Origin of the sequence: Rhizobacter sp. (assembly GCF_046595475.1) — a bacterium.
GTDB lineage: Bacteria > Pseudomonadota > Gammaproteobacteria > Burkholderiales > Burkholderiaceae_C > Rhizobacter.
Genome location: NZ_JBKJOQ010000122.1, coordinates 1 through 57671, shown reverse-complemented (window position 1 = coordinate 57671; position 57671 = coordinate 1). Strand labels below are relative to the sequence as shown.

The following is a 57671-nucleotide window of genomic DNA, read 5'->3' as shown; positions in this document are numbered from 1 at the left end:
CGCGCTGCTAATGGCTGCAGAGAGGTGTTCCGCGCGCGATCGGTAGGCGGCAATGACGATGCTCACGAGCGGGGTTTGCATGTCGCACCCCTTACGCTGCAACGGCCAGGGCGGCGACGCGCTCCGACGGTGAAAGCTGCTCGCCCGGCGCGAGAGCGGCTTCGCAGCTCAGCACAAACTGAAAGCCGAACAACCCAGGGAAGCGCCCCAGCGCCCAGCGGTCGATCGCCCGACCGAGCGTAGGCCCACACCAGCGTGAGAGCGGAAAACCGCCATCTGCGTTGCGCTCGAGCACCTGGAACCCCGCCTCGCGCACCAGTTGCTCGGCACTGTGCCAGTCGAAGAAGCGGACGTGGGTGCGATCCATCAACCCTCCGTCGGTGTAGCGAAAGTGCCCACGCATAAACTGAAACCGCTGCTTCCAGAACAGCACGTTGGGCAGCGCGACGACGAGGCGGCCGCCGGGCCGCAAGCAGGCACGCAGGCGCGACAGCACCTGCTGCGGCGCATGCAGGTGCTCCAGCACGTGCGAGCAGACGATGCAATCGAACTCGCCCAACACGCTCGGGTCGAAGTTGTTCAGGTCTGCAACGTCGACGCGGTCGAGCTGTTGGCGAGCCACCTGCGCTTCGGCTTGCGCGTAGGTCACACCCACAACCGTGCATGGTGTTCTGTGCTTGACGGCGGCACCGAAGGCCCCACCACCGCAGCCCACGTCCAAAACGCGATCGACACGTTGTGGCACGCGCGCCAGCACCGCTGAATTCACTGACTGATAAATCATGAGGCCCTTGTTCTTCTCGGGTCGGTCACCCTGGCACACATCGCCAGCTCGGCCCGGTGTTTGCGCCATGTTCGGCCAACAACGTGACACTTTGACGAGCCCCACCACAGCCCGTCGGGTGGGCCTTCACGAAATATTCAGGTGGGCAGGGGCGGAAGCGTCGCGGGCATCGCCTTGCGTTGCTGATGCCGCCTGAGTTGCGATTGAAAGTAAACAAAGGCAACCACGGTGCTGACCAAGCCGGTGGCGGTGTTGATCATGAAGCTGCCCCGCACGCTGGACACGTCCACCCAGCTCGCGGCGGCAGCCGTGGCCACCACCCCGGTCGAGACCGTCCACCCAATGGGCAAGACCCAACCGCGCGCGCAGCCGATGCTGTAGAGCGTGCCACCCCAGGCGGCAAAGGTCGAGGCAACGACCATCCACATCAGCTCGGTGTGCAGCGCTGCGTAGTTGCCACCCAAGACCCACAGAATGGGCCCGGGTATCACCACAGTCACCCCACACAGAAACGCCATCAGCGCTGCGTAGAAGACGTTGACCCCGACAAAGCCGGCGCGCAGCTCGGCATGGCCGTCTTGGCGCGCAAAGTAAGGCAACACCAAGGCGGCCGACACCGCAGAAATGACCGTGAACAACGCGCCCAGCCGGCTGAGCGCACCGACCTCCGCCACGCGCTCGGCGCTGCCGAAAACGCCGATCAGCCACAGCGCCAGCTGGCTGCTGAGAACGAAATAGACCGAGTTGGGCGCCTGCTTCCACAGGTGGTCTCTCAATGCTGGCGCCTGCACGCCGGCGGCGCGGGCAGGCAGCTCCAGCTTTGCATCCATGTAGCGGCTCAACATGACGAAATAGGCCGCCGCCGCCGCCGCGTTGACGAGGCAGGCCACCGTCGCATCCAGCGTCAACCAGGTCGCCGCCATCAGCAGCGCGAGCTTGACAAGGTTCACGCCGAGATCGAGTTTTTGCTGCAGCCCGACATGGCCCAGCAGCCGCGCAATCGACAGGGCCACACCGGCCCGAACATTCAGCACCGCCGTGGCGATGATCAAGACCGTGAGGGCAGCCACCTGCCAGGGCGCCGCGTGTTGACGCAGCAGCAACCACGCAAAGCACGGCGCCAGCACGCTCAAGGCCACCCAGGCGAGGCGGCGGTGCAAGGCATAGGCATCGGCCACCAGGTGGCCGAGCGCCCCGCGCCGTCCGCCCAGGCGACCGCCGACCGCCATCGTGGCCGTGATCAGGCCCAAGTCACTCAAGATCGCCGCGATACTGGTCATGCTGATGGCCAGCGTGTAGTAGCCGTACTGGTTTTGCGCGAGGTGACGCACCAGCAGAATGCCCGCGGCAAAGCCGATCAATTGCACAGCCAATTGGGTGGAGGCAAACCCCATCAACCGGGCCACGCGTTGGCGCGTGATCAGCGCCTTCACCAGCGCCTCCGCGCGGCGCGCAGCGGGGCCTCGGCCCGCGCCGAACGCGGCACCGGAGCACGCGACAACCAGCGTGGCCGCTCCAGACGTAGCGGCTTCGCGCGGGCCGGCACGCTGACCTTCAGTGACGCCAAGGCCTCACGCGACGCCGCGATGCACAGCCCCATGAACAACCAGCCGTATACGTTGATCGATCCGTTTCCCGTGATCTGGCCCAGCACCACCACGTACATCGCGTACGAAAACAGCATCATCGGCAACGGGTCCGAGACACGGCGCGTGGCCAGCAGCACCATGCGCGTCAGCCATACCACCAGCGCCACGCGGTAGACGATGAACAGCATGCCCAAGGTCGGCCCCAAGTCGACCATGTGCCGCGAGAAATCGGTTTCGGCCAGATCCCAAGGCTTGATGCCGTCAACCATGGCGCCCAGCCGGTTGCTCGCATTGCCACCGAAGCCCAAGCCATAGCCCAGCGCCGGTGTGTCTTCAACCAGGCGCAAGAAGTCGACAAAGCCATACAGCGCCCGCCCGAACACACCGCCTTCGAAGCCGCGCGATTCATAGGCGTCCGCCGAGTTCCAGCGCTGAACGAAAGCATCGAACCCCTCGGGAAAGACGATGGGGTACAAAACAATCGCCGCCATGGCCAGTGCGGCAGGCAGCGCCAACGCCTTGGCCTTCAAAGCGGCGCCACGGCCCAGCAGGCCAAGCGCCAGGGCAAACATCGCAATCATGCCGGTCTGCAGCATGGTTCCCCGGCTGCCGCTCAGGGCCACGCAGCTCAGAATCCCCGCTCCCGCAGGCAGCAAGATGAGCCAGCCCACCTTGCGCTGTTTCGCGGGCGCGACCAAGAACGCGAGCAAGAACGCAAAGGCTGTGGTGACGAACTGCTGCTGCCCGGCGTTGGAGGTGAACGGGCCGGCCGGGCGCACGTGGGTGGAGGTCACGAACATGCCCTTGAACTTGAGTTCGGCCTCTTCAGCCGTACCCACGTTGATGGGCGCGTCGATGGGTGCAAAGAATTGCAAGATCACCAACACACCGATGGGCACGGCCAGCAGCAAGGTGATGCGTGCGAAGCGCTGCAAGTCGGCAGACCTGAACTGCTCTCCCACCAAAAATGCCAGCGGGATGTAGAAGAAGTAGCTGCGCCAACCGTAGATGCCGAGCAGCACACGGTACTCACTGAAACTGCCCGTCATGATTTGCGCCCCCAGCAGCAAGGCGCCGAAGCCACACATGAACACCGCCAACATGAAGTAGTAGTTGTTGCGCGGCCAGAGCCCGCGGCGCGTGGCGAGCAGGTAGGCATAGAGCAGAAAGGGGTCGCGGATGAAAAAGATGAATTGGCTGAACTGTGGGAAGGCGTACTTGCGCAGCGCACCTTCGAAGATCGCCAGCAGGTAGATCACCAACACCACGGTCACCAGGCGCTTGCGTGCCGGCTCATTTGCGCCAACCGGCGTTGCCATGAGCGGAGTTGAAGAGTGCACAAGGTTCATGACAAGAGCGGCCGTCGCTGCGAACCGACTGCCGAGCAGTGACGCTCAGGCGCGCTTTGGTTTCTTTTGATGTTCTTTCCGATTCGCGAGCGATGGCAATGCGGCCCGTCTGCGCTCGAAGGGCTGACGTACCAAGGCCGCTATGAACTGTAGCCACCAAATATTGCGGTTTGGCGTCAACGGCCGTATGCACCCAGATGTCGCAGGCCCACGTCGAACCGTCACACGGCCTTCCTAACATGTTGCGCATGAAGGATGCTGCGCAGCCCCGTACCCTGGTCGTTAACTTCAACGCGCCCGAACTGAACCAACTGGCACAAGCCTTGTGCCAACGCGAAATGCTGGAGGCCTATGTGCGGCCCTACGTCAACAAGGGCCGCGCTTGGGAGCGCGCCTTGTCAGCCGTCCCCTGGGCTGGGCAAATCTACGGCAGCACTTTTGGCCGACGACGCATGACCGACCCGGCACTTGCCGGGCTCACCCGCGAGGCGGGTGTCTGGCCCGACCTGTGCGCCGCAGCGATCAGCCGACTGCATGTGCTGCCGCCGGCCACCCGCCACCGCTGGGCGAACCAGCACTACATGTCGGTGCGTGAAGCAGTCGCCCAATCGGCTCGCCGCCACGCGGCCCACGCCGACTGCGTGGTGGCTTACGAAGGCTTTGCACTGCCCGCCTTCCAGGCGGCCCAGTCGCAACGCACAGCCGTGCTGAACTACCCGGTAGCCCACCACCGCGAGCGGCGCCGCATCCGGCTCGAGGAGAACGAGCGCGAACCCGAATTCGCCGTGACGTGGCCCGACTTCGACGATTGGCCCGACGGCCACGAAGAAAGGTTGGACGAAGAGATCCGCCTCGCTGACGCGGTGTTGGTGGGGTCGAGCTTTGTTGCCGACAGCTTCGTGGCGCAAGGCATTGCGCGCGAGAAGATGTGGACGGTGCCCTACGGCGTCGACCTGCAGACGTTCACCCCAAGCCCCCAGGTAACACCGGCAAGCGAGTTCAAGGTCATCTATGCCGGGCAGTTGACCCAGCGCAAGGGCTTGTCTTACCTGCTGCGCGGCTACCGCCGCTTCGCACGCGCCGACACACGCCTCACCCTGGTGGGCAGCGTGGTCGGCAGTGACCTGCCTTTGCAGCCCTACCGCGCGCTCATCGAACACGTCACGCACCAGACGCGCCCGGCCCTCGCCGCCTTGTATCGCAACAGCCACGTCTTCGTCTTGCCCACCTTGGTCGAGGGCATGCCGCTCGTCGTACTGGAGGCCATGGCCTGCGGGCTGCCGGTGATCGTGACCGCCAACGGCCCCGGTGACCTCGTGCGCGATGGCATCGATGGGTTCGTGATTCCCGAGCGCGATGAAGAAGCGGTGTGCGATCGACTCGAGCGCCTGTATCGCGACCCGGCCCTGCGCATCGAAATGGGCCGCCAAGCCGCACGGCGCGCACTCGAGTTTGGCTGGGGCACCTACACCGGCAAGGTTTGCGACGCCCTGGCCCGCCTGCAACGCGCAACACCATCGCGCAAATCCCAACTCGCCACCGCATGAGCCGGCGGGCGCGGCACGAAGGTACTCCAATGAGCGTGCGTTGGGCCTGGGCGGCCGCACTGTGGTGGGCAAGTGGCGTTTGGGCAGGGCCTGTCGAAGCGGCCGCCACGCCAGGCCTTGCACAGATCAGCTTCTCGCTGCCACGCGCCGCCACCACCAGCGCCGGCGTCTATGCAACCGACGGCCGCCTGCTGCGCACGCTGTGGCGCGGCGAGCCTTTGACCGCTGGCTCGCATCAGCGAAGCTGGGACGGGCTGGATGACAGCGGTCAACCCGTGCCTTCCGGCGAGTACGAAGTCAAACTCATCCACCACCACATGCGCTACGTGTGGGAGGGGGTGATCGGCAACAGCTCGGCGACGGTGAGCGACGACCAGGTACACCGGGCCTACCTGCCGCCCACAAGCATCGTGATCTCGGGCCGCAAGGCGATCTACGCCGTGGGCTTCAATGAGCAGCAGGATGGGCTGCATGGCTTCGATTTGACAACGCCCGAGCGCGACACCCGACCCTTCCCTTCCAAGGACACGTTTGTGTCGTACGCCATGGTCGCCGTGGACGCGACCCGGCTTTACTGGGCCAACGTGGGCGGGCTCATACGCACGAACTTCGTCGGCGCCTTTGATCTTCAGAGCGCCCAGCCGAGCGCCTTCGCCGCCGGGGTACCGATTTGCCTGAATCGCCGACCCAACTCCACTGCGTGTTACGAGCAACAGCAATACCGGGGCGTCATCGATTTGCACACCGAGCCTTCCGAAGCGCCAACCGGCATCGCAGTGCAGGCGCAAGGTCGGGTGCTGGCGGTGGCACACGGCATGCGCGATGTGATTCGGCTGTTCGACAAACACAGCGGCGAGCTGCTGCAAGAGATGACCGTGCCCTTGGCTGGCAAGGCACTGAACCAGATCGCCATGTCGGCCGACGGTGACTTGTGGCTCATCTCGGGCGATACCGTGCTGCGCTACACCGACCTCGACCACGTGCCGAGGCAGGTGGCCACCCTGAGCGGCCTCACCCGGCCGCTGGCGCTGGCGGCCCACCCCACCGACAGCGGCGTGCTGTGGGTGGCCGAAGGCGGCGCTCGCCAGCAGTTGCGGCGCTTTGACCCGCAGGGCCGGCCCGACTTCGTGATCGGCCGAATCGGCGGCTACGGCACCGACCCCGAGGTCCAGCCCGACAAGCTCTGCTTCAAGACGCGCGAGGGTCGTGAGCAAACGTCCATGGCGGTGGGCCCTGAGCAAACGCTGTGGGTGATCGACACCTGCAACAACCGCATGCTGCGATTTCGAACCAGCGATGCGACGCTCGCGCAAGGCACGGCGCGCAGCGACGCCCAAGTGGCCTACCTGCCCGGCGTCTACACATCGACCGTGGATCACGGTGCACCGCATCGCGTGTTCGCCAACTTTCTGGAATTCGAAGCCCCTACCCGCACCCCCTGGGGGGCCGGCCGACCCTGGAAACTGGTGCGCAACTGGTTGGGCGGGCTGCCCCTCACGCTGGCGGACCAGTACGCCTTCAACGCCGCCTTCGGTGGACTCCTTTCGGTTGAGACCTTCGCCAACGGGCGCACCTACGGCCTGATGATGGTCAACAGGCGCCAGGTCATAGTCGAGCTACCCGCCACGGGGCCGCTGCGGGTGGTGCGCGCCTTTGGTGCGCCTTTGCCGGGCACCACCTACAAGGTGCTGTATGAGAACGGCGACCTCGGCTACGCGCTCACCGGCCCCCGAACGCAGACCTCGATGCGCTTGCCGCGAGCCGGCTTCGATGCCGCGGGCGACCCCGTGTGGTCAAACGAACCGCTGGTGCTAGCGAGCGTGCCCACGCTGGATGGCACGCCTTACTTCCGCGGCGGTGCCATGGGCATGCCGCCACGCTTTCCCCTCACCGGCTCGGGCAAGGTGATCTTCTTCGACTCATCGATCAGGGGCAACGAAGGCTTTCATCTCGGTGCGGCTGAGCGGGGCGGGCAGCGCTGGCTCTGGCAAGCCAGCCCGACCGCCGCCCTGGATGGCAAGGGCAGTTACCAGACCAAGGCCATCGACGCCTCGTTGCAATACGGCGGCAACGCGGTGTGGGCCCATGGGCGTCACGTCGTCTACGGCTACCACGGCGAGTTCTACAAAGACATGCGCAGCGGCCAGGTCGGCCAGGCGAGCCAGTTCATGCATTTCGACGAGTCGGGCCTCTTTATCGGCCAATTCGGCACAAGCATCGTTCCGCCCACCGCGCCGGTGCAGCCAGGCATGAGCGGCAACGCCTTCAGCCCTACGCTCGTTCGCATCGACGATCAGCTCTACCTGTATCACAACGACGAATCGGCGCACGCGGGTGTGCACCGCTGGCGCCTCGAAGGCTGGAATGACGTGCGCGATTTGAGCGGGCGGGGCCAACGGGGCGGCACCATTGTCCTGCGCTGATACCACGCGGCCGAGTCTTCCCGCAAGTAGCCGCTAGGCCATTCGCTGTGCTGGCTGCCCCGGCGAGGGTGAACGGCGTTGCGAGTAGTCGTCGAACACGCGGTAGATGAGGTACGACACCAGCACACACAGACCAAAGATCAGATACGGCGAACTCACGCCGGCATTGGCCGTCACGATGCAGACCGGAATGTGAATGAGGTAGAGCGGGTACGAGACATCGCCCAGAAGGCGCATGGCCTTCACCGGCGGGGCCACCGTGACCGGCTTGTGCACCGTGAGGTGGCGAAACGCCAGGTAAATGACGGCCAGCGTGCAGGCTTGCAGGGCACTGGTCGGTAGATCGACACGCCAGAATTCTTCCAGCGCGCTTCGCTTGACCTTAGACCCCAACAGGATGAGCGCAGAGAGCACAACGTGTGCGGTGAATATCCATCGCAAATCTCGCAGCACGCCGGCAGCGTCGTCGTCGTGCGGGCGCGCCAGCCTGGACCCGCATACCCACGCAAAAGACAGGAACACGAGATTCGCCCCGAACCCCACCCCAGCGTAATAGGGCAGGTGCTACAGCGTTCTCAGCGCCGTGTAGGCCAAGTAGGCCACAAACGAGGTCCACACGAGCCACCGGCTTGTTTTCGGGTCGATCGGATACAGCAGCGGCAGCAGACAGTAGAGCCAGAACTCCAGCGAGAGACTCCATGCCGGGCCCACGATCGACGTCGCCGTGACCATCTGATTCAAGAACAAGGCATTCGCCGCAATGACCAGGGGGTTCGGCCAGCTTGCTTTCTCGACGTACACCGTCACAAGCAAGGTGGCGATAAGGCTGACCGCATAGACCGGAAACAATCGCTTCAGCCGGCGGGCCAGGAAACCCGCAGGCTTCGCGGCATACGACGAGGTGACGGAATAGCCGCTGATGACCAGAAACCCCAGAATGGCCTCAAACGCCCCCAACCTCGGCACGACAGACAAGAGGCCAAGTTCTGCATACGCCCCCATGTGATTGACGACCACGATCAATGCATGAAGCACGACTTCATCCCCAGGTGCGCCGCGCGCGTCGAGGGTCAGGCCGGCGCTCTCGCGGCCACCAGCATGCTGCGCGCAAACATCGGAATACGCCCCGCCGTCTCGAAATGCAGATCGCGCAGCTCGAACTCGCACAGCAGCGAGGTCAGTGTCGCGCGCGAAAAGAACTTCACCTTGCCGTGGTCGAGCAGTGGATCCCAGCGCGAGTCAAAGCGGCCAGCCAGTGCCAGGGCCACATTTTTTGAGTAACCATGGAAGTTCGACGTGATGATCAGCAGCCCGCCGGGCTTGAGTGCCGAGAGCGCGGCTTCGATCAGCTTGCGCGGCAGCGGCATGTGGTCGATCACGTCGACCGCCACCACGGCGTCGAATCGCCCCGCAAAACACGCGTCTAGCGGCTGCGTCACATCCGCCCGATGAAAACCCAGGTGCGGGTAGTGCCGTCGTGCCAGGTTCAGGCTGGCTTCGCTGTTGTCGATGCCAGTCACCGCGAACCCGCAGCGATCGAGTGCCGCACTGAACCAGCCGCTGCCACAGCCCAGGTCGAGCACCGTGTGCGCCACGGCTTTCACGAGCTGCTGCACGATGGGCCGCGTGACGTGGGCATGAATGCTGCGGGGGCCGGGTTGCTCTGTCTCGGGGCGCAGTTGCTCGATCATCGAGCGGTCGGGTTTCATGGTCGGCTCCGCTTGCGAATTGCTCGCGCCGGCACACCGGCATACACCGTCCAGGCATCAAGGTCACGCGTGGCCACGCTGCCCAGGCCCAACACCGCACCATCGCCCACTGTCACACCCGGGCACACCACCGCACGCGCTGCCACCCACGCATAGCGTCCGACCCGAATGGGCGCGCTGATCATCGGAAACGCAGGGTCGTCGAAGTCGTGCGTCGAGCCGCACAGGTAGGCCCCTTGCGACACCGTGCAGTGCGAGGCCAAGTGCATGGGCAGCGCGTTGTAGAGCACCGCTCCGTTGGCGATGGCCACCGCGTCTTCGCAGATCAGGTTCCAGGGTGCCCAGATCTCGGCCGAAGGGTAGATGCGGCAGTGAGCGCCGAGCTTGGCACCGAACAGGCGCAGCACGAACGCGCGCCAGGCGTGCAGCGGCCGCGGCGTGGGCCGTATCAGCAGCAGGTGCGCAATGCCCCAGACCGCACGCGCGGCGCGGTTGCGCAGCGACATGCTGGGCTGAAGATAGGGGTCCGCGGTCGCTGCAATGGGAGTCGTGGACATCGAAAGACAGTGAAGAAAAGCAGCCAAGGCGCGAAGTGGTAGATCGCTTCTGCACGACCCACCTTGTAGAGCGCGCCAGCTTAGAGGGCGAATGTGTCGGCGCCTTGACACCCGTGCCCACCCAATCGAGGTCTGCGCCATGTCGATGTCACAAAGCGCCGCTAACCTGAGTCGATCCAGTGCCAGCGCGCGCACGCCACAAGAAGACCAGGAATGTCGACCGCCCTCATCTCGCAAACTCCCGACCCGGTATGGAAAGTGCCGCTGGCTCAGTGGCTCGTCGCGGCCACCTCCGGGGCGGCCGTGATCGCGGCCTTCTACCCTGGCCTGCGCTTCATGGTGAACAGCTGGCAGCAGGTAGAGGAATACAGCTACGGCTATTTCATTCCGCTGATCTCGGCCTTTCTCATCTGGCAAAAGAGCGAGCTGCTGCGCCAGCGCGAGTTGACGGGTTCATGGACGGGCCTGCTGGTCATCGCGGTCGGCTTGGCTCTGGGCGCGCTCGGCGAGATGAGCGCCGTGCGGCTCTTCAGCCAGTACGGCTTCGTCATCTCGCTGTTCGGCCTGTCGGGGTGCTTCATCGGCTGGCGAGGCACGCGCGTCATCGCGATGCCGCTGGCGATCCTGTTCTTCATGATCCCCTTGCCGCAGTTCGTGCTGCGCGAGTTGTCGCAGCAGCTGCAATTGATCTCGTCAGAGATTGGTGTGGCGCTGATCCGCCTGTTCGGCATCAGCGTGTTCCTTGAAGGCAACGTCATCGACCTGGGCAGTTTCAAGCTGCAGGTGGTCGAGGCCTGCAGCGGCCTGCGCTATCTGTTCCCTCTGATGGTGTTGGGCTTCCTCGCGGCCTATTTTTTCCAGGGTGCCTGGTGGAAGCGTGCCCTCATCGTCGTGTCGACGATCCCGCTCACCATCGTCATCAACAGCCTGCGCATAGGCTTGATCGGCGTGACGGTGGAGTACTGGGGCAGCAGCATGGCCGAAGGCCTGCTGCACGACTTCGAAGGCTGGTTCATGTTCATGGTGTGCCTGCTCTTGCTGGTGGGCGAGATGATGGTGCTGGCGCGCATCGGCGGCCGCAGCCGATCACTGCGCGCGGTCTTCGGCCTCGAATACCCCGAGCCTCCCGCCAAAGGCGCGCCCATTCACTATCACCGTCTGTCAGCACCGATGTTGCTTGGAAGTGTGCTGCTGGCCGCCGCCGGCGCGGCCGCCATGCTGGTGCCGCCACGCGGGTTGACCAAGCCACAGCGCGCGCCCCTGGCCCAGTTCCCGTTGGACTTGCCGGGCGGCTGGGTCGGGCGCCTCGACCACCTAGACCGCGACGTGATCGCCACGCTGGCCGTCGACGACCACCTGATCGTCAACTACAGCCGTGCCGGTGAACCCTGGGTCAACTTCTACATCGCCTATTACGACAACCAGAGCGGTGGCCAGTCGGCGCACTCGCCGCGCACCTGCATCCCGGCTGGCGGCTGGAAGATCTCGCAGTTCGAAGAGGCACCGGTGGCGCTGCGGGCATCAAGTCGCGCGAGCACGCCTGCAGCTGCCATGCGGGTCAACCGCGCCATCATTCAGAAAGGCGAGCAAAAGCAGCTCGTCTACTACTGGTTCGACCAGCGCGGCCGCGTGCTCACCAACGAGCTCGCCGTGAAGTGGTTCATTCTCCAGGACGGCATCACGCGAGACCGCTCCGACGGCGCGCTGATCCGACTTGTCACGCCCGTGGCGCCCGGTGAAGACATCGCCCGCGCCGACCAGCGCCTGACGGCCTTTCTGGACACGGCCGCACCGCGCTTGCGTCAGCACATTCCCGACTGAACGAAACACCTGAACCCTTACCGACAGGGCGCTCACGTCAATCACCGACCGTCTATACCCATGCAAACAGGGCCTAGCCATGAATCATCCTGATCTTCAGAACGGCCGAATCTATGTGGCCGGCCACCGCGGGCTTGTAGGTTCTGCCGTCGTTCGCCACCTGCAGAGACAAGGCCACAACAACCTGCTGATGGCGACGCGCAGGGAGCTCGATCTCACCGTGTCGGGCGACGTGATGTCGTTCTTCCAGTGGAATCGCCCGACCCACGTCGTGCTCGCGGCCGCAAAGGTCGGTGGCATCTTGGCCAACGCCGAGCAGCCTGCGGAGTTCATCCGCAGCAACCTGTCGATTCAAGCCAACGTTATCGAGGCCTGCCACCGTTACGGCGTTCAGAAGCTGGTGTTTCTGGGGTCCAGCTGTATCTACCCGAAGTTCGCGCCGCAGCCCATCTCGGAAGACTCGCTGCTCAGTGGCCCGCTGGAGCCGACCAACGAAGCGTATGCCATCGCCAAGATTGCTGGCGTGAAGGCGTGTGCGTCTTACAACCGGCAGTTCGGCACCAATTTCCTGTCGCTGATGCCGACCAATCTCTACGGCCCGGGCGACAACTATGACCCGCTAGGCTCGCATGTGCTGCCCGGCCTCATCCGCCGTGCGCACGAAGCCAAGGTGCAGCACCACGACGAGTTGTCCGTTTGGGGCACCGGAACGCCACGACGCGAACTCATGCACGTCGACGATCTCGCATCGGCCTGCGTGTTCGCCCTCGAAAAACTCGATGCCAGCGATGTCGGCGAATGCATCAACGTCGGCGTGGGCGAGGATCTTTCGATCCGCGACATTGCCGATCTGGTGGTGCGCACGGTCGGCTTCAAGGGCCGCGTTGTCTTCGACACCAGCAAGCCCGATGGCACCCCTCGCAAGCTGCTCAACGTGTCGGCAATGGAGCGCTTGGGTTGGAAAGCGCAGATTCCGCTGGAACGCGGCATTCGTGACGCATACGAAGACTTCCTCGCGCGCTTTTCCCCCAACACCGAACCCGCCACAGTCGCCGCTCTCGCGGCTGTGCGTTGAAGTAGCCCCTCTGTTTCACCGAGTCCACCATGAACCTTTCATCACCTTTGCGCGTTATGGCCGTGTGCAGCGCCATTGCCCTTCTCGCCGCCTGCAGCAGCAAGGCCGACCGCATTCAATCGGGGCTGGACAAAGGCGCCAGCTACGTGCGCCAGGCCGATTGGGACAAAGCCAGCGTCGAGATGCGCAACGTGCTGCAAATCGACCCGAAGAACGCGCAGGCTTTCTACATCGCAGGCCAGGTGTCAGAGGCCAAGAGCGAGATCCAGCGCGCGTTTGCCAACTACTCGAAGACTGTGGAGCTCAAGCCCGATCACCTCGACGCCAAGGTCGGCATGGCCCGCCTCTACATGATGGCCAACCGTGTTGACGACTCGGAGAAGGCCCTGTCCGAGGTGCTGGCCGCCGATGCCAAGCACGTTGGCGCCCTCACCATCAAGGCTGCGCTCACCGCCCGCAAGGGCGACGTACCGGGCGCCATTGCACAGGCCAAGACCTTGGTCAGCGACCCCAAATCGACGCCGGTGGAAGCCAGCATGCTGCTGGCCGGGCTGTACACCTCGCAAGGCGACTCCGCGGCGGCGCTGGCGGTGGTCGAGTCGGCCTTGAAAGCAAACCCGAAGAACCTCGCACTCTTGCAGGTGGGTGGGCAAATCGCCGGTGCCAGCAGCGACGCTGCGATGCGCCAGCACGCCGCCGACTACTACCGCCGCGCCACCGAGCAGGCCCCAAAGAGCATCGAGCTCTGGAATGCCTGGGCGGTCTATCACGCCCAGCACAACGAGCAAGATCGTGCCGAAGAGGTGCTGCGCGCTTCCATCAAGTCGCAGCCTGACGACAGCCAGCGCACACTGGCCCTGCTCGACTTTCTAACGGCGCGGCGCGGCAAAGACGTGGCCGAGAAAGAGTACCTCGCCGCCATTGCCGCCAAGCCAAAAGAAGCCAACCTGCGCTTCGGCCTGGTCAACCTCTACCGCAGCAGTGACCGTCAGGCCGACGCACGCCGCGTGCTGCAAGAGATCATCGACGGCAACAAGGACGCACCGGCAGGGCTGACCGCGCGCAACCAGCTCGCAGCCGACCTGCTCGCTGGCGGCAAGCTCACCCAAGCCAAGGCACTCAACGCCGAGGTGCTCAAGGCCAGCCCACGCGACAACACAGCCCTGGTGATGCGCGGCCGCATGCTGCTGGCCGATGGCGACGCCAAGAGCGCCATCCTCGACCTGCGCGCCGCCATCAAGGACCAGCTCGGCTCGCACGAGGTTGTCGGCCTGCTGGCACAAGCGCACCGGCAGGCCGGAGAGCCGCAGCTGGCGCGCGAGGTGCTGGCCGACGCCGTGAAGTTCAAGCCGGCAAGCCCCGAGCTGCGCCTGCTGCTGGCCGCCGACATGGCCGACGCCAAGGAGTTCAAAGCCGCTGCCGCCGAGACCGACGCAGCGATCAAGGCAGCCCCGCAAAACATGCGGGCCTACGACATGAAGGCCCAGCTCGCGCTGGCGCAGAAAGACACCGCCGGGGCCGAAGCCGTCTACACCGCACTGAAGGCACAGTTCCCCAACGACACGGCAGGCGGCATGAAGCTCGGGCAGCTCTACGCCAACCAGAAGAAATACGAAGCCGCGATCAAAGAGTACGACGCCGCCGCCAAGCTTGCGCCGCAGGCCGCCGCACCGGCTCTGTCGGTCATCGGCGTGCTGATGGCGCAGCGGCGCTTCGACGACGCCTACAAGCGCATCGACGCCATTGCCGCCCTGGACCCAAAGAGCGCGCTGCCGCACCGGCTGCGCGCCGAAGTCGCTGTGGCGCAAGGCAAGCTCGATCTGGCCGAGCAGTCCTACCTCAAGATGATCGAACTCGCGCCCCAGTCAGCGGCCGCCTACCAAGGCCTGGCCCGCGTGAAGGCACAACGCGGCGGTGTTGCCGAAGCAATCACGGTGCTAGAGCAAGGCGAGAAGGCCAACCCGGCTGAGACTTCCATACCAGCCACACGCGCTGAGTGGCTGGCCCGTGCTGGGCGCAACGAAGAAGCCATCGTGGTGTATGAGTCACTGCTCAAGCGCACACCCGACGATGACGCCACCGCCAACAACCTGGCCTACCTGCTCGCCGAAACAAAAGGCGACCAACCCAGCCTCGCACGCGCGCTCACGCTGACGCGCGGCTTCAAGGAGTCGGCCAACCCCGGCTACCTCGACACCCTGGGCTGGGCACACTACAAGCTCGGCGAGTACGACGACGCAGTGACGGTGCTCGAACGCGCCGTGCAGCGCTCACCCGAAGGCCCGCTGTACCAGTTGCACTTGGGGATGGCGCTGTACAAGAAGGGCGATGCCCCTGGTGCACAAAAACACCTGAAGAAAGCGGTGGACAGCAAAGCCGCACTGCCCGGCCTTGATGAAGCACGCAAGCTGTTGGCAATGAAGTGAGGCGTGGGCAGAAGCACCTTTTGGCTTCTGCCAACTGAAGACGGTCGGCGCACTGCTGCCAGGGAAGTGTGCTGATCCAAGCACGCAGGTGCACCCGCCAGCATGGGCTCCCGTTTTCACGGGAATGACAGAGCGGGTTTACTCAGCGCCGCGACGCCGGGCAACGAAGATCATCACGCTCAAGAGGGCGACCCCCAGCGACCAGGGCTCGAAATGGGGCTCAGGGTCAACGGCTGAGGCAACCCGCATGTTGGCGTCTGTGTCGACTTGGCCCGCACGGCCCGAACCGCCGCCGTTGCCGAAACTCGCAAGAACCGCAGGCGACGGGCTGGTGGCCGCCTGAGCCTTGCGCGCCAGGCGCCGCGTTTCGCGAACCCCCGTGGGCGAAAGCAAACGATCAAGGATGGACGCCTGTGCGACCCGGGCCTGTGGGCGCTGCGTCAGGGGTGTGAGCGACGTGGTGGGCGTGGCCGCCTGCAAGGCACCACAGGCAGCCACCACGGCAACCGCCAAACCCACTGAACGCTTGAAGCCTTTGCTCGAACCCACGGTGCCACCTCACATCTCTGATGCGCCCATGGTGCTTGGCGCGTGTGACACGGCGTGCAGCGGCGCAGGCACTGGTTCTGGTCCCTTCGGGTCAGTGCGCCACAGTCCGCCTTATGGGCCGCTCGTGTTGTCACAGTTCGCCGCTAAGGTGCTCCGCGGCCATGGACACCGCGCACTCTTCTTCTCTGCCACCCTCTTCTCTGCCCGGATCGCCCGGCGGGCCGCAGAAGCTGCGCGGACTGCTGCTGCGCGCACTGGCTTTCGCACTCGTCTTCATGGCCTTGCAAGCCGGCTGGGAAGCCGCCCGCGGCACGTGGATAGAGCGGCTGTGGGTGCATGAGCTCACCGTGCGCAGCGCCACCGTCGCCATCAACTTGCTCACGCCAGAGGTGGGCGCCAGCGCCAAAGACACCCGAATCGTGGCGCGCGGCGGCGGCTTGAACGTGCTCTTCGGCTGCGAAGGAACCGATGTGGTGTTTCTGCTCACTGCGGCGTTCTTGGTGTTCGCCATGCCGTGGCGCATGCGGCTCGCGGGCCTGCTGCTGGGCTTGGTATGGGCCTTTGCGCTGAACCAGGTGCGCATCGTGGCGTTGTTCTATGCATTTCGCGCCGACAAGGGGCTGTTCGACCTGCTGCACACCACGGCCGCTCCGCTGCTGATGGTGCTGTTGACCGGCCTCTTCTTTCATTGGTGGCTCTCTCGCAGCCACAGGCACGAGCCTCTCTGATGTGGCGCTTGCCCTTGAGGTTAGTGGCAGCCAGCGCGCTCGTCTTGCTGGCCGCGCACTTCTGCTCGCGCGATGTGGCCAAGCTGCTGCTGCCGGTGTTGTCGCCCGCGCTGGCCATGGTGGCCGATGACTTCAAAATCGCCCGCGTCGAGCTGGTCGAGGAGCGCCAGAACGCCTCCATCGCCGCCGTGGCGGTGCTGGAGCGCAGCCTGTTTCTAGGCGGCCGCGCCATCGTGCCCGACGGCACACAGCTGATGGTGGTGGGCACCACCATCGGCACCGTGCTGCAGCCGGTGCTGGTAGCCCTGGTGCTGGTGCTGGCGTGGCCCGCGCGTTGGCACGAGATGGCACTGCGCCTGTCTCTGGTGAGTGGGTTGCTGGCTCTGGTGCTGCTGCTTGACACGCCGTTTTCATTGGCGGCCTGGCTGTGGGATGCGCAGCTGCGTGCCTACGAACCCGGGCGGTCATCGCCGCTGGTGTGGTGGAACATCTTTCTCAATGGCGGAGGCCGCCTGGTGCTCGGGCTCGTCGCAGCAGTGCTCGCGATTGCGCTGGCGCAGCGCGCCATGCCTCAACGCAAAGCGCAGGCCGCATGAGGCTCACGGCTCTGCCATGGCTGGCACTCGGCAGCCTGCTGGCACAGGTGGCCAGCTCGGCATCGGCCGCGCCCGTGCCGCAAGAGCTGCTGCTGTCTTTGCGTGCCGGTGAGCCCGTGAGCGTGATCGTCGAGCTGAACGCCAGCGCGGTGGAGCGCGATGCCGCCGCACGCCGGGCGCGCTCGACCCGAGGTGTCGACGACGACGAAGGGCTGCGCCAAATCGCATCCCGCTACCGCGCGCTGAAGCGCGGCGCGGCGCCTGCCCTGCAACGTAGCGACGTCATCGCGCTCACCGACTACAGCCACCTGCCCTTCTTACACCGGGAGCTGCGCAGCGAGGCCGCGCTGCGCGCCATCGCCGCCCTACCCGGCGTGCTTGCCGTGCACCCGGATCGCCTGCTGCAGCGCGCACTGGCGCAAAGCCTGCCCCTCGTGTCGGCACCGCCGGTCGCAACAGCCGGTTTGCGCGGCAGCGGCAGCACAGTGGCGGTGATCGACGACGGCATCGAGCTGGGCAACGCAGCCTTCGGTGCTTGCACCGCCGTGGCCACGCCCGCGACCTGCCGCGTCGCGGCAGTGCAGTCTTTCGTGGCCAGCCCCAGCAGCAGCCAGGCGCATGGCAGCAACGTGGCTGCCATCGTGATCGGCATGGCACCCGACGCACGGGTGGCGAGCCTGGGGGTCTTCAGCAGCGCGGGTGCATCCACCTCCAGCATCCTGAGCGCCATCAACTGGGCGATCAGCAACCGCAGCAGCCTCAACATCGTTGCCATCAACCTGAGCCTGGGTGACGGCAGCCACAACACCACGGCCTGCAGTGACGTGCAGACCAATGCGTTTGCCACACCCATCGCCAATGCGCGCAACGCCGGCATCAGCGTGGTGGCGGCCACCGGCAACAACGCCTACAGCAACGGCAGTTTTGTCTCGGGCATCAGCCGCCCTGCCTGCACACCCGGGGCTCTTTCGGTGGGTGCCGCCTACGACAGCGCACAAGGCGGTCTCACCTGGTTCAACGGCCAAGCCGCGCAGTGCACCGACCTCACGACCTCGGCCGACCGCGTCACCTGCTTTTCCAACAGCGCCACCTTCATGAGCCTGCTGGCACCGGGCGCCGTGATCACGGCGGCAGGCTACAACTATGGCGGCACCTCGCAAGCCGCGCCTCATGTGGCCGGCGCGGTGGCGGTGCTGCGCGCGGCCTTCCCCGACGAGACCTTGGCCATGGTCGAAGGGCGACTCACCTCGAACGGCACGCCCGTCACCGATGCGCGCAATGGCCTCACGCACCCACGGCTCAACCTGCTCGCGTCGGCCCGGCCGCACAACGACAACTTTGCCGCAGCCGAATCTCTGAGCACGTCAGCGGGCAGCTTCAGCGGCAGCAACCGCCTCGCCACGCGCGAAGCGGCCGAGCCCGGTGCGATGTCAGACACCAGCCCTTCGGTGTGGTGGCGTTGGACCGCACCCGCCTCGGGGCAGGTGAGCCTAGACACTGCGGGCAGCGGCTTCGATACGCGGCTCGACGTTTACACAGGCGCGGCCCTGGGTTCGCTCGTGCCGCGGGCGAGCAATGACAACGCAGGCTCCGGCAGCATCAACTCGGCACTGCACTTCCAGGCGCAAGCCGGCAGCACCTATCACTGGCGTGTCGACGGCAGCGGCGGCGCCAGCGGCCCTATCAGCTTGCAGTGGGGGCTGAACACCAGCGCGCAGGCCAATGTGTCGATCACGCTGAGCGGCCCGGCCACCGCCTTGCCCGGCACGACCGTGGTGTACACGCTCACGCTGAGCAACGCCGGCCCGCAAGCGGCGACCGGCGTGGTGGCAAACCTGCCCTTGCCCGCTGGCGTGACGGCGCTGAATCTGCCGGCGGGCTGCAGCCTGCAGGCTGCGGTGGTCGTCTGCAGCACGGCCGAGCTGGCCAGTGGTGCCTCGGTCGCCTACCTGCTCTCGCTGCACATCGACAGCCTGGACAGCGCCGTCAACCTGAGCGCAAGCCTGGTCTCGGAGCTGCCCGACCCACAAGCCGCCAACAACACCGTCACGGCCGTGCTCGCGCCAGACGGCGCGGCCAACGCCGACGTGCCCGCATTGCCCGCCTGGGCCATGCTGCTGCTCGGCGGCGGGCTGCTGCTGCGGCGCAGGTCGTAAGGCCGTCCACGTTTCTCCCGAGTATTGAGATCTTCAAAATTCGCGACACCAACCTCCGTTCGGACTGAGCTTGTCGAAGCCAGCGCGCACCTCGGTGCAGGCACTTCGACAAGCTCAGCGCGAACGGAAAGTGAGTTCGCGGATCAGGAAAATCTCAATTGCGACATGCCTCAGCCAAGTGCCGTTCTCCCTTGGCTGAGTTCGTCGCTAGTCAGGACGCTTCTTGCGCGCAGCGCCGATGCCGAGCAGCACAGTGGCCATCAGAATTGCCGCCCATTCGGGCAAGGTGGGCACGTCGCCGTCCCCACCCCCGCCAGGGCCTGCAGCGGTCACCGTGAACGACTGCGTCACCTGCGGCGCCGGCAGGTAGCCGGGCATGCCGCTCTGGTCGGCTGTGAGCGTGCACAGGCCTGTGCTCACAACCAAGACGCTGTTGCCGGTCACGCTGCACACCGCCAGCGTGAGGCTGCTGTAGCTCACGGCGAGGCCTGAGCTGGCGGTGGCCGCGAGCATGAAGCCGCCGCCGTCCACCGGGCGGTCGGGCAATGGCGGGAAGCTGATGGTTTGCGACGGCAGCGCGGCCGTCACGTTGAAGCTGCGGCTGAGAGTGGGCGCGGGCGCGAAGCTCGCGTTGCCGGCCTGGTTGGCGTTGAGCGTGCAGGTACCGGTGTTGACCAGCGTGACCGTGCCTCCTGCCACGGTGCACACAGGCGCGGTGCTCGACGTGAAGCTCACCGCCAGCCCCGACGACGCCGTGGCACTCACGGCGAAGCTGCCCGAGTTCAGCGCGCGGTCGGCCGGCGCGCTGAAGCTGATCGTCTGTGCGCTACCCGCCGACAGGTTGAGCCCTATCACCACCGGGTCATGGTCGGACGCGCGGTAAGGCGTGGCGCTGTAATAGTCGGGCCCGCAGGCCGCACAAGCCGGCTGCTTGAACTCGTTGTTGTAGTCGATGATCGACGGCTCGTCGGCGTTGATGTGCCAGTGCACCGTGCCGGTCACCTGTGACGACAGGCTGGGCGTGGCCAGCGCATGGTCGAGGTAACCCGCTTCGCCGTCGAACACATACGAGTAGCCTGCCGGGTCGGCCTGCGCCACCTGGTTCACCAGGCCGCCCGTGGTCAGCACATTGACCGGGTCTTCGGCGCCATAGGCGTTGAGGTCGCCGATCACGATCACGTCGTTGTCGGCGGCTGCAGCCTGCAGCGTCGAGATGAAGCTCAAGAGCGCCGTGGCCTGCTGTTTGCGCTGCTCGTTGAAGCAGCCCTGGCCGTCGCCCTGGTCGGTGTCCAAGCCGCTGGCGGGGCAGCTGCCCTTGGACTTGAAGTGGTTGACGACCACACTGAACTTCTGGCCACCGGCGCTGAAGGTCTGCGCAAACGGCGGCCGGTTGTGAATGGCATTGGCATCACTTTGCGACGCACCCGAGAGCGCAAGCGTGCCGGGCTTGTAGATCATCGCCACGCGAATGGCGTCGGTGCCGGTGGTCGGCGGCGTGGGCACCACGGCGTAGGTGTTGGCACCCACCGCGGCGTTCAAGGCGTCGACCAGGTTCTGTACGGCCACGTTGCCGTTGTTCTGTATCTCCATCAGGCCGAACACGTCGGCGTTGATGGCCTTCATCGCCTCGACGATCTTGGTGCGCTGGCGCAAGAACTCGGCCAAGTCGTCGGCACCGCGGCACAGAGATGCCGCCGGCGTGTCGCTGCCTTGGGTGCAGGTCTGGCCGGTCTGGCCAGCGGCGTTGCTGCCGTTCTGGAAGGTGGTGAAGAAGTTGAGCACATTGAAGCTCGCCACCTTCACATTGCCACCCACCGCAGGCGGCGCTGCCGTACGCGGGTTGGCGCGGGTGAACACCGGCGCCACGGTGGGGTGGATGCGGTACATGGCCGGGCCGGTGTTGGTTGACGTGGCCAAGCCGTAATCGATCACGCCGGTGATGCCGGGCAAGGTATCGCCCGAGCGCAGCGTGTTGTCGGCGCCGATGTAGGGCGTGGGGTTGACGTTTTGCAGGCTGCTGCCGTCGTCGAGCATCAGGCTGCTGCGAGCGTTGAGGTCTTGCAGGCTCAGCGCTTGCGCCGTGCCGGGTCGGTAGATGTTGGTCGGCTTGACCAGGCGGCCATTGGCCGACAGCGTCACCTGCCCATAGCGGCCCTGAAAGTAGTTTTGCGACGCCGTGAGTGGCGTGTTGATCTGCACCAGCATGCCCTCGTAGCGCTCCAGGTCGCCTTGCGTGGCGACGGGGAAACTGATGACCGTGGGCGCCACACTGCCGGTGCCGGTGAAGACGGTGTTGGTGAGGTTGCTGAACTCGGTCACCGGGTTGGCCACGGTGAGGGCGTTGGTGGCGGCCCCGGTGTTGAACTCGCTCACCGTGCCGGTGATCTGCACCACATGGCCGGCAGACACCGGGGGCGCGGTGCTGGTGAACACAAAGATGCCGTCCGAGGTGGCGGGGTTGCCGTCGCCCACCGCGTCTTGCAGGTAGTAGCCGTTGTTGTTGACCTGGGTGACCACACCGCGTGTGGTGCGCACGCCCGTCAGTGTGCTGGTCGCACCCGTGCCCTGAATCGTGTAGATGGGTGTGTAGCTGGGTGACACCGCGGCCACATTGAGGCTGATGCTGCAGCTGGCGCTCTGGCTGGCGTTGTTGCTGAAATTCACCACCACCGGGTAGCTGCCGGCGGCCACCGTGTTGTCGAGGCTCAGCTTCACGCTGGCACTGCCGCCGTTGGCTGCGGCGGCGCTGAAGGCGGTGAGGCTCATGCCGGGTGCATTGCCACTCTGGAAGGCGGCGGCGTTGACGATGCTGTCGGCGTCGCTGGCCGAGAGCGAGAAATCGAGCGCTGCGCCCGTGGCGACATTCAGCGCGGCCGGGCAAGACGGAACCACCGGCTGCGCGACGGCACCGCAGTTGCCGACTGGCGATGCCGCGTTGCGCGGCGCGGGCGCGCCGGTGGCGAAGTCGGTGCCGTTGTTGTCGTTGTCAGTGCAGCCACCGGCACCGCGCAACACGGCCGTGGTGTTGGACGGTGCGGCGGTGGGCGCCGTCTCTGAGCAATTGGCGCTGGCGCCGAAGCCGACGAGGTCGACGATGGAGGCATCCGATGGGCAGCTCACCGCTGGCAACGAGGTGGTGCTGTTGACCAGCGCGACCTTGCCTGCCGTGGCGCTCATGTTGAAGCTGCCCGTGAAGCCCGGCGTGGGAAGCGCGGCACCCGCCGCGCCTCCGCTGCCCAGTTGGATCAACGCGTACTGGCCGGGCCCGACGGAGCCCGACAGGTTGACCTTCTGGCTGCCCCAGCTCGTGCCCGCGGCCGAGGTGTACTGCAACGACCAGCCGGCCAGCGACACCGAGCCCGCCCCGGCGTTGTACAACTCCACGAAGTCATTCAGATAAGGCGCGCCTGCGTTACCACCGCCGCCATAGACCTGGCTGATGACCACACCCGAGCTCGATGCCAGTGCCGGCAAGCTTGCAGCACAGGCCACCGCGGCGAGCGCCGCACCACACCACTTGCCTGCGCTGGCGCGCAAGCCCTCCCATCGTTTCGTCATGGCTGCCCCTGCAGAGGTTGTCGACCACATGGACGTGGCCGCTCAGTGGAGTTTCGGCAGCGCACGTGACAGGTGACAGGCGCAACCAGCGCGCGTCCCTGGCCTGTAAGTGCTAGTCCTGAGCCAGGTTCAGGCGATGGAAATCGCCACGGCCTGCGTGGGCACGCCGCCGATGTGGGCCAGCTCGTTGATCACAGCGCGCGCGCATGACAGGGCCGCCAGCGCGCTGTCCATACGCGCCGGCTCGGCGCTGGGGGGCTGCGAACACAGGTGAACCTCCAGCCACTCCAGCTGAGCGGCGATGAAGGTGAACTCTTCCATCGTGGTCATGTACAAACTCCGCAGGCGGGGGGACTTCAGTGGCGCTTGCGCGCGCCTGCAATACCGAAGAGCCCGAGACCCATCAGCAGCAAAGGATGTGCATGCTGCGCCACCAAAGTGTCAGCCTGCCATCGACGCCACGGCACAGACATGATCCGAATGAGCCGGCCTGCGTGGCGTCAGCGCAGGGGCAGCATCCGGTAGAAGGGCAAGCCCCTGGCCGGTAGCCGCAGGTCGTAAGCGCCGTAGCCGGTGACCTTTGCAAGGCCTACGTTGCGATACGGGCCTGCACTGGCGTTTGAGCCTTGCAGCATGTAGACCCCCGGGCGCAGCAAGTGGGTCTGCACTTGTTGCTGAGTGCTGTTGCGCGTATAGCGGATGCCGCCAAACGGCCGCGCCAGCGGGTCGCCAATGAACACGCCCTGCCCTGGCATGAGCACGCTCTTCCAGTAGGCCTCGACCAGCGTCTCACCCCCCAGGTAGCGCCCCATCACGACCGGAATGTCGGGGAACTTCTGGCGGTAGTTGCAGGGCTCGACCACGTTGCCGTAGCTGCCGGTGGCGCCAGCTGACAACCACTCCAGAGCGCTGGTCTGCGGGCTGTCGGTGAGCATGCCGCCCAGCGAGGTGAGGTGGTCGGCGATGGCGCCGTCGAGGAAGCGGTTGCTGCGCAGGCCGCTCACATGCTGCGAGCCGGTGAAGAGAAACATCACGTCGGGTTTGTTTTCCAGCGCATCGGCGTCGACCCGCTCTATGGGGTAGCCACCCATCAGCTTGCGGCGCGTGAGCTCATAGCTCACCGAGCGCACGTTGCGGTGCTTGTCGCTGGTGCTCAGCAGATAGCCCGTGCCGGCGGGCCAGCGGTTGTCGGAGCGCAAGCCGCGGTCGATCAACGCTTTCACCTCGTCAACGCTCTTGCCCGCCAGCAGCATGGCGGGGCGCAGGCCATGGTCGGTGTAGGGCGCGTTGCTGGGGCTGTCGTAGTAGGGCGAAGCGCGGGTGAGCTGGCAGCCCGAGGCGCAATAGGCACGGTCGTAGCCAAGGGCGAAGGCGGCTGTCACCGACATGCAGTCGACGCGGTAGGGCAGCGTCCAGGCCAGCGCATAGGCCTGCACCGTGGCCGGCAGCTTGTCGCGCAGCACCTCTTGCACGCGCAAAAATTCGTCCTGGCTCATCACGGCCTGGCCAGGCGGGAAGCTGACGCGAACCACCCGTTCGGCGCTGAGGCCGCGCTGGCTGGCGTAGTACTCGCCCGTCTCCACGCTCGCCGGGTCGGCCTCGTTGATGACCACCGCCAGGTCTTGTGCCTGCAGGCCGATGGGCGGCAGCGCAATTTGCGGCAGAGTGCTGGGGTCTTGGGCTGGGGGCACGGCGGCGTGCGCGCCTGCTGCACAAAGGAACAGACAGGCGATGACCCAACGCTTGGCTCGGGTCATGATGGATGCCGGCTCGGCTCCGGCTCCGGCTCCGGCTCCGTTCGCCCTGAGCCTGTCGAAGGGTTGTGCACATCGCTGGGCTTCGACAGGCTCAGCCCAAACGGGGGTGGGCTCAGCCCCAGCGAAGGTGGGCTCAGCCCCAGCGAAGGTGGGCTCGGCCCCAGCGAAGGTGGGCTCAGCCCAAACGAATCCAGGCCCAGCCGGAGCGGAGGCAGGCTCAACTCGAGCGGAGCCGGTGGGTTCAAGCTTCGCCTTGCCTCCAGCGACGATACCAAGGCCGCCGGCTGGCAGGGTCGGGCTTGTCGGTATCGCGGGCATGGCTCATCACCGTGCCGATCAGGTTATAGGGCGCCATCAGGTCGGTGATGGCCTGCACGTCTTGCATCGCGGTGGTGTGCTCCTCGATCACCACCAGCGTGGTGTCGGCCTGAGGCAAGAAGGCCAGCGCATCGGCGGTGTCCAGCAAGGGCGGCAGGTCGACGATGATGTAGCGGTCGCGGTAACGCTGCTTCATTTCCAGGATCGATTGCTGGGCTGCCTTGGTGGCGAGCAGCTCCGACGAATTGAGCACCGCCTGCTGGCCCGCAGGCAGCAACACGAAGCGCGCCACGCCGGGGTTGATGAGCAAGTCTGCAATAGGCGCACCATGCATCAGGTGGTCGCTCAAGCCCCGAGCACCCTCCAGGCCGAACAGCGATTGCAGGCCCTGCCCGGTCAAATCAGCGTCGACCAGCAGCACCGCCGAGTCGTAGTCGGCCGCCATGGTCAGGGCCAGGTTCACCGCCGTCAGTGACTTGCCCTCGATGCGCCGCGGGCTCGTCACCGCCAACAGCGTGTGGCCGTCGGCGCGCATGCGTTGCAGCACCTGGTTGCGCAGCATCTTGAACGACTCGGCCAGCGGTGAGCGGTCCATCTTCACCACACCATGCGTGCGCTGCAAGCGTTGCAAGGCATCGCCCATCACCCTGGTGCTGGAGTACTCGATGTGCAAGGGCTCCGCACGAGTCTCGGCCTCGGCAGCGTGCGCAGCCGGCTTGACCACATGCACCTTGGCAGCACTGGGGGGCGTGGGCTCGCTCATGCCGGAGTCGTCTTCGTTGATTAGCTTCATGAGAGTCATTCGGTGTCGTCAGTTGGACAGGCGCCTGAGGACGGCGTACCAGGCCACGTCGATCGGCATGAAGAAGAAGTGCAGCGCCGCCACCGCCGCCACCACCGCCAGCACCAGGGCCACGGCGGTGAGCTTGCGCGCGCGCGCGCGCCGCAACAGCAGGCTGGGGCTGGGCAGCGCCGGCAGCACCGCCAGCACTGGCACCTGCATCAAACGGATCACGTCACGCGGGCTGTGCACGGTCTGGTCGATGGCCTCGCGCAGCACGGCTGCACCCAGGCCCGCCGCCAGGGCCAGCACCACGCCCATCATCAAGATGAGCCCTCGGTTAGGTCGGTAAGGCTTCTCGGGAAAGATCGGCGGCTCGATCAAGGTGAAGCGCTCGGCCTTGCGCCCTCGCTCCAGCTGCTCGGCCACCTGCGCTTGCATCTGCTTGTCGCGCAGCTCGCGAAAGCGCCCGCGCGAGCTGTCCATGTCGCGCATCAGCTCCAGGTACTCGCGCTCGACTTCCGGCGTCTGGCTCACCCGCATGTCGAACAAGGCCAGCTTGGCGCGCAGCTCGTCGCGCTCGGTGCGCAGGGACTGCACCTGCGCGATGGTGGTCTCGATCTGCGTCTTGACGGTGATGTAGACCGGGTTGTCGGCCTTGCGAGCGCGCCTGGCGCCCTCGCCGCCGGCCACGGCCTGCGCCACCACCGGCGCTTCAAGCGCGGTGATGGAGCGCTTGAGTTGCGCCACGTCAGGGTGGTCGTCGGCAAATTTCTGGCGCAGCACCGAGAGCTGCGCGCGCAGCTCCTGCAAGCGGGTTTCACGGTCGGCGCTGTCGCTGTCGACACCGCCTGTTTCGGCCTGCAGCACCGCGATCTCGCGCCGCAGCTTTTTCACGTCGGGGTGGTCGTTGCTGTAGGTGCCGATCAGGCTGGTGAGTTGCAACTGCAGCGCTTTCAGCCGGTCGTCGGGGTCGAGCACCGTGCCGTTGGCACCACTCACCGGCAAGCTGGGCTTGGTGTCTGCCAGCTGCGTTTGCAGCGCCATCGTGCGCTCGTTGAGGAACACGATCTCGCGCTCCAGGCGCTGGATGTCGCTGTTGGCACGCTCGCTGCCCACCTGGTTGGACAGGTTCAGCTCGGGCAAGCGCCCCTGGTTGCGTGCCTTGAAGAGCGAGAGCTTTTGCTCCACTTCAGAAATGTGGTCGCTCACGCGAGACAACTCTTCGTCGAGGAACGAGGTGGTTTCGGCCGCTTTTTGCTGGCGGTTCTTGACGTTTTCGTTGAGGTACAGCGTGGTCAGCTCGTTGGCGATCTTCTGGGCGCTGGCCGCGTTCTCGCTGTCATACGACAGGCTGAAGGCAATCGTCGACTTCACCGGCGAGCCGGTGCGGCGGTCGGTCACCTCGGCGCTGATGGGCGTGAGCTTGATGTCACGGCGCATGCGGTCAAGGATCTCTTCGCTCGTCTCGCGTTGGCGTGCCTTGCCATACAGGCCGTAGCGGTCGACCAGGTCGAGCAGCGTCGAGCGCGTCATCACTTGCTGGCTGATCACCTGGATGCGTTCGTCGGCAAAGCTCGTCACGGTGGAGCGCACAAACTCTTGCGGGATCTCTTGTTCCTTGATCAGGATGGTGGCGGTGGAGCGGTACACGGGCGGCAACGCGACCGCCACGACGGCAGCGACGGCGAACAGCGCCGCAAACACCAACAGCATCAGGCCACGGCGCCGCCGCAGCACGCCCAGGTGTTCGCGCAGCGACTTGCCCTGCGGGGCCGCGGCGTCGGCGGAAGGGTAGAGATCCTGCGGAATGGCTGACATGGTGTGCGTGTTGAATGAGGTGATGTAGCGGCTCAACGCGCGGCGTCGAGCTTGGGCCAGGCAAATTGCAGGGAGATGGCGAAACTGTTGCTGCGCGCGCCCTGCCCCGCCAACACGCCCTCGGCGTGGCTGAACTGGTAGCTCGCGTCCAAGCTCAGGTCGGGGCTCAGCTGCTTGGACAGCGACATCGAGAAGGTCTGCTGTGCCGGCCGAGCCACGGCCGTGTCGGTCCCCTGATACGTCGAACGAGACTGCGCGTAGCTCATGCCGCCATTGAGCGTGGGCGAGAAGCCGTGGTTGGCGCTCGCCTTCAGGGTGTCGCTGCGCACCACGAAGCCCGCGCCGCTGGGCGCTTGCTGGCGGCCGGCGCTGAACGCGAGTTCGGTCGTCTCGTCAAACTGGTAGCGCTGCGACAGGCTGTACTGCAGGCCATGGTCGGTGGTGTAGGCGCGCGCCAACCCCACAGTGAACGGGACGTTCCCGGCCAGGCATTCCGAGATCGCGAGTGGGCACACCGCGATGGCGCGCGGAGTCTGCGTCTTCGTGCGGTAAGTGCCGAAGCTCAGCGAGCCGCTGCTGCGCTCCGACACCGCGCGCGACAAGCTCACGTTGATCTGGTCAGTGGCGCTGCGGTTGGTATCGGCTTCGGTGCGGTACTCGGAATGGCTGAGGCTCACACTCAGCGAGCCGACGTCCGTCCAGCGGTGAGACACGCCACCGGACACCGATGCGTTGCGGTAGTTCACAGCTCCCGGCACATCCTGCCCGTAACCCGTGCGCTCCATGTCGATCTGCGCGTTGCTGCTCGTGCGCTCCGTGAGCGAGCGCGTCCAGCCGCCCGAGAGCGTCTTGCTGCGCCGCCGGCCACGCGGCACGGCCACGTCGGCGGTGCCGGTGGCGTTGTTGAAGTCTTGCAGCACCTGGAACTCGCCTGTGTAGCTGTTCAAGGGGTCACTGAGCGACTGCCCCAAGCCGAGCCGGCCATCGACCCGGTCCTGCTCGCCTGGCCCCCACTGGCGCAGCGAGGTCACGCCCGCATTCACGCGCGTGGCCGAGTTCTCGGTGCGGCGTGCAGCGTTGAGGGCGGTCGACAGGGAAAGCGTGTTCATGGTGCCGGGTGAGGTCTGTGCAAGAGCGACGTTGTCATTCGATTCAAAGCGCGAAACAAGACTGTTCTCCAGCGTCCACTGCTCGGCGCGCGCGCCAACAGGTAGCAACCCCAAGGCCAACGCACCCAGCGCAGACCACCAGCCTTGCGCCGCAAACGCACCGGTCTTCACCGGCAGGCTCACGGAACCAGCAGCACGTCTCCGCTTTTCAGCGTGATGTTCTGCGACAGATCGCCGCCCTTGCGAACGCGGGAGTACTCGAACGGAATGGAAATCGGTTTGCCGTCGACCTTGCGGATGATCTGGATGCCGTCTTCAGACGCGAACGGCGTCATGCCACCGGCAATGCTCAGGGCCTGCAGCACGTCAATGTTGCGGCCGACCTGAAAGTCGCCCGGCTTGTTGACGCGACCCAGCACATAGATGCGGTAGCTCGACACGCGCACCACCGAGACGGTCACCACCGGCTCGGGAATGAATTTCGACAAGCGCTTGGCCAGCTCTTCGCGCACCTCAGTGGCGGTCTTGCCGGCCACGATGAGGTCACCCGCCAGGGGAAATGAGATGCCACCGTCGGGGCGCACCAGGGTGGCCGCCTTCAGGGTCTCGTCGCGCCAGACCGAGATCTCCAGCGCATCCTCCGGCCCGATCATGTAGGCGGGGTCGGCCACCACGGCCATGGGCTCGGCGCGTGCCGCTTCGCCTTGCGCTGCCGGCATAGGGCCATCGGCCATGAACGTCGGGAGTCGCAGGTTGGAACAGGAGGCCAGCAAGCTGAGGCTGAACGTCGCGGTGATCAGGGTCACGCGCGGGACGAACTTCAGTGCGCATAAGGAGGTCATTTTTTTGTCGGCTTCACCTGTTGATCGAAGGGGAGTAGCGCTCGGCATCGGCCTTGTCGCGGTACTCCTGCACGAGGTTGAACATCTGCACGTCGCCCAGGCCCAGCACCGGGTCTCGTTGCTTCATCACGTCTGACACGCTCTTGTTGCGGTAGCGCTCCAGCAGCTCGGCGCTCAGTTGCAGCAAGCGGTCGTTCTTGGCGCTGCACTCTTTCACTTGCACCACCTGCGCGTCATGCAGACGCTGCAGCTGGGCGCGCTGTTCGTCGCGCTGCACTTGCCCCCGCTGGGCCGCAGCCTGGGCTGATTCGGCGCTGGCTTTTTGCTCAGCGAGCTCTTTCTCGAGCGCGGCCACCTTGGCAGCCAGCGCATCACGCTCGGTCTCGGCTGCCTTCAGCTTTTCCTGTGCCTTGGGCAAAGCCCCTTTGAGCCGCGCCATCTGCTGGCTCTGCGCGGCCAGGGTCTTGTCGACGGCAGCCTTGTCGCTCTCGACCTTGGCCTTGGCGGCCTGCGCCTCCTGGGCCTGCTGCTGCATCTGCTGCAGTTGCAGCTGTGCCCGGCGCGCCGCCTTCTTGGCTTCGTCGCCTGACTGTGCAGACGCTCCCAACGCTGACACGGCCAAGGCCAGCGCGAGTGCGCAGCGGGCCAGCGTGCGGTGGTTGAAAGTGCGGTGCGGTGTCATGCCAGCCCTTTCAGAAATGCACGTTGAGCTCAAGCTGGATCACGTCGATGGACAGGGGCGGGCCCGAGATCGAGTCACCGCTGAAGTAGCGCAGCGAGGCCGCCACGTTCTTGCCCAAACCGTAGCTGCCACCGAGGATGTAGCCGCGCGCATCGGTGCCACCGAGGCGGAAGTCGCCGTCGGTGAACGCGTCCAGCACGGCGTCGCGCTCCAGGCGCTTGTAGGCCATGAACACCTGCCAATCGCGGGCCTTCTTCACCTCGTAGTTGCCGAAGGCCGCACGCAGCTGGTAGCCGCTGGTTTGCGGGTCGACATCCTGACCCACGCGCTCGCTCACGGCTGCACGGTCGAAACCGACATTGCGCACATAGTCACCCGTCAGCACCAGCCGGTTGCCCGTACCCACCGGGAAGTCCACCTGCCCTGTGACGTTGACCAAGCGATAGTCGGCCGCCAGGCCGAGCAGGGGCCGTGCAAGGTCGGACGAGATGTTGTAGTAGCTGTTGCCCTTTTGCGCAAAAGCCGGTGCGGTGAACTCGTTGAGATTGGAGTTGGCCGGGCTCACTTGGCCCACGATGTTGGCGTAGCGGTAGTAGCCGATGCCGAACTTCGCGCCCATGCCATCGTGCAAGCTGGCCTGGCTCGCGCCCACCTGCAGCCCGTACAGCCATTTGTCGGCGTTGGACAGTTCCACCTCTTGCACCGGCATGGCCGCCAGCGTGGCGAAGCCGCGCAGGCGTGGCGTGAAAGCCGGCGTCCATTGCACGGCCACGCCGTCAAAGCCGAGGTCGTTGGCCCACACGAGGTCGGTGCCGAACCAGGGGTTGCCGAAGCGGCCCACCACGGCGTTGAAGACCTCGCCATCGCGGTAGCGGATGTAAGCGCGGTCGAAGGCCGTCGTGAAGCGGTTGCCGTAGGTGCCCAGCGTCTGGTTCGACGAGATAGGGTCGGTGGTGCTGCCGGTGGTCAGGCGCACGCCGGCCGTCCAGCCGTCGTCGATGCGGGCGTTGAGGCCCAGTCGGGCGCGCACACGCAGGCGGCGCCGGTCTTCGGTGGTGTTGAGCACGGCCACGGCGCGCGTGCGGTTGGTCTCGTTCACATTGACGGCCAGCGCGTTGTCGGGCGAGAAGTTGTCGAACTGATAGCGCGTGCGCACGTCGCCTTCCCACTCCAGGCCGCGCACCCAGGCCGGCACGCTGCCGGCCTTGGCCCAGCCCTCACGGCCCGCCTGGGCGGCCAGGTCGAGCTGTATCTCGTCTTTGAGCTCCTTGCGCATGAACTCGGGCATGTAGGGCACGCGCACCGGGGCCGGCGCGGGGGCAGGCGCACTGGCCGGCTTGTTGAACTCGCTCAGCAGGGCTTCCGCCTTCTCACGGGTCAGCACGCCCTGCTCGACCAACATGTTGATCAGCTTGACGGTGGCGGCGCGCACCTGCTCGGCATCAGCCTCGGGCGCGGCAAAAGAGGGTGCTGCCCACAAGGCCAGGGCCAGCACGGCGGTCAAGCGAATAGGTGTGAAGTTCATGGAGGCGGGAATGTATGAAGCCAGTCAGGAGCGATTGCTCAGGCGAAGTTGGATCTGCCGCATCGAGCTCGGCGGGATGTCGTGCAAGGGGTTCATCTCCAGCAGCGTCACCTGGATCAGGTCGTCGACTTGCTGGTCGCCCGAGCCGTTCACGATGTCTGCTTTTTTCACGCGGCCGTCGTCACCGAGCCAGACCTTCACGATCACGCGAAAGTCGTCTTTGAGCACCTTGCGATTGCGCGTGAGCGCTTCGAAAAACTGGCGCTGCAGCAAGCCGGAGTAATACGCCCCACCGCCACCGCCGGTGGTCAGCAGGTCGCGCCCGCCGCGGTTGGCAGCGAGGCCGAAACCGTCAGAGCCGGCGCTGCCATCGGCGTCGACGGCCAACGGTTTGTCAGAGGCCGGTTTCTCGTCAGCCGCCTTGGGCTCGACGGGCTTGGGCTCCTCCTTGGGCGTGTCAACCTTGACCTCTTCCTTCACCTTGGGCGGCTCAGGCGGCTTCTCGGGTGGCTTGGGTGGCGGCGGGGGCGGCTGCCTGAGGATCGCCACCTGCTGCACGCCGTGGGGCTTGCTGGCGGGCGCAGAGAGGTAGTGCATCAGCAGCATCACGACCGCCACCATCACGCCGAGGGCCACCACGCCAAGCGCCAGCTTCTTGACCCAGCTGGAACCCGCGGCAGTTTCATCGTGGTACATCGCTCACCCCCTGTTCGGGCCCTGGGGCCGTTACTTCACCAGGCGCTGGGTCACGAGACCCAGCTGGGTGATGTCGAGCCGGCCCATGAGGTCGAGCACGTCCACCACTTTTTCGTAGTGCACCTTGGCGTCGCCCTTGATGACGACCGGGAAGCTGGGGTTCACCGCTTTCAGCTGGCGCAGACGGTCTTCCAGCTCTTGCATGGTCACCGGGTAGGTGTCGAGAAACACCTGGCCGTCGTCTCGAATCGTGATCGCCTTGGTCTGCGGCTTGGCCAGGCTGGGCGCGGCGCTGGCCTTGGGCAGGTTGACCTTGATGCCCTGCACCGAGGCCGTGGTCATGATGATGAAAATCACCAGCAGCACGTAGGCCAGGTCGAGCATGGGCGTGACGTTGATGTCGTCGTACGCCTTGTTGGCGGCCTGCATTTTCATGGCTTCGCTTTCATGGCCGTGCGTTCAGCCATCAAACCGAGTGGTTCTCGGCGATGCGGGTGACCAGCTCGTCAATGAAGACCTGCATGTCCGAGGTCAGCTCGGAGATCTTGCTGTTGAGGTAGTTGTAGCCAAAGAGCGCAGGGATGGCGACGGCGAGGCCCGCCACCGTGGCCACCAGCGCAGCGGCAATGCCAGGCGCGATGGCGTTCACGTTCACGTCGCCCGCGGCGGCAATGGCCGCAAAGGTGATCATCACGCCGACCACGGTGCCCAACAGCCCGAGGAAGGGGCCGCCGGCAATGCAGATGGTCAGCAGCACCATCTTCGAGTTGAGCCACTGCAGTTCGCGCACCAGGCGCGCATCGACCGTGGCGCGTATGGCGTTGATCGACGCATCTGTCAGCACCGCTTCGCGGCCGGCCTTGGCATAGGCGACGAAGCGGTGGCGCAACTCTTCAGCCCCTGAGGCATAGAGCCTGTACAGCGAAGAGTGCCGATATTGGGCGACAGCGGCTTTCTCTTCGTCCGCGCGGTTGCCGTCGGTGGCTGCGATGCCGGAAAACATGGCGTCGAACTGCGCTTTGAAACGGTCGTTGTCGCGCGCAGCGGCCATGACCAGCATGGCCTTGACCGCCATCACGTAAACGCTGACCACAAACATCAGCATCAAGACGCCGATGACGACCCAGCCGTCGAGCGTGACCGCGCTCAGCAGAATCTTCAGGTAGGACGGGCCGCCCTCGCCTTCGCCACCGCCTTCAGCCGGGCCGTAGACCACGAGCTTCTGGTCGGGGCCTTGCGAGAGCGCGGCAAGCTTGACCCAGTCGGCCGAGCGCGCCGTGGTGGCCACTTCCAGCTCGTCGATGTCACCCTTGAAGCCCTTGCCCACCACCGCGGCATTGCCCCATTCGAGCAATGCACCCGCGGCCTTGGCCGATTCTTGCCCGTTGAGGTAGACCGTCAGCGTGTCTTTGGCCACCACGGCGATGTGCTGCCACGCGCCAGGGTTGACGGGTGCGGCTGATGTAGCGGCTAAGCCGCCCGATTCCACCACCAGCTTGCCGCCGCGCAGCGAGATGCGCAGCGCGCCGGCACCTTCCGTCTGCTCATAGAGACGCGCGTCGGCCGCGTCGGTCGGCTTGATCCAGAACGACACCGTCATGCCGTTGGCACCAGCCTTCATTGACGGCGAGCCCGGCAGTGCCAGCTCGGAACTGCCATCGAAGCTCAGGCCGCCGCCGATGAGGCCGGAGCCGCTCGGCTTGGCGGTGGAGCGCGGGGCATGGTTGGCGTTGGCCGTGGCGTCTTGTGGCAGCGTTTCGCGCTCACTGAAGTGATAGACGAGCGCCTGTGCGCTGTCGTAGCTGGCCTTGGCGTCGCCGCCCGCGTTGGCAGCGGGGTTGCCGTAGTAGAGCCAGACGAAATCGTTCTTCACCCCAGGCGCCAGCTTGGGCACCTGCACCCACACCAGCGCCAGCTCGTTCAGGCCGTCGAACTTTTCGATGTGGAATTTGAGCGGCGTCTTGTCGTCGGCCGCGATGAAGCGCAGGTCGCTGCCGTCAGGCTTGGCGTCAACGAAGCCGAAGTTGCCAGTGTGCAGGCGCACCAGCACCAGCGCTGAATCAAGGGCAGCGGAGATTGGCAGGCCATCGGCCGCCGTGTTGAGGCCGATCTTCGTGCGCTGCTTCCACTCGGCATTCCACGCGGCATGCGAGACGCTGGTGACGAGCAGGCAGGCCAGCGCGAGAGCAAAAGCAGCAAGTTTCTTCATGACCGGCGGTGCAACCATCTCAAAGGACAGCCGCCGAGAATAGACAGCCTTTATTTCAGGGCCGTGAATTGAGCGAGATCATGCCCACTGGGGGCGGCGCACCCCCGGAATGGGTGTGCAAGCGGATGGTGTCGACCAGACGCTTGGCGGCCGAGGCCATGTGAAAGTGCTGCAAGTAGCAGGCGGCCGCCCGCAGTTTCATGGCGTCCCGTTGCTCGGGCGGCAGTTGTAACCAGCGCTGCAGGCTCGCCGCGGTGTCTTGCACGGTGTCGGCACCCGCCAGGCCCGCACCGCCGTCGACGATCTCGCGCCAGATGTTGACCTTGTCGGAAATGATCACCGGCACGGCCATTGCCAGCGCCTCGACCACTGCAACGCCGAAGTTCTCTTGGTGCGATGGCAGCGCAAACACCTCGGCCGCCTTCAAGGCCGACCATTTGGCGCTGCCGGTCAGCATGCCAGTCCATGTGATGCGGTGCGCCACACCGAGCCGCGCGGCCAGGGCCTCAAGCCCAGCACGCACGCCCGAGCGGTCGTCGGGCCCGGCCATCACCAGGTGCAGGCGCTCGTCTTGGTCTGACACTTGCGCAAAGGCTTCGATCAGCAGGTCGCCGCCCTTCTTCACATGCAGGCGCCCAAGAAAGAGCAGCACGCGCTTGCCGCGCGTTTCAGGCCAGGCCTGCGCAAATTCATGTGCACTGCCCTCTTGCGAGGCAGCGCCCAGCGCCACGCCATAGCCCACGACGGCGGGCTTGGCGCGATAAAGCCAGAACGACTGCGCCGCAAGCCGCGCTTCTTCGCTGGCGGTGAACAACACCGCCGCCGCATCACGCAGCACGCGGTAATCGGCCCAGGGCCAGTAGAGCCACTTCTTCAGGTGCTTGAGCGGGTATTGGCGCTTGAACCACGGGTCGAGCATGCCGTGCGGGTACACGAAGTACGGCACTGGCCCACCCCGCAACGCGCGCCACACCGCGAGGCTGTGAAATTGCCACAGGCCATGCACCACGACCGCGTCATAGCGGTGTGCGTTTTCGCGCAGCCATGGCACCAGCCGGCGGCTGTGGCCGTACAGGCTGGCACAAGGGCCTATGGCATGGGTTGCCACGGGAAAGCTGGGCACCCAGCTGTCGTCGGGCGCGTCCAGCGTCAGCACCTCTTCCACATGGCCCATCGCGCGGGTGGCCATCACCGACTGGCGCAGGCCCTCGGCGATGCCGCCCGATGCGGGGTCAACGGTGCGGATGACGTTGAGCACGCGCAGCGCGCGCAAGCCTTGCGACTCCATCATTTGGCGAAGCAGTCTTTCTCCTGCTCCTTGCAGTTCTTGTCACCAAAGCCCATCACCTCGACGGTGAGGATGTTGGGCTTTTGCACGCCGGAAGCGGTGGCAGCCCGCGCCGCCTCGGCCGCGTTCTTGGCGGCGTCTTGCGCTGCCTTGGCACCGTTGTCGGCGGTGCCACCGCTCGCGGCCAGCGAAGACGCCAGGCTGCCGGCCACCGCCACCGGCACGCCGGCTGCGCTGCCGCCCGCGGAGATGTTGCTGGCGTTCAGCACCGTCTGCGCGGCGATCACGATGTTGCCGCTGGAGCGTATGCCGGCTTCACCCGCGTCGACCGCACCCGCCGGCGCGAAGAGGTAGATGCTGCCTGGTGCCGAAGCGGTGCGCGGGCCGATGCCATCGGGGTCGGACGTGAGCGTTTGAATGCCGCTGCCCGATGCGCTCGCCGGGATGGTGTAGGTGTAGCCCGTCACCTCGCCATTCGGCCCGAGGATCGGCGTCTTGGTGGGGGGTGGCGTGCTGAGCGAGGTCTTGGCGCCGCGGCCCGCGTCGACGCTGCCGCCGCTGCTGTAAATCAGGATGTCGCCGCCCTGCGCCGTGAGCACCTTGCCCTGGTTGATGATGAAGTCGTTGCCCACCACGCTGCGAATGGCGCCACCGCCATTGGTCACCACGCCGTTGGTGATGCCCTCGATCGGTGTCGTCAACCCGGCAATGACGCTGCCGCCCGGCGCCCACAGGTCGATGTCGCCTTGCCCGCTGCATTGGCCCACGCAGCTGCTGTCGGGCTGCCGGCTGTTGCCATAGGTCTGGATGGAGCTGAAGGGCGTGAAGATGCTGCCCTTGCCCACGCTGCCTGCAGGCACCGCCAAAGCCGTGACCTCGGCCAAGGCATCCGACATGATGATGGGCGTGAGCCCCTGGGGCAGCGCACCGCGGCCGCGGCGCGCGCGGTAGTCGGCAAAGACGCGGGGGTAGAGCGCATCGAGGCCGGCGAAGGCTGCGTAAGCGTTGCCGCCTTGCGTGCCCTGCGCCAGATCGGCCAGGCTGCGCGCATTCGCAATCTTGGCGGCGTCGGTTTCGCGGTTGAGCAGCTCATAAAGCGCCGTGGCCTGCCGGGCCTCTGCAGAAGTGCCCAAGGGCAACGAGCCCGTGCTGTCGGCAGTCTGATACGCCCTCAGCACACCGGGGTAGCGGGTGACCAGCGCGACATACGCGGCGTAGGTCTTGTCGCGCGCTGCCAGGTCTTGCACGCTCGTCGCACTGCGCACGGCCGCGCGGTCGGCGTCACCGTTGAGCGCGCGGTAGAACGCGAGGATCGCGTCAGTCTGGCCGTTGAGCGCGATCAGGTCTTCGTAGGTCGCTTTGAAGAGCGCCGGGTTCACATCACCGCGCACACCGGCCGTGATGGTCAGGTGGGCGGCGTCGCTGTTGGCGAGGCTTTGATTGGCGTTGTTGCCGGTGGCGATGATGCCACCCAGGTTCGACGGGCCGTTGATGATCGCGGCAGTGCCCACGTCCACGTTGCGGCCCGCTTGAATCAGCAGGCTGCCAGGCCCCCGCATTTCAATGCCAGTGGGCACCACATCGCCGGTATCGGCACGCACTTCCGAAACATCAGATGCATCGAGATTCTGCAAGGTCAGCGCCAGGTTCCTGATGTCCCTGCCGGCACGGATTCGGCTTTCCGCGGGCAGACGCAGATCGCTGAGGCCCACACTGCTGCGCACGTCGCCATTCAATCCTTGTATGTCGAATCGAAGCCCTGCGGACACCGGTCGGTCAACGATCCGGCCCGTGAGGTTGCTCGATACAAGCCTATCGAACGAGCTGAACGATCCGCTGCCCGCGTTCCAGAGAAGGGGCCGAGAGACATCATTCATGCTGTCCGGCGCGCGATCCGAGACGATGAGGTTGGGGTCGAACACCGACCCGTTGGCCAGCAACGACACCGTGCTCTGGGGTGAAGGGAATGTCACGATGGGGCTGCCCGCTGTTGACTCCAGGGAGATATCGCCATTCAGAGCAGCCGCAATCAGAGTGGCTGGGTAAGCGCCAGGGGCCTCGGCGGGACCGACGTAGTCGGCACTCCTCAGGCGGCGAGTTCCTGCCATGCGATAACCAATGTTCAGGTCACCCGATTCGGCCAACAACTGCACCGAACTGTTGGGGGAATACGTAAAAAAAGTCAGCGCCCGATTGCCTCCACCATTGCCGAGGCCAGGGCCAAGGCCGGGCGTAGAGGTGTCTTGCGGAAGCGCCGTCGGGTTGTCGACGCTTTGCACCGCCACCCCTCGCCCGGCGACAACCGACACATTGGCCTGCGCCGGCGCCTCCCCACTGCTCACCCCCATCAGGAAGAGCTGCGTCGGCAAGCTAGAGCCTCCCACATCACCACCCGCCACGATCTGCCCTAAGCCACGCGAGACAAGGAAGCTGCCGCCCACCACATCGTTGCCGGCGTGCACCTGAAGATTGCCTCCGCCCTGCACGTCCAACGCATCGGCATTGCGGCCGGTGGTCGGCAGCATGGCGCTCAGTTGCCTCACATCCCGGCCAGCCTCGATGCGCACATCGCCGCCGCCGAGCGTTCCCACCCCTTGCTGGAAGTTCGGCCGGTAGACCCACCACTCCGCGGGCAAGATATTGGTGCGGCTGAAATTGCGGCGCATCCATTCCGTAACCAATTCATCGGGTGCATCAACACCCGAGGCATCGCGCCCCGCCTTGATGGAAATGCTGCCACCACCTTGCGACCAACGGTTGTTGCCGTTGGCAGCAGTGTCGGCCGCGCCGATCTTGCCGGCCGTGTACACCACGCTGCTCGTCGAGCCCAGGCGGAAGTCTGCTGCCGCCGCAATCTCGATCGAGCCGGTGCCGGTGCGCACCTTGGCGGTGTTGCCGCTGAGCAGCACATTGCCGCTGTCGGCGCCGGCGACTTCGGCAAGAGGTTTGACCGCCATCGCATTGGCCGCCGTCAGGTCAGCGCCACCCACCAGCTTCAAGTTCCAGGTGTCGCCGGCCAACAGGTTGTCATTGGGCATGCCCAGCGCGTTGCCAATGGTGAGGTTGCCTCCGGCGCGCAGCGTGAGCGTGCCCGCCTTGCCGCCGGCCAGCCAATCGCTGCTGGTCAGGTCCCACGCCGTGTCGACATTCAAGTCACCCGTGCTGCGCAGCTCGGTAGCACCACGAAGCGTGGCATTGACGTCACCCCTGAGGCCACCCAGCAAGGCCGACCCATCGTTGCCGTTGATAAAGGCGGCGTGGTCGGCTGCATAGCCGGTGAGGTCGAGGCCGCCATTCGCGTCATAGACACGCTGCGCTTCGAGTGCCACCTGGGCCGCGTTGCCGTTGGCACCACGAATGCCCCGCACGGTACCGTCCAGGCTCACGGGCGCCACCACGTTGGCGGCGTCGCGCGCCACGGTGAAGCTCACGTTGCCCGTCTTGCCTTTGGCACCGGGTCGCACGTCGATCACCGAGCCTGCGTCGAAACTCAGCGTGCCACCGGCGGTGCCCATGCGCACCTGCCCGCCATCGGAAAGCGCTGCGCTCGCCTCGCTGCCCGTGCCATCGGCCAGCACCTGCGCGCCGGTCAATGACAGACCGTTGGCGGCCCACACATCGACCTTGGCGCCGCCCCGGCTGGAGCGCGCATGCAGCGTGCCTTCGATGTCGATGCGCCCGGCATCGGCCGAGAGGCTCAGCTCGCGCCCTTGCACCACATCGGCGGCGCGCACCCGCAGGTCGCCCTGGCGGTAGCGAATCTCGCGTGCCTCGTTGAAGCCTCCGCTGTTGAGCGCGGTGTTCAACACACTGAAGTCGAGCAGGTCGCCGCGCTTCACGTCAAGCGCAAAGCGGCCGCTGGCGGCTGTGGCTTCAGCCGTGCCTTGCAGCGTGCCTTGCAACGCCACCGTGTCAGCCGCGATGCGCAGGCTGCCGGCATCGCCGCCGCCCACGCCCCGCGTGTCGACGGTCGAGCCGGCGGCCAGCGTCACTGCGCCCTGCGTGGCGCTCAAGTTGACCTGGCCCGCATTCGCCGCCACCACGTTGCCGTGGTAATCCTTGGTCAAGCCGTGCACGTCGACGACTGCACCTGTGGCGAGCGTGACGCCATCGCTTGCGTCGCCCCCGCGGGCGGCCACAGTGATGGCACCCGACCTGGCTTGCACGGTGGTCGCCACCTCTACGCTGCGACCTTCGAGGTGCAAACGCCCACCCGCTGCGTTGTCGGTGCTGCCCACGCCCGCGGCACTGCCTGCGATGCCCGCCAGCGTGAAGGCTGAGTAAAGCGGGTTGGCTGCGTCACGCAGGTCGGCCGCCTGCCAGGTCTGGTCCGCACCCGCGGCCATGCCGACCTTCGGCGCACGAATGCGCCAGTCGCCGCCCACGGCCAGGGAGCCGGTGCCTTGGCCCACCATTTCGTTGGTGGCCGTCATGGTCACCGTGTCATAGCCGTTGATCTTCTGTGCGCCCGCACCCACCACGATGCGTTGCGCATCGATGGCGAGCGTGCCCGACGACACGGCCGCATCGGCCACAGGCTGGCTGCCGGTGTTGATGAGCCGCACTTCTTCGCGCGCCGCGATCTGTGCCGCAGCAGGCACGCTGCCCACGGCGTGGCCGCGCAAGGCCGCAGTGTCGAGCGTGAGCTGACGTGTCGCCGCCGAGCCGAGCTGGGCATTGCCAAACAGGTCGATGCCGTCGTAGCCCTTGATCAGCAAGGTGTCCAGGCTGGCCAGGTTGGCAAGGGCTGTGTTTGACAGCACCAGGCCGTCGCCGATGTCGGCCACCGTGGCGGTCTCGCCTAGGCTCACCTTAGACGAAGCGAGCGACACCGCGCCGCCCGCGGCCACCGCCAATCGGCCTTGCGACTGCATCGAGCGGGTGGCGTCGAGCAGCAGCGAGCCGGCAGCGTTCAGTACCGCACCGTCGTCGATGCGTATCGTGCCGGCGTTGCCTGCGGTCATACCGCGGTCCACGCTGGCTTGCGCGCCGCCCGACAAGCGCAGCAGGGCGCCATCGCCCTCGGCCTTGATCGACGTGACGGTGCTGCCGGCGGTGGCGCCGGCTCCTGTGAGCACGCTGCCGCTGCGCAGCTCGATGCTGTCGGCTGCCGACAGCAGCAGCTCGGGCGCCGACAGCGCCCCGGCCGCCGTGTTGGCCACAACGATCTGCTGCGCCTCGGTGCTGATGCGCACGCCATCGCCATCGGCCGTGCGCTTGCCGCCCAGCAGCAGGCTGCCGCCCAGCGCCGACAGGGCACGGCCTTCCAGCTGCAGGTAACCGGCGTCGATGCCGTTGTCGCTGCCGATGCGGTCGACGACGGCGATCCTCTCAGCGCTGATGTCGATCTGCGCTGCGCGGCCGGTGGTGGGCTCGGTGACGGTGCCACCCGTTCCCGGGGTGGTGACCACTTCGCCGCCGAGCGTGAGCGCGGTGGTATTGCTGATGAGCAGGTGCCCCGCGTCCATGGGCAGACGCGGCGCGGGCGTGCGGTTGTTCGCCGCCTGCTCGGCGAGGTAGCTCGAGGTGGTGAGCGTGTAGTCAGACTCGCGTGTGGCCGCGCTGCCCGGGCGCACCACCACACCCACGGTGTTCGACTCACGGACGGTCGTGCCGCCGGCCACACGGTAGCCCGCCACCACGGCCTGCCCATTGAGCAGCTGCGTGGTCTGGCCGGGGCTCAGGTGGGCGTAGGTGCTGCCGGTTTGCAGCTGCACCAGGTAGGCATTGGGCAGCAGCGCGTAGCGCGCCGGCAGCAGCACGTAGTCGCCCTCGGGCACGATGGCACCGCGCCCGATGTGCAGCTGGTCATACACGCTGGTGTCGTACTTGTTGGTCAACAAGCCGAAGCCGATGTCTTGCGCCACGGCCAGGTCGGTGTCGACCGGCATGCTGCTCAGCTGTGATTTGGGAATGATGGCGTAGGTGTCGGGCTTGGCCAGCACATCCTTGGTGCCGCCGATGCCGGGCACGAATTCGCGGGCCTGTATCTCGCCGCCACCCGACAGGTCGACCTTGGCGCCAGCTTGCACATCTATGGTCTGGCCTGTCAGCTCGATGCGCTTGCTGTCGGCGCTGGCGGTGATCACCGAGTTGCGATTGCCACCCGCGGCGTTGTCCAGGTAGGACCATGAAATACCGCCGCTGGTGCTGCCGAACGGCACTGTCAAGCCGTCGGCAGACACCGAAGTAACGCTGCCCGGCGCCAGCTCCAGGCGCGAGCCGGCACGCAGGTCGATCTCGCCCAGCGGCGCCTTGACGACCCCGCTCTGCACGATGTTGTCGGCCATCAAGGCCAGCTTGCCACCGGCGGAGTACACATCGCCCGCCGATTTGCCGTTGCTCGCGATCACGATGTTGCCGCCCGCCCTGGGGGCGCCGCTCGATGGGTCCACGACCGAGAGCGTGAAGTCGCTGCGTGTGCTGGGGTAAAGCTGCGTGGCGCTGAGCAGAAGATCACCGCTCGTCGTCAGAGAGCCGATCTGCCCGCCGAAGCTGCGGTCTCCGGCCGGCGAGGCCACGGCGCGGCCCGTCATGCGGATGTCGCCCTCGCTGAAGAGACGCGCCTGGGCAATGCCGTTGAGCGTGACCGAGCCGAACAGATCGATGGTGTTGGCCTGCACCGACAGCACGCCCGAACCGGCGCGCGTAGGCAGAACGGGTGACGCCCCCAGGTCCATGACCGTCCCTGCGCCGTCGCGCGGTGCCAACGATTGGCCCAGCGCGACCGATGCACCACGCAAGCTGGCGCGGCCATCTTGGGTCACATCGATCAGCGGTGCGTCGAAGCGTATGCCCCGCGCAAAGTCGAGCGCCACGTCGCCGCGCAGCTCGATGCGGTTCTCGGACTGAAGCCGCAACTTGTCGAAACCGGCGGCACGCAGGTCGTCGATGGCCAGCGCGGCATCGGCGAAAGCGGGGTCGGCAATCGGCGCCACGCCGGGCACCTGCTGCGTGACGATGATGCGCCGCTCGCGCAGCTCGGCCACCGGGTCGGCTCCCTTTTCCAGCCCCTTCAGCTCCAGCGCAAAAGCACCACCCGCGCCCTGCGGCGAGCCGCTGCTGGCCTTCAGCGTGGCACCCAACTGAGTGCTTCCCTGGCTGCTGATGAGCAGGCTGCCGGCGTTGCCGTCCACCGCCATGCTCACCGGCGCTGCTCTGCCATCGGGGCTGGGCAACTGCAGCACTTGCGTGATGCCTGACACATCGATGGATGCGCCTTCGGCCAGATTGACCCCCGCGCGCATGGCCTTGATGGCAACGTTGCCGCCGCCGATCACACTGCCCTGCACCGTGCCGTCGAGCGTGGGCTTGGGCACGAAGGTGCCGGCCGCCGAGATGACGGCGGTAGAGCCTAACGACAGGTCGGGGGTGACGAGCCCGTCACGCGCCGGTGCCGCGAGGTTGAGCAGCACAGTGCCCCCCGGCGCAATGATGTGGCCGTCGACCTGCAAGCCGTTTTCAGCCGACAGCGACACCGTGGCCTTGGGGTCAGCCTGGATGACCGAGCCCGCGGCCATGGTCAGGATCGCCTGCCCCTGGACAGCGCCCGTGCTTTTGTTCGACTCAGCAGAAGACAGACTGAGGTCGACGGCGTGACGCAAATGGTCGGGCAGCAGCTCGACCTTGGACACCTGGCGCAAGTCACCGCCCGTGGCCAGCGCGCTGGCCTGCAGGGAGTCGATCACACGGTTCTTTTGCTGCAGCGTGATGCGAGCATCGGCGGTGATGTCTACCCCCTGAATGGTGTTGATCGTCACACTGGAGAAGCCGCGCTCCGAGAACAACTCGGGGCCGAGCGCGGTGGTGTTGGGGGGCAGCGTGCCGCTGGCATCAGCCCCTTCCAGCACCACGCGCGGTGTGCTCAGCACCAGCTTGCCGCCGTTGCCTGCAGAGTAGCCCGAGAGGTCGGCCCGCAGCCAGTCGGCGCTGAGAGAGCTCGACAAGCCGTTGGCGATGGACAGCGTGCCGCCATCTCCCAAGGTGAGCTTGCGCCCGCTGCTGAGTGCTGCACCGCCACCCACGTCGAGCATCGCGTCAGATTCCAACACCGTGGCCGAATTGCCTGCGCCATTGCTTGAGATCGTGAGCTTGCCGCCCGTCAGCATCGACGATGTGGTGGTGGTCGTGGTTTTCTGATCGGGTGAAAGGACGACGTTCAGGCGCCCGCTGGGCAGAGCATCACCCACGAACGAGCCGTCAGCGCTGGCGTTGTTGACCCACACACCCGCGGTCGACAGCGAAGCGCCGCTGCGCACCGTCACGCTGTTCTTGTCGGCGGACAAATCGGGCGTGAGCGGGCGGAGGGTGTCGACAGGCCTCAAGGTGATGCTGCCGCCCGGCATGCTGATGGCACCGGCCACCTCGATCTGAGGCGAGCGCAGCACCAGTGACGAGCCCGGTGCGCCGTCGATGTGCACGCCTTCCGGCACGACGATGCGGCCATTGGAATTGAGCTCGACCGAGTCGAAGGCGCTTTGCACATAAGCGTTTTGCCCGGCCATGCTGGCGCGGCCGAAGATCTGCTCGGCCGCCAGCGTCACGTTGTCGGTTTGCGCGCTGCTCAACGGCGCAGACAGATTGAATGCCGCCCCCAGCGTGTCGCTGGTCATTTGCGCAAAGCCCACATGACCGATGCGTTGGTTCGAACCAAACTCGGTCGTATTGGCATCGAACACGTCGCCGATGCGCAAGCTCGCACCGCGTGGCGCAGCGGCCATTTGGTTAGGCCCCACCGTCACCCCGCCCTTGAGCTGGCCGTCGAGCACCAGGCCGGCGGCAGAGTTCAGCGTGATGCTGCCGCCCGCCTTGCCCTCCAGGTAAGCCGCCTCCGATTTGCCTATGCCATAAGTGCCGCCGCGAAACACCTGGGTCTGGCCCCAGCGCGCATCGGTCTTGGTGTAGCTGTCGACCTGGCCGCTGTAGGGCCGCTGCTCGGCCGCGCTGCCGATGTCGTACAGCCGGCCATCAGCCCCCAGCAGCACGCTGGTGGGGGCCGTGCCGGCGCCATAGCGATAGCCGCCGCCCGAGGCATCGAGCGTGGCGCCGCTGCGCTGGATCAGCGCGCCGGTAGAGCTGATGTCGAGCTGGCCGCCCACAGCGGCTTTTTGCCCCACCGTGCGGCCTTGGGCCGCGATGTAGCCGTCGAGGTTGAGCAGCGGGCTGCCCTTGCGCAGGTCGACAGTGACGGTGGCGCCTTTCAAGATGCCGGTCTTCTGGTCGGGCGAGTCTTTCAGCTCGTTGGAGGTGACCTTGAAGGTGAGCAGGTTGTCAGCAAAAGCCACATCGGCCCAGTTGCCGGCCACGCTGGTGGTGCTGCCGGCGTCTAGGTACACACGGGCTCCGCTCGGGTCGGCCGCGTCCTTGGCTTCTAGCGTGATCTTGCCGCCGCTGGCCTGCAACGTGCCGCTGCTGGCGATGGTGCGGCCTTCGACCTTGATTTCCCCTCTCTTGTCGAGGTAGCTCTGGCTTTCGGCCAAGGTGGCCTTGTCGGCCGCATCGGGCCTCACTTCGGTGACGCTGCCGGCACCGAGGCTCACCGTGCCGGCTTGCGTGACGACTTGGCCGCCGTCGGCAACCTTGGCTTTCGCCGTCAGGTACACCGAACCGTTGGCCTGGATGGCCGTGCTGGCCGACACCCGGCCGTTCTGGTTGACGGCCAGGCCGGCGAGCGTCACGTTGCCGCGGTCGGCGCTGATGTCGCCCGTGTTCTGGATCAGGCTCGTGAGATTGAGCGCCGGGCCATCGGGCACCGCCTCCACTTCGACCACATAGCCGCGCAACGTGAGGTTCTTCGGGTCGTCGTTCAGCGCCAGGTAGACCTTGCTGCCAGCGGCCAGCAGCACCTGGCCATCGGGAGCCTTGATGATGCCGCCCTGGTTGTCGACGCTGGGCGCGAACAACATGATCGAGCCGCCGGAAGGCGCTTGCAGCAGCGGCGCAGGCGCGTTGGCATCGCCGCCACCCAAGCTGATGGCACCCGGCCGTGGACCGCCCGGCAACAGGGGCACGATCAGGCCGTTGCCTACCTCGGGGTCGGGGTTGTAGCCGCCCTCGAACGCGGGCGTGGTCAGGCCCCCGCTGGTCAATCCCAGGTTAAGAAAGCGCTCATTGCTGATGTTCAGCGAGCTGGCCACCAGCTGCGTGTTCACCTGCGCGCCGCGGTTGAAGACGATGCCGTTCTGGTTGATCAGGATGATCTGGCCGCCGCTGGCCGCGGTGCCATCGGGCCCCACGCTGCTGAGGCGGCCGCGTATGACGCTGGGCACCGCGTCGTAGATGCGGTTGAGCGCCGAGGCGCTCACGCCCGGCTGCCTGAACAGCACCTCGGCGTTGGCGCCGATGTCAAACGAGCGCCAATCGATGATGGCGCGCTGGTCGCCCTGGTCGATGGTGAGCAGGCTGCGCCCGCCGGCGGTGGTGGTGGGCGTGCGCACCCAGGTGTTGTTGCCGCTGATCACGCTGCGCAAGACCGGCAGGGTGTTGGGGGCCGGCACACGCTGGGCCAAGGCATCGAGCGGCAGCGCAAAACTGATCAGGCCCATGCCGGCCAGCACCAGGAGGCTGCAGCTGCTCTGTGGCCACGCCCCGTTGCGAACAGGGGGAGCGAGGCGTGTGCGAACGGAGCGGGGTTTCATGCAATTACTTTCACAAGGCAGTCACGCACGGCGCAAAAGGCCGGCTGGCCATTCTCAAAAACTTTGATGACAGAACGACGAGAACCCAAGCTGCGGCCCCGAAATGGAGAAAGCCGGCACCCCATACAGGGTGCCGGCCCATTAACACCGCCGTAGCGGTGGAATCACTTGTTAAAAGTGATCAGTTGAAAAGCTTCGGGTTCTGGCAGTTGTTGACATCGGAACCCGCAACCTTGGACCACGGGTTGATGGAGTTCGCACCAGTGAAGTCAGCCACGTTGTCCGGGGCAGACGTTTGACGCGACAGCAGGGCCATCAGGCCAGCAGCGCCGAAGGTCTGCGGGGCGCCGTTGATTTGCGTGATGATGGTCTTGTTGCCGAAGTCGGCATTCAGGCGAGCCACCAGAGCGGAGTAGCCTTCTGCAGCGGCCGTGGCAAGAGCGCCAGCCGTGCGGGTGACCACCACATTTTCGGTGTAGAAGCGGTACTTGCCGGCCGCGACTTGTGCCTGGTTCGGGGCCACACCGTCGACCTTGACGAAGCGCCAGCTGGCGTTCGGCTTGTCTTCGGTGGTCAAGATGCCAATGGCGCTGCGGCCACCGGCTTGGTGGTTCGTCAGGCAGTTGCGCAGGTTGCCGCCGCCGCTGCCGGCGAACACCGTGGGCAAGGCGCCGCCGGTCAGGCAGACGCTCTCGCTGTCACCGGTGGTGGTCAGGCTGTCCGGCGTCACGAAAGGATCAGTACCCGTTTGGCAGCTCTTGGCGAGGGTGTTGCCGTTCGGGGTACGAGCGATCAGGGCTTCGAAGGTCTTTTGCGTGCCCGAGGTGTCAACGCGGCGAGCCACATAGACAGCATCGTCAGCCAAACCGGTGACATTCACGCCAGACCAGGCTTGGCCGGCTTGGGTGTACAGCGTGGTCAGTTGGGCGCTGCTCAGCGACGGCATGCAGCCTTCGGCATCGAGCGTGGCGCCGCAAGCCGGTGCCACTAGGCCTTGCAGGGTTTGCAGGCGGTCATACACATTCTTCGTCACGACCGGTGCGAAGATCAGGGCAGTGGCGGCGGTGAAGCCCAAGTTGCCGGTCGAAGGCGTGAAGAATGCAGGCTCCACATCGGCCAGGCCGACGTAGGTGACGGCAGGCGTGGTCATCGCGCCGGTGCCGCAGGCCACGTTGGTATAGCTGCCGTTCGTGCCGGGGCCGAAGGTCAGGGTGGTCGTGGTGGCGTTGGCGCCGGTGCAGACCGTGTTGATCTTGGCCAGGTCGAGGAAGGGCAGCTGAGCGCCGTTGCCGCCAGCCGAGCCGTCAGCCACGTTGTTGCTGTTCAGCGGGGTCACGCCGAAAGCCGAGCCGCCAACCGAGTACTTGTAGATGGCCAGCTTGTTGATCGGGCCGCCGCTAGACGCAGCGCGCGCCGGGATGGCGATCTGGCCGGGGTTGGTGCCGGCATCAGGGGTGCAATAGAAAACGAAGTTGTTGCTGATGGCGTAGCGGTGAACCGTGCCAGCTTGGCACAGCGACAGCGCCGAACCCAGAATGCCGTTGTCTTGCGCGGTGGCGCCCGAGATGCGAATGTTCAGCGTGCTGCCAGCGAACTCACCGGTATTGGTGTAGTTGGCAGCGGTGATGGCGAACGACGGGGCGGCAGCCAGGGTGCCGCAGGTGGCCACCATGGCCAGGGCGATGCGTGAAAGCTTCATGGGGAATCCTCAGTAGGGTGGAATAAATTGTGTTGGGCAGCACCCTGGCTGCACGAATGCAGGCAAAGCTCCGCCACAACCCGCTCGCCAAAAGGCGAGCGGGTTTAGCTCACTGAATGCAGATCAGGGAACGATCAGGCTGCGGCGGCGGCAGCCTTGCGGCGGCGAACCATGCCACCCAGGCCCATCAGGCCAGAGCCCAGCAGCCAGATGGCAGCAGGCACCGGCACGGCAGCAGGCGCTTCACCGGCCAAGCTGTACACGAAGTCACCGTCGGACTCGAGCGTAACCGTGGCAAAGCCTGTGGCGTTGCCATAGCGCGTGGCGACGGCAGCGGTTGCGTTGGCCAGCGTACCCGTGGAGCGGGCAAAGTAGAAAAGGCTGGAAGCGCTGTCGAGCGTGCCGAGAGTGGCGGCGCCGACGCTGAGGTTGGTGTCGAACAGGGGCGGGTTCGTCGGGCCAGTGGTCGAGCCTACGACGCCAACGAACGCATTCGTTGAGCCAACAGCAGCGGTGACGTTCGAGTTGAAAACAACAGGCGTCGCCGAAGAAGAAGCCAGGATCATGCGCGACACGTTGTTGGTGCCGGCTGCCGACGACTGGTCATTGGCAAAGGCGGTCCAACGGATGTCCGACAGGGTCTGGCCGGTGAGCCAGCTGGCGAACGTGGCATCGGCGCCGAACGTGGCGGTGTTGGTCTTGTCGAGCAGCAGGCCAGCGTCAGGCGTACGGGTGCCGGTGACACCACCATCGCCAGCGGCGGTGGTGACGCTGGAGGGCAGGAAGTCGTTCAACAGGAAGCCGGTGTCACGCACATAGTACGAGTGGGTGACGGTGTTGAAGGCTGCGATGACGAGCGAGCCATTGGCGCCCGCCACGATGGCTGCATTGGCCGAGGTACCGGCGGCGACCAGCGCGACAGCTGCCGCGATTGTCTTGAGGTTTAGTTTCATCTGAGGTCTCTCCTGGGTGATTAAAAAAACTGGTGTGCTTCCGCCGCTGAAGCTCGGAGAAGAGCAGTTTTGCAACCACCCGATTCCCAGCCGCAACCAGCGACCTCACGTCGACAATTCGCAAACAGTTCGCTCAAGTCGACTAACGCTAATCTACGAACCGGCGGTGTCGCTCGCATGTTCGAAAGCAAGTCTTTGCTAGCCAGTTCAGCCTAGTCCGCACGCTGACTTGTGCGACGGGAAGTAACAGCACTGAACGACACGACACTCCCTTCGTGAAGGTAACGGCCGCGCGTGACCTGGAAGCGTCCCAAACGCTCACTCCCATGATCTGAACGGACTAGCCAGCGTCAGCCGCGTGCGCGCCAGGCCTGCTCGAGCAGGGCTTCGAACTGACGCGTGAAGGCCACTCGGTCGAGCAGGGGGCTCGCCTGCAAGTGCTCGCGTGCCCGCAAGCGCCAGGCGTTCAACGCCGGCAGGTCAGCCGCGAGTGCAGCTGCGGTCTCGACATAGGCCACGTCGCTGTGGGCCACCCACGCGGCGCGGTCGATGGCGGCAAGGATCGAAGCCCCCATGCGCGAGGTGTGCGTGCGCCCGCTGAGCGTGACCACGGGGGTGCCCATCCACAGCGCCTCGCAGGTGGTGGTGGCGCCGTTGTAGGGGTAGGTGTCGAGCGAGATGTCGACCTGGTTGTAGAGCGCCAGGTGGCTCTCGGTCGACGGCGTGCGCGCGATGAGGGTGAGCCGCTCGGTGGCTATCCCATGCGCGACCATGAAGCGCTCGATGCTGCCGCGGTTAGAGGCCTGCGCCATGGTGCTGGCCTTGAGCAAGAGGCGCGAGCCGGGCACCGCGCGCAGCGTGGCGGCCCACAGCGCAAGCGTGCGGTCAGTGACCTTGGCGATGTTGTTGAACGACCCGAAGGTGACGTAGCCACATGCAAGTGCAGGTGACGCGACCAATGGCGGCGCCGACTCATCCGGCGTGTAGCAAAACATGGTGCCCGGCATGCGCAGCGGCGCTTCAGAGGCAAACGGTGGCATGTCGCCGGGGTCGATGACGCCATCGGTGATGCGAAAGTCCATCGCTGGCACGCCTGTCACAGTCGGGTAGCCGAGGTAAGCCACCTGCACCGGCGCGCTGGGCGTGGCAAACATCATCAGGCGCGAATGCGCCGTGTGGCCTGACAAGTCAATGAGGATGTCGATGCCGTCGGCCACGATGCGGCTGCGCAAGGCGTTGTCGGACAGGCCGGCACACTCCACCCAGCGATGGCCATGGCGCTTGAGGCGCGCCGTCACGTCGTCGGTGTGCGCATTGTTCTGGTAGCAGACCACTTCGAAGCGTGTGCGGTCGTGGCTGGCCAGCAAGGCTTCTACGAAGTACGACACCGAGTGACGCAGAAAATCACCCGACACATAGCCTATGCGCAGGCGCTCGCCAGCCGCCTTGGCGCGCCAGGGCGGCCGCGGCGTCTCAGGCGCGGGCAGGCGGCTGCCAAACTCGGCCAGCAGCTCGTAGACAGGGGCTGGGTCTTCGTGAAAGTAGTTGGCACCTAGCAGCACGTTGGGGTACATCACCGGCAAGCGCCCACCGGCATCCAGCGCCTCGCGGCTGCGCGCGAGCGCCTCGCCCACGCGGCGCAACTGCTGCTGCACGCTTGCGAGCTGCAACAGCGTGACCGGGTCGGGGTCTAGCGCGAGCGACTTCTCGGCCCAGGCCAACGCCTCGTCGGCTTCACCCATGCGCGTGAGCGCGCTCGACAGCGCGCGCATCACCGGGCCGTTGGGCGGGTTGCGCTTGAGCCATGTCTGGTAGGCCTCTTGTTCGAGCGCCACGGCGCCCAGGTCTTGCAACGCATCCCCGAGCCGCAGGCAGCATTCCACATCGGTCGGGTCTAGCGTGAGCGCTTCATTGAACGCGGCCACAGCCTCCGGGTGGCGGCGGGCCTGCAGCAGCAGCACGCCGTAGTTGCGGTGCATACGCGGGTTCTTCAGGTCTAGCGCCACCGCCCTGCCCTGTGCGTCGAGCATGTCGGCATCGGGCTCGTGCTCGTAGCCTTCTTTCGCCTGGCGCTCGGCGCGCAACGCGAGCACATGGGCGCGATTGGCATGGGCCACCGCCATGGCCGGGGCGATGCCCAAGGCCTGCTCGTACAAGGCAATCGCCTCGTCGAGCTCGCCTTGATCCTTCAGCACGATGCCCAAGCTCACCATGGCTTCGGCGTAAGCAGGCTGCAGCTCGATGGCGCGGCGATAGGCGCTGGCGGCGGCCTGGCCATCGCCAGCGATCTTCAGCGCTCGCCCGAGCACAAACTGATAGCGGGCCACGTCTGGCCGCGTCGCGGCAGCCTCTTGCGCATGCGCCACGGCCTCTGCCGCCTGCTGGCCCGTCATCGCGGCGATCGCCAGCAGGCACAGTGCCTCAGGCCGATGAATCGCATCACCCAGCGCCGGCCTGAGCGTGGCGGCCACGGCCCCGAGCTGCCCGGCCATCAGCTGGCGCTGCCCTTCAGCCAAGGCTTGCGCGGGGTTGGGCATGGCCTTGCCCATGGCCAGCACGTGAGGCACCGCGCTGCGCTTGCCAGAAGTCTTGGCCATGCTCAGAACTCGACGCTGCCGCTGGCATGCAGGCGCGGTGAAGAGCCTTTCAAGGTGGGGCCTGCGTCGTGCAGGGGCCAGCCGAGATCCAGAGCCAGGCTGAACTGCTTGCGGGCCTGGACGCGCAGGCCAAAGCCGGTGCTGAGCAGCCCTTCGCGCGAGTCTTGCTCGGGCAGAGGTGACTTGAGCCAGAGCGCAGCACCGTCCAGGAAGACGTGCGCGCGCAAGCCGTTGAGCCAGGCCCAGCTCTCGGGTGCGAGGTGGCCGCTGCGCAATTCGACAGAGGTGCGCAAGCCCTTGTCACCCGCGAAAGTCGACTCGAGGTAACCACGCACGCTGTCGACACCGCCCATCACGAACTGCTCGTCGCTGATCAGGGGCTGGCTGCTGACCTGGCCTTCGGCCTTGGCAAACAGCGTCATGCCATGCGGCAGGTTGTGGGTGCGTGCGAGGTCGAACTTCAGCACCGAGAAATTGCTTTGCGCGAGGTAGCGCTTGTTGGCGAAATCTTGCTCACTGCCAACAAAACCGCGCAGGCCCAGCACCCACCCACTGCCGTACTGCCAGCTGCCTTGCTTGTCGATCGTGCTGGCAGAGTAGGTGGCGCTGAACGGCGCGTAGCGGATGGGTGTGCATAGCAGCGCCCCATTGCACGTGGAACCTCCGGGGGCCTTCACGATGTTGCCGACCTCGTCGGTCTGGTAGTTGATGCCGGTGATGTTCTTGTAGTCGACCCCCAGGGTCAGCGACTGCGTGCGCGTCTCGCTGCTGTCGATCAACACGCGTCGAAAGCCATAGATGCTGCCTGTGCCGACGACCATCATGTCGTTCTGGCGCACCAGGGTGTTGCTGCGCGAGCGTATGGCCGAGAACACCCACAAGCCTTCGCCCGCCGGCATGGAGTACGAGGCCGAGATGACCTTCACTTCATCCATATTCTCGGGAGACACCTGCACCTGCACGCCCAGGCTGTGCTCCTTCTGCCACAGGTTGTCGTAGCGCAAGGAGCCTTGCAGCCGCGTCGAGGTGGTGTCGGCGCCGTGCTTGTTGTTCAGCTCCAGGTTGCCGTGCAGAGGCGAGCGGTCTTCCACCGTCAAATCGACCTCGGTGGTGCCCGGCACCTTGCCCGGCCGCAGCAGCGGGGTCACACGCCGGTCAGCCGAGCGGTTGACGGTGGCCAGCTGCTCGGTCACCACCTTGAAGTTGGGCACCTGCCCTTCGGCCAGCGCGGGCACCTTGTCGAGAATGCGCCCCTGCGAGTAGTACTTGGCGCCCACCACGCGCAGCCGCGACACCGCCGCCTGCACCACCTGCAAGGTCACCACACCGGCGTTGATGCGCTGCTCGGGCGTGTCGACCAGCACCGTGCCGTAGCCGGCGTCGCGGTAGGCCGCTTCGAGCGCAGTGCGCGCGGCTTCTACATCGGCCACGGTGCGCTTTTCACCCAGAAAGGGAAACACCGCGCGCTCGATGCGCTCGGCCGGCAGCACGGTGTTGCCTTCGACGCGAAACTCGAAGATGTCGAAGTGGGCCACCGGCGGGTCTGCGGCGGCAGTGGGCTGCGCGAGCGCCATGCTCGTCAAGCAGAAGCAGATAAGCAGCGCGAGGGTGCGGCGTAGCAACGAAGTCAGAAGCATGAGGCGGGACCATGAAAACAAAGGGCAAGCCTGGGCCGCACCGGCAGCCAGAAGCAAGCACCCGATTCTTCCGTCGCAAGATGACAATTCGACGAGGCCAGCAGCCCGTTTGGGCGGTGCTTGTGTTTCGTGGGGCCGAGTTCGGGTTTCGTTTCGGCGCAGGCTGTGTTCCGATCGCCCCGAGCTCTCTGCCAGAGAGGGCGAGAGTTTTTGGTTTTCCCTTCGCCCTGAGGCACCGAAGGGTCAGGGCGAACGAATCTCTGCCTCAGGGCGAATGGCCTGCACCACCAGCTCTGCGGCGCTGGGCGCGATGAAGCGCCAGCTGCGATAGCTTTCGTCGCTCGCCTGGCTGGCTGCACTGGCAGCAAAGCTCTGCCGAAGCGGCGTGCGCTCTGACAGGCTGTGCACACCGACGATGCCGCCATCAGGCAGTCGGATCAGCCCCCACTCGCGCTCACCTGTCATGGGGTCGACATAAACCTGCCGCAGGTGCCTGCGCACGTTGACTGCGCGCGGGTCTCGCAAAAGGTCGTTCAGCTCGCGCGGATAGCGCGGCTCGGGGCCGGTGGCCAGCCGGCTGTAGTGCTCGATGGCCGCCTGGAACTGTCGCCCAACGAAGACCAGCTGGCGCTCGTTCTCGCGCCGCTGCTCCGTGCTCCACACCACGCTGGCCATGGCCGCGGTGAGGCCCAGCAAAGTGATGATGAACAGCAGGCCGAGGTAGGTGAAGCCGCGTGCGCGCGGGCTGCCTAGCGGCTTCACGTCACGCGCCTTGCCACGCCTCAAGCCGCTGCCAGCCCACCGAAGGCGGGCTCGGTTTCACGCCGACGTGCCACACCGCCCACCCCGGTCACGCGGGTGCCGGCCAGGCCCAGCAGCCCCATGATGAAGAGCCACATCACACCCGGCAAAGGCACTGCCGATACATTGTCGCGCTCAAATTCCCACACCGTTTTGAGGCCAGCATCGACCAGCTCGAAGGACTGGTGCTTCTGCTGTGCATGGATGGCGGCGACCAGGTTCCACAAGGCCAGGTCAGAGTGAGCGCGCAGCGGGCCGGTGTAAGCGTCAGCCGCAAACCGGCCGGGCAGCCCACTGGCTGTCGCTGAACGGTCTGGCGAGACCGCTTCGGGGTGCTCTGCCGGAAGCGTCTGCGCCATCAGCTTCAGAAGCGAGCCAGACGAAGCCGGCGCCTCACTTTGCAAGGCGAAAGCAGCCTGCTCTATCGGCGTCATGGTCGCCGACGAGAGCGTGGGCATGCACAGGCTGGCGGCCGCAAGGGCTGCGCTGAGCGCGGTTTTGAAAATTGTCGGCATGAATGAATCCTTGGTTGGTTGAAGGGCACATCGCCCTTGTGTCAGGTGGCTCGCTTGAAGCCGGTGTTGACGCCATCGGCGACCAGCGCACCGGCGCCCGAATCGACGTAGTCCTCCAGCAGCGCCTCCATGCGCTTGCGCTTCGGCCCCGCGGCCCCCACGCGGTGCACCAGCGCCTCTTCGAGCAGGGCAATGGCCTCTTGGTTGATGGAACGGCGGTTGTCGAAGGCCTCACGGCTGATCAATTCCTTGACCACGTGCGGCATTTTTTTGATGAACAGATCCACATCCACAGCAAGCCCTCCTCGGTTGATTTGATGAATGACACCAGTTCTCCACCCTGGCTGCACCAATGAGGTGACGTGGTGACGTTACGTTGCTACCGTGACGGTGGCGAGAAGGCAGCACATCGCTACTGCGACCGAAATAGCTAGTCCTGCGGGGGGTATGGGGCAAGGGATAGGGGCAAGGGATGGGGGCAAGCCACGTGCCCGTCGATGCGAAATGGGCGCACCAAAGCAACCGGGGCCCGACATCCACTGGATGTCGGGCCCCGGGAGAGGGTGGGCGGCTAGCGCGTCAGTCCGGGTTGAGGATGCCCAGGCTCATGGCGCGCGCAATGGCATGCGTGCGGGTGGTCGAGTCCAGCTTGCGCAGGATGGCCTGGATGTGGTTTTTGATGGTCCAGGGGCTGCAGCTCAGCACTTCGGCAATCTCGGAATTGGTCTTGCCGTTTTTGATGAGGTTCAAGATTTCTTCTTGCCGCGGCGTGACGATGCGGCCGGCCCGTTGGGTGTTGGTGCCGGCGGCTTCGCGTTCGGTGGCCAGCACACGCAAAAAGGCGTTGTGCAAGTGCGGCACCAGCAATTCGATCAGGTAGCTGAGCCTGTCATCGAGCTCGACCGACAGGCGTGAGAACACATAGAACGCTTCGAACTTGCCACGCGTGCCCATCACGAGTTGCGCGGCCAGGTTTTTCAGCTCGTTCTCGGACACCAGCGCCAGCAGCCGGTCGTCGACCGCCTTGCCATTGCTGCAGGGGCAAAAGATGACGGTGGAGCGCTTGCCTGCGGCCACTGCGAGCAGGCGCGGCATCATGCCGTTGAGCGGGTCGGCGACCACGTCAAACTGCTCCTGGCGGAAGTAGCGGCTCGCGCTGAAGCGGTGCATGGCCATGCCCTGGCGGGAACCATCTTCAATGCCGCAGATCAGAATCTCGTGCGGAACCAGCGCCTGCACCGAGCTTTGGCTCCACACGAAAAACTGCTGCCGGCTGGAGACGCGAAACGACGCCTCGACCGCATCAGAAAAGCGGACGCGGTCGATATCGTCGAGCAGAGGCAACTGGCTCACGTTGGTACTTCCAGGGATACACGCGCGTGGCCGGTGCGGTGAGTACCGCTGGCTTGAACACGACATGCACGGCGCAGGATAGAGAGCAACCGTGACACTTTGTTGATTGACATCACGGTTCACCAGCTTTCATAGGGTTCTCCATCAAGACTTTTGCCTGGCGCACCGCTGCGCACGTCGTACACGCCTTCGCGCGCTTCGCCGTCGGGCGGCGGCACGGCGACCCAGGTGGTGTTGCTTTCGGTAACCGGGTCGGCTGGCAGTTTGCGCAAATAGCGTTTCTCGGCAAGCTCGTCCAGCGTCATGGGGTAGCGGCCGCGGTCGGTAAAAAATTTGTCGATGGCGTCGCGCATGATTTGCAGGTCTTGCCGCAGCACGGCCTCGCGGCTGCGGTCGACGCTGTGAAAGTAGCGCGGCAGGGCGAGCGTCATCAGGCTCGCAATGATGGCCATCACGACCATCAGCTCCATCAGCGTGAATCCGCGTGCCGGGTTTATCGCCATCACCATTCCTTGTAGGCGCGCCCGCCCAGGCTGATGCGCGGCGACATGGAGTACACGTCGAACACGTCGCGCCCGATTTGCGGGTTGCCCGGCTCGCTGTCGTAGCTGCGCAGGCCCCAGGTGGCCTCGGCCGGCTGGCTCGCGTCGGCCATCGGGTCGCGCGGCAGTCGGCGCAGAAAGTAGAGCTTGCGGCCCTTGGCGTCGCCCGTCTCGGGCACGCCCTCGGTGAGCACAGCCAGTGTGGGTGGGTAGCCCGATTCGTCAGCACTGGTCTGGATGCGGTGGGCATCGGCGGCAGCCTTGTAGGCGTCGATGGCCTCGCGGATCTGGCGCAGCGCCGTGCGCAGCTCTTGCTCTTGGCCACGCTTGGCGCTCATGTCGGCAAAGGTCATGGCCCCGCCGGCCAGCAGCGCGAGGATGGCCACGGTGATCAGCAGCTCGACCAGGGTGAACCCGGTCGCTAGGCGTGGCAAGGGCAGCGCGCGCATGGGCTTCACGGTGTGGCGCGACTCGTGGACGCGGGCGCAGCGGCTGGCGCAGGGGGCGCGGCAGGCGCGGCGGGCGCGGCGGGCTCGGGGGCCGCTTCGGGCGCCGCTTCAGGTGCCGGCGGCTCAGGCTCGGCTTCACCGGCTGGCGGCACCACGCCTCGGCGCGCGCGCGCGCCGCTTGCCGGCGGCATCACCATCTTGCCTTGCCCCTGCAAGCGCAGGCGCGCCGCACCCACCACGGCTTCGGTGCCCCCCACATGCTCGTTGCGGTCGGGCGAGAGCGTGGCCAGGTTGCGCACCACGCGCGGCGTGATCAGCAGCACGATCTCGGTCTTGCTGCGGTCGTTGCGCTCGCTGGAAAACAAGCGGCCCAGCACCGGCAGGTCGACCATGCCAGGCACGCCCACCGTGCCATGCCGGTCTTCGTCGCTGATGAGCCCGGCCAGGGCCTGTGTCTCGCCGTCTTTCAGGCGCAGCGCGGTGGTCGCGAGGCGCGTGCCGATCTGGTAGGTCAGCGTGCCCGAGCGGCTGCGCACTTCGCGCACGATGTTGCTCACCTCCAGGTTGACCTTGATGCCCACTTCGTTGTCGAG

Annotated in this window: 42 protein-coding genes (1 of these 42 running past the window's edge); 8 read left to right on the top strand and 34 right to left on the bottom strand. The window is 65.9% G+C overall.

Annotated features, from left to right (window positions below; all coding sequences use genetic code 11):
* The 4 genes from AC30QB_RS21975 to AC30QB_RS21960 all read right to left on the bottom strand — a co-directional run.
* A protein-coding gene (locus AC30QB_RS21975; protein WP_489548410.1) for a glycosyltransferase family 2 protein crosses the window boundary here: on the bottom strand, positions 1-81 show its start. 876 nt of this gene lie to the left of the window's left edge; the window shows 81 of its 957 coding nt (coding positions 1-81); the start codon lies at positions 79-81; its stop codon lies beyond the left edge, outside the window.
* Positions 82-91: 10 nt separating this feature from the next.
* Positions 92-784 (bottom strand): class I SAM-dependent methyltransferase, encoded by a 693-nt coding sequence (locus AC30QB_RS21970; protein ID WP_489548409.1) that lies wholly within the window; start codon positions 782-784, stop codon positions 92-94.
* Positions 785-921: 137 nt separating this feature from the next.
* Positions 922-2217, bottom strand: coding sequence for a lipopolysaccharide biosynthesis protein (locus tag AC30QB_RS21965; RefSeq protein ID WP_489548408.1), 1296 nt, complete (start codon positions 2215-2217; stop codon positions 922-924).
* Positions 2214-3692 (bottom strand): hypothetical protein, encoded by a 1479-nt coding sequence (locus AC30QB_RS21960; protein WP_489548407.1) that lies wholly within the window; start codon positions 3690-3692, stop codon positions 2214-2216. The genes AC30QB_RS21965 and AC30QB_RS21960 overlap by 4 nt, the downstream gene beginning before the upstream one ends.
* Before the next feature lie 269 nt (positions 3693-3961).
* Between AC30QB_RS21960 and AC30QB_RS21955 the strand changes: the two genes are divergently transcribed.
* Positions 3962-5269, top strand: coding sequence for a glycosyltransferase family 4 protein (locus tag AC30QB_RS21955; protein WP_489548406.1), 1308 nt, complete (start codon positions 3962-3964; stop codon positions 5267-5269).
* A 29-nt stretch (positions 5270-5298) separates the two neighbouring features.
* Positions 5299-7692 (top strand): FlgD immunoglobulin-like domain containing protein, encoded by a 2394-nt coding sequence (locus AC30QB_RS21950; RefSeq protein WP_489548405.1) that lies wholly within the window; start codon positions 5299-5301, stop codon positions 7690-7692.
* Positions 7693-7725: 33 nt separating this feature from the next.
* Here AC30QB_RS21950 and AC30QB_RS21945 read toward each other — a convergent pair whose 3' ends face one another.
* Genes AC30QB_RS21945 through AC30QB_RS21930 form a run of 4 tightly spaced genes read right to left on the bottom strand, consistent with a single transcriptional unit; the run spans position 7726 to position 9958 of the window.
* Entirely contained in the window at positions 7726-8214 is a 489-nt protein-coding gene (locus tag AC30QB_RS21945) for a hypothetical protein (protein ID WP_489548404.1), read from the bottom strand.
* 42 nt (positions 8215-8256) lie between these two features.
* Positions 8257-8727, bottom strand: coding sequence for an acyltransferase family protein (locus AC30QB_RS21940; protein ID WP_489548403.1), 471 nt, complete (start codon positions 8725-8727; stop codon positions 8257-8259).
* A 35-nt stretch (positions 8728-8762) separates the two neighbouring features.
* The gene (locus AC30QB_RS21935; protein WP_489548402.1) at positions 8763-9401 is read right to left on the bottom strand and encodes a class I SAM-dependent methyltransferase; all 639 of its coding nucleotides are present in this window, start codon (positions 9399-9401) and stop codon (positions 8763-8765) included.
* Positions 9398-9958 carry an LbetaH domain-containing protein gene (locus tag AC30QB_RS21930; protein WP_489548401.1) on the bottom strand — a complete coding sequence of 187 codons (561 nt, stop codon included), beginning with the start codon at positions 9956-9958 and terminating at the stop codon, positions 9398-9400. The genes AC30QB_RS21935 and AC30QB_RS21930 overlap by 4 nt, the downstream gene beginning before the upstream one ends.
* Before the next feature lie 213 nt (positions 9959-10171).
* Between AC30QB_RS21930 and xrtD the strand changes: the two genes are divergently transcribed.
* From xrtD to AC30QB_RS21915, 3 genes are all read left to right on the top strand, one after another.
* Positions 10172-11779, top strand: a complete 1608-nt coding sequence (xrtD, locus tag AC30QB_RS21925; protein WP_489548400.1) for a VPLPA-CTERM-specific exosortase XrtD — start codon at positions 10172-10174, stop codon at positions 11777-11779.
* 79 nt (positions 11780-11858) lie between these two features.
* Positions 11859-12854 carry a GDP-L-fucose synthase family protein gene (locus AC30QB_RS21920; protein ID WP_489548399.1) on the top strand — a complete coding sequence of 332 codons (996 nt, stop codon included), beginning with the start codon at positions 11859-11861 and terminating at the stop codon, positions 12852-12854.
* A gap of 29 nt (positions 12855-12883) precedes the next feature.
* Complete coding sequence (locus AC30QB_RS21915) at positions 12884-15280, top strand: tetratricopeptide repeat protein (RefSeq protein WP_489548398.1); 2397 nt, start codon at positions 12884-12886, stop codon at positions 15278-15280.
* A gap of 138 nt (positions 15281-15418) precedes the next feature.
* Here the strand turns inward: AC30QB_RS21915 and AC30QB_RS21910 are convergent, their stop codons facing one another.
* Positions 15419-15829, bottom strand: coding sequence for a hypothetical protein (locus AC30QB_RS21910; RefSeq protein WP_489548397.1), 411 nt, complete (start codon positions 15827-15829; stop codon positions 15419-15421).
* A gap of 161 nt (positions 15830-15990) precedes the next feature.
* Here AC30QB_RS21910 and AC30QB_RS21905 point away from each other — a divergent pair, with 161 nt between their 5' ends.
* From AC30QB_RS21905 to AC30QB_RS21895, 3 genes are read left to right on the top strand one after another with little or no spacing between them, the layout of a single operon-like run.
* Positions 15991-16557 (top strand): exosortase/archaeosortase family protein, encoded by a 567-nt coding sequence (locus AC30QB_RS21905; RefSeq protein WP_489548396.1) that lies wholly within the window; start codon positions 15991-15993, stop codon positions 16555-16557.
* Positions 16557-17153 (top strand): hypothetical protein, encoded by a 597-nt coding sequence (locus tag AC30QB_RS21900; RefSeq protein ID WP_489548395.1) that lies wholly within the window; start codon positions 16557-16559, stop codon positions 17151-17153. The genes AC30QB_RS21905 and AC30QB_RS21900 overlap by 1 nt, the downstream gene beginning before the upstream one ends.
* A complete protein-coding gene (locus AC30QB_RS21895) occupies positions 17150-19309 on the top strand; it encodes a S8 family serine peptidase (RefSeq protein ID WP_489548394.1) in 2160 nt (719 codons plus the stop codon). Before AC30QB_RS21900 ends, AC30QB_RS21895 begins: the two co-directional genes overlap by 4 nt.
* A gap of 207 nt (positions 19310-19516) precedes the next feature.
* Here the strand turns inward: AC30QB_RS21895 and AC30QB_RS21890 are convergent, their stop codons facing one another.
* The 25 genes from AC30QB_RS21890 to AC30QB_RS21770 form a co-directional block, all read right to left on the bottom strand.
* Positions 19517-22867: an ExeM/NucH family extracellular endonuclease gene (locus AC30QB_RS21890; protein ID WP_489548393.1), complete on the bottom strand. Its 3351-nt coding sequence runs from the start codon at positions 22865-22867 to the stop codon at positions 19517-19519.
* 129 nt (positions 22868-22996) lie between these two features.
* Positions 22997-23197 carry a hypothetical protein gene (locus AC30QB_RS21885; protein ID WP_489548392.1) on the bottom strand — a complete coding sequence of 67 codons (201 nt, stop codon included), beginning with the start codon at positions 23195-23197 and terminating at the stop codon, positions 22997-22999.
* 170 nt (positions 23198-23367) lie between these two features.
* On the bottom strand, positions 23368-24624 hold the full coding sequence (locus AC30QB_RS21880) for a TIGR03790 family protein (protein WP_489548391.1): 1257 nt from the start codon (positions 24622-24624) through the stop codon (positions 23368-23370).
* A gap of 241 nt (positions 24625-24865) precedes the next feature.
* Positions 24866-25735 carry an AAA family ATPase gene (locus AC30QB_RS21875; RefSeq protein ID WP_489548390.1) on the bottom strand — a complete coding sequence of 290 codons (870 nt, stop codon included), beginning with the start codon at positions 25733-25735 and terminating at the stop codon, positions 24866-24868.
* Between the two features lie 18 nt (positions 25736-25753).
* Positions 25754-27544 carry a GNVR domain-containing protein gene (locus AC30QB_RS21870; RefSeq protein ID WP_489548389.1) on the bottom strand — a complete coding sequence of 597 codons (1791 nt, stop codon included), beginning with the start codon at positions 27542-27544 and terminating at the stop codon, positions 25754-25756.
* A gap of 32 nt (positions 27545-27576) precedes the next feature.
* Positions 27577-28836 carry a hypothetical protein gene (locus tag AC30QB_RS21865; protein WP_489548388.1) on the bottom strand — a complete coding sequence of 420 codons (1260 nt, stop codon included), beginning with the start codon at positions 28834-28836 and terminating at the stop codon, positions 27577-27579.
* Positions 28833-29495: a polysaccharide biosynthesis/export family protein gene (locus tag AC30QB_RS21860; protein ID WP_489548387.1), complete on the bottom strand. Its 663-nt coding sequence runs from the start codon at positions 29493-29495 to the stop codon at positions 28833-28835. The genes AC30QB_RS21865 and AC30QB_RS21860 overlap by 4 nt, the downstream gene beginning before the upstream one ends.
* Positions 29496-29508: 13 nt before the next feature.
* Entirely contained in the window at positions 29509-30177 is a 669-nt protein-coding gene (locus AC30QB_RS21855) for a hypothetical protein (protein WP_489548386.1), read from the bottom strand.
* A gap of 10 nt (positions 30178-30187) precedes the next feature.
* Positions 30188-31702 (bottom strand): putative porin, encoded by a 1515-nt coding sequence (locus AC30QB_RS21850; RefSeq protein WP_489548385.1) that lies wholly within the window; start codon positions 31700-31702, stop codon positions 30188-30190.
* A gap of 24 nt (positions 31703-31726) precedes the next feature.
* Positions 31727-32398 (bottom strand): hypothetical protein, encoded by a 672-nt coding sequence (locus AC30QB_RS21845; RefSeq protein WP_489548384.1) that lies wholly within the window; start codon positions 32396-32398, stop codon positions 31727-31729.
* A 30-nt stretch (positions 32399-32428) separates the two neighbouring features.
* Positions 32429-32833, bottom strand: a complete 405-nt coding sequence (locus tag AC30QB_RS21840; protein WP_489548383.1) for an ExbD/TolR family protein — start codon at positions 32831-32833, stop codon at positions 32429-32431.
* A gap of 31 nt (positions 32834-32864) precedes the next feature.
* On the bottom strand, positions 32865-34607 hold the full coding sequence (locus AC30QB_RS21835; protein ID WP_489548382.1) for a DUF2341 domain-containing protein: 1743 nt from the start codon (positions 34605-34607) through the stop codon (positions 32865-32867).
* Between the two features lie 55 nt (positions 34608-34662).
* A complete protein-coding gene (locus tag AC30QB_RS21830) occupies positions 34663-35898 on the bottom strand; it encodes a glycosyltransferase (protein WP_489548381.1) in 1236 nt (411 codons plus the stop codon).
* A complete protein-coding gene (locus tag AC30QB_RS21825) occupies positions 35895-46439 on the bottom strand; it encodes a filamentous hemagglutinin family protein (RefSeq protein ID WP_489548380.1) in 10545 nt (3514 codons plus the stop codon). Before AC30QB_RS21825 ends, AC30QB_RS21830 begins: the two co-directional genes overlap by 4 nt.
* Positions 46440-46713: 274 nt before the next feature.
* Positions 46714-48231: a hypothetical protein gene (locus tag AC30QB_RS21820; protein WP_489548379.1), complete on the bottom strand. Its 1518-nt coding sequence runs from the start codon at positions 48229-48231 to the stop codon at positions 46714-46716.
* A gap of 134 nt (positions 48232-48365) precedes the next feature.
* Positions 48366-49184, bottom strand: a complete 819-nt coding sequence (locus AC30QB_RS21815; protein ID WP_489548378.1) for a VPLPA-CTERM sorting domain-containing protein — start codon at positions 49182-49184, stop codon at positions 48366-48368.
* Positions 49185-49534: 350 nt separating this feature from the next.
* Positions 49535-51781 carry a tetratricopeptide repeat protein gene (locus AC30QB_RS21810; RefSeq protein ID WP_489548377.1) on the bottom strand — a complete coding sequence of 749 codons (2247 nt, stop codon included), beginning with the start codon at positions 51779-51781 and terminating at the stop codon, positions 49535-49537.
* A 2-nt stretch (positions 51782-51783) separates the two neighbouring features.
* A complete protein-coding gene (locus tag AC30QB_RS21805) occupies positions 51784-53418 on the bottom strand; it encodes a ShlB/FhaC/HecB family hemolysin secretion/activation protein (protein ID WP_489548376.1) in 1635 nt (544 codons plus the stop codon).
* Between the two features lie 243 nt (positions 53419-53661).
* Positions 53662-54180, bottom strand: coding sequence for a type II secretion system protein (locus AC30QB_RS21800; RefSeq protein ID WP_489548375.1), 519 nt, complete (start codon positions 54178-54180; stop codon positions 53662-53664).
* A gap of 20 nt (positions 54181-54200) precedes the next feature.
* Positions 54201-54734 (bottom strand): hypothetical protein, encoded by a 534-nt coding sequence (locus tag AC30QB_RS21795; RefSeq protein WP_489548374.1) that lies wholly within the window; start codon positions 54732-54734, stop codon positions 54201-54203.
* Between the two features lie 41 nt (positions 54735-54775).
* The gene (locus AC30QB_RS21790) at positions 54776-55027 is read right to left on the bottom strand and encodes an Arc family DNA-binding protein (RefSeq protein WP_489548373.1); all 252 of its coding nucleotides are present in this window, start codon (positions 55025-55027) and stop codon (positions 54776-54778) included.
* Positions 55028-55313: 286 nt separating this feature from the next.
* Entirely contained in the window at positions 55314-56087 is a 774-nt protein-coding gene (gene epsA, locus AC30QB_RS21785; protein WP_489548372.1) for an XrtB/PEP-CTERM-associated transcriptional regulator EpsA, read from the bottom strand.
* 119 nt (positions 56088-56206) lie between these two features.
* The gene (locus AC30QB_RS21780) at positions 56207-56590 is read right to left on the bottom strand and encodes a type IV pilin protein (RefSeq protein WP_489548371.1); all 384 of its coding nucleotides are present in this window, start codon (positions 56588-56590) and stop codon (positions 56207-56209) included.
* Complete coding sequence (locus tag AC30QB_RS21775) at positions 56590-57078, bottom strand: type II secretion system protein (protein ID WP_489548500.1); 489 nt, start codon at positions 57076-57078, stop codon at positions 56590-56592. The genes AC30QB_RS21780 and AC30QB_RS21775 overlap by 1 nt, the downstream gene beginning before the upstream one ends.
* Positions 57079-57083: 5 nt before the next feature.
* A partial coding sequence (locus tag AC30QB_RS21770) for a type II secretion system protein GspD (RefSeq protein WP_489548370.1) occupies positions 57084-57671 on the bottom strand: 588 nt, incomplete at its 5' end.

Coding starts and splice junctions, on each gene's coding strand:
- AC30QB_RS21970 (WP_489548409.1), bottom strand. CDS start 784: ATGATTTATCAGTCAGTGAATTCAGCGGTGCTGGCGCGCGTGCCACAA.
- AC30QB_RS21960 (WP_489548407.1), bottom strand. CDS start 3,692: ATGGCAACGCCGGTTGGCGCAAATGAGCCGGCACGCAAGCGCCTGGTG.
- AC30QB_RS21955 (WP_489548406.1), top strand. CDS start 3,962: ATGTTGCGCATGAAGGATGCTGCGCAGCCCCGTACCCTGGTCGTTAAC.
- AC30QB_RS21950 (WP_489548405.1), top strand. CDS start 5,299: ATGAGCGTGCGTTGGGCCTGGGCGGCCGCACTGTGGTGGGCAAGTGGC.
- AC30QB_RS21935 (WP_489548402.1), bottom strand. CDS start 9,401: ATGAAACCCGACCGCTCGATGATCGAGCAACTGCGCCCCGAGACAGAG.
- AC30QB_RS21930 (WP_489548401.1), bottom strand. CDS start 9,958: ATGTCCACGACTCCCATTGCAGCGACCGCGGACCCCTATCTTCAGCCC.
- xrtD (WP_489548400.1), top strand. CDS start 10,172: ATGTCGACCGCCCTCATCTCGCAAACTCCCGACCCGGTATGGAAAGTG.
- AC30QB_RS21920 (WP_489548399.1), top strand. CDS start 11,859: ATGAATCATCCTGATCTTCAGAACGGCCGAATCTATGTGGCCGGCCAC.
- AC30QB_RS21915 (WP_489548398.1), top strand. CDS start 12,884: ATGAACCTTTCATCACCTTTGCGCGTTATGGCCGTGTGCAGCGCCATT.
- AC30QB_RS21905 (WP_489548396.1), top strand. CDS start 15,991: ATGGACACCGCGCACTCTTCTTCTCTGCCACCCTCTTCTCTGCCCGGA.
- AC30QB_RS21900 (WP_489548395.1), top strand. CDS start 16,557: ATGTGGCGCTTGCCCTTGAGGTTAGTGGCAGCCAGCGCGCTCGTCTTG.
- AC30QB_RS21895 (WP_489548394.1), top strand. CDS start 17,150: ATGAGGCTCACGGCTCTGCCATGGCTGGCACTCGGCAGCCTGCTGGCA.
- AC30QB_RS21890 (WP_489548393.1), bottom strand. CDS start 22,867: ATGACGAAACGATGGGAGGGCTTGCGCGCCAGCGCAGGCAAGTGGTGT.
- AC30QB_RS21885 (WP_489548392.1), bottom strand. CDS start 23,197: ATGACCACGATGGAAGAGTTCACCTTCATCGCCGCTCAGCTGGAGTGG.
- AC30QB_RS21880 (WP_489548391.1), bottom strand. CDS start 24,624: ATGACCCGAGCCAAGCGTTGGGTCATCGCCTGTCTGTTCCTTTGTGCA.
- AC30QB_RS21875 (WP_489548390.1), bottom strand. CDS start 25,735: ATGAAGCTAATCAACGAAGACGACTCCGGCATGAGCGAGCCCACGCCC.
- AC30QB_RS21870 (WP_489548389.1), bottom strand. CDS start 27,544: ATGTCAGCCATTCCGCAGGATCTCTACCCTTCCGCCGACGCCGCGGCC.
- AC30QB_RS21860 (WP_489548387.1), bottom strand. CDS start 29,495: ATGACCTCCTTATGCGCACTGAAGTTCGTCCCGCGCGTGACCCTGATC.
- AC30QB_RS21855 (WP_489548386.1), bottom strand. CDS start 30,177: ATGACACCGCACCGCACTTTCAACCACCGCACGCTGGCCCGCTGCGCA.
- AC30QB_RS21850 (WP_489548385.1), bottom strand. CDS start 31,702: ATGAACTTCACACCTATTCGCTTGACCGCCGTGCTGGCCCTGGCCTTG.
- AC30QB_RS21845 (WP_489548384.1), bottom strand. CDS start 32,398: ATGTACCACGATGAAACTGCCGCGGGTTCCAGCTGGGTCAAGAAGCTG.
- AC30QB_RS21840 (WP_489548383.1), bottom strand. CDS start 32,833: ATGAAAATGCAGGCCGCCAACAAGGCGTACGACGACATCAACGTCACG.
- AC30QB_RS21835 (WP_489548382.1), bottom strand. CDS start 34,607: ATGAAGAAACTTGCTGCTTTTGCTCTCGCGCTGGCCTGCCTGCTCGTC.
- AC30QB_RS21830 (WP_489548381.1), bottom strand. CDS start 35,898: ATGATGGAGTCGCAAGGCTTGCGCGCGCTGCGCGTGCTCAACGTCATC.
- AC30QB_RS21825 (WP_489548380.1), bottom strand. CDS start 46,439: ATGGGCCTGATCAGTTTTGCGCTGCCGCTCGATGCCTTGGCCCAGCGT.
- AC30QB_RS21820 (WP_489548379.1), bottom strand. CDS start 48,231: ATGAAGCTTTCACGCATCGCCCTGGCCATGGTGGCCACCTGCGGCACC.
- AC30QB_RS21815 (WP_489548378.1), bottom strand. CDS start 49,184: ATGAAACTAAACCTCAAGACAATCGCGGCAGCTGTCGCGCTGGTCGCC.
- AC30QB_RS21810 (WP_489548377.1), bottom strand. CDS start 51,781: ATGGCCAAGACTTCTGGCAAGCGCAGCGCGGTGCCTCACGTGCTGGCC.
- AC30QB_RS21805 (WP_489548376.1), bottom strand. CDS start 53,418: ATGCTTCTGACTTCGTTGCTACGCCGCACCCTCGCGCTGCTTATCTGC.
- AC30QB_RS21795 (WP_489548374.1), bottom strand. CDS start 54,734: ATGCCGACAATTTTCAAAACCGCGCTCAGCGCAGCCCTTGCGGCCGCC.
- AC30QB_RS21780 (WP_489548371.1), bottom strand. CDS start 56,590: ATGGCGATAAACCCGGCACGCGGATTCACGCTGATGGAGCTGATGGTC.
- AC30QB_RS21775 (WP_489548500.1), bottom strand. CDS start 57,078: ATGCGCGCGCTGCCCTTGCCACGCCTAGCGACCGGGTTCACCCTGGTC.